Annotated in this window: 47 protein-coding genes and 7 pseudogenes (1 of these 54 only partly in view); 31 read left to right on the top strand and 23 right to left on the bottom strand. The window is 54.5% G+C overall.

Going from position 1 to position 57,671, the window contains the following annotated elements:
* Together AB4O05_RS18565 and tldD are read left to right on the top strand one after the other, a co-directional pair.
* A protein-coding gene (locus AB4O05_RS18565; protein ID WP_460136093.1) for a TldD/PmbA family protein crosses the window boundary here: on the top strand, window positions 1–961 show its 3' portion. The gene continues 386 nt to the left of window position 1, outside the view; only the last 961 of its 1,347 coding nucleotides appear in the window; its start codon lies off the left edge, out of view; it ends in the stop codon at window positions 959–961.
* A gap of 21 nt (window positions 962–982) precedes the next feature.
* Complete coding sequence (tldD, locus tag AB4O05_RS18560; protein ID WP_460136094.1) at window positions 983–2,431, top strand: metalloprotease TldD; 1,449 nt, start codon at window positions 983–985, stop codon at window positions 2,429–2,431.
* Between the two features lie 52 nt (window positions 2,432–2,483).
* Here the strand turns inward: tldD and AB4O05_RS18555 are convergent, their stop codons facing one another.
* Window positions 2,484–2,945, bottom strand: coding sequence for an Lrp/AsnC family transcriptional regulator (locus tag AB4O05_RS18555; RefSeq protein WP_460136096.1), 462 nt, complete (start codon window positions 2,943–2,945; stop codon window positions 2,484–2,486).
* Window positions 2,946–3,508: 563 nt separating this feature from the next.
* On the opposite strand from AB4O05_RS18555, the gene AB4O05_RS18550 reads away from it, so the two are divergent.
* Window positions 3,509–4,153 carry a helix-turn-helix domain-containing protein gene (locus AB4O05_RS18550; RefSeq protein ID WP_460136098.1) on the top strand — a complete coding sequence of 215 codons (645 nt, stop codon included), beginning with the start codon at window positions 3,509–3,511 and terminating at the stop codon, window positions 4,151–4,153.
* 149 nt (window positions 4,154–4,302) lie between these two features.
* Here AB4O05_RS18550 and valS read toward each other — a convergent pair whose 3' ends face one another.
* The 7 genes from valS to AB4O05_RS18515 all read right to left on the bottom strand — a co-directional run bounded on the left by valS (window position 4,303) and on the right by AB4O05_RS18515 (window position 15,239).
* Entirely contained in the window at window positions 4,303–6,870 is a 2,568-nt protein-coding gene (gene valS / locus AB4O05_RS18545) for a valine--tRNA ligase (protein WP_460136099.1), read from the bottom strand.
* A 917-nt stretch (window positions 6,871–7,787) separates the two neighbouring features.
* Window positions 7,788–9,113, bottom strand: a complete 1,326-nt coding sequence (locus AB4O05_RS18540; RefSeq protein ID WP_460136100.1) for an alginate export family protein — start codon at window positions 9,111–9,113, stop codon at window positions 7,788–7,790.
* Window positions 9,114–9,697: 584 nt separating this feature from the next.
* Window positions 9,698–10,174 carry an aromatic-ring-hydroxylating dioxygenase subunit beta gene (locus tag AB4O05_RS18535; RefSeq protein ID WP_460136101.1) on the bottom strand — a complete coding sequence of 159 codons (477 nt, stop codon included), beginning with the start codon at window positions 10,172–10,174 and terminating at the stop codon, window positions 9,698–9,700.
* Window positions 10,175–11,458: an aromatic ring-hydroxylating oxygenase subunit alpha gene (locus AB4O05_RS18530; RefSeq protein WP_460136102.1), complete on the bottom strand. Its 1,284-nt coding sequence runs from the start codon at window positions 11,456–11,458 to the stop codon at window positions 10,175–10,177. It lies immediately after the preceding gene.
* Window positions 11,459–11,623: 165 nt separating this feature from the next.
* Window positions 11,624–13,048: an APC family permease gene (locus AB4O05_RS18525; protein ID WP_460136104.1), complete on the bottom strand. Its 1,425-nt coding sequence runs from the start codon at window positions 13,046–13,048 to the stop codon at window positions 11,624–11,626.
* A gap of 587 nt (window positions 13,049–13,635) precedes the next feature.
* Entirely contained in the window at window positions 13,636–14,736 is a 1,101-nt protein-coding gene (locus AB4O05_RS18520) for an amidase (RefSeq protein ID WP_460136106.1), read from the bottom strand.
* Entirely contained in the window at window positions 14,733–15,239 is a 507-nt protein-coding gene (locus tag AB4O05_RS18515; RefSeq protein ID WP_460136108.1) for a nuclear transport factor 2 family protein, read from the bottom strand. Before AB4O05_RS18515 ends, AB4O05_RS18520 begins: the two co-directional genes overlap by 4 nt.
* A gap of 483 nt (window positions 15,240–15,722) precedes the next feature.
* On the opposite strand from AB4O05_RS18515, the gene AB4O05_RS18510 reads away from it, so the two are divergent.
* The 4 genes and pseudogenes from AB4O05_RS18510 (at window position 15,723) to AB4O05_RS18495 (ending at window position 19,965) form a co-directional block, all read left to right on the top strand.
* Window positions 15,723–16,862, top strand: coding sequence for a tyramine oxidase subunit B (locus AB4O05_RS18510; RefSeq protein WP_460136110.1), 1,140 nt, complete (start codon window positions 15,723–15,725; stop codon window positions 16,860–16,862).
* Window positions 16,863–16,915: 53 nt separating this feature from the next.
* Entirely contained in the window at window positions 16,916–17,356 is a 441-nt protein-coding gene (locus AB4O05_RS18505) for a Rid family hydrolase (RefSeq protein WP_003232737.1), read from the top strand.
* A 70-nt stretch (window positions 17,357–17,426) separates the two neighbouring features.
* Window positions 17,427–18,731, top strand: coding sequence for an NAD(P)/FAD-dependent oxidoreductase (locus tag AB4O05_RS18500; protein WP_460136112.1), 1,305 nt, complete (start codon window positions 17,427–17,429; stop codon window positions 18,729–18,731).
* A 237-nt stretch (window positions 18,732–18,968) separates the two neighbouring features.
* Window positions 18,969–19,965, top strand: a pseudogene (locus AB4O05_RS18495) (LysR family transcriptional regulator).
* Here the strand turns inward: AB4O05_RS18495 and AB4O05_RS18490 are convergent.
* On the bottom strand, window positions 19,949–20,581 hold the full coding sequence (locus AB4O05_RS18490; protein ID WP_460136115.1) for a TetR/AcrR family transcriptional regulator: 633 nt from the start codon (window positions 20,579–20,581) through the stop codon (window positions 19,949–19,951). The pseudogene AB4O05_RS18495 and the gene AB4O05_RS18490 sit on opposite strands and share 17 nt — an antisense overlap.
* A 385-nt stretch (window positions 20,582–20,966) precedes the next feature.
* Here AB4O05_RS18490 and AB4O05_RS18485 point away from each other — a divergent pair, with 385 nt between their 5' ends.
* The 5 genes from AB4O05_RS18485 to AB4O05_RS18465 all read left to right on the top strand — a co-directional run bounded on the left by AB4O05_RS18485 (window position 20,967) and on the right by AB4O05_RS18465 (window position 26,342).
* A complete protein-coding gene (locus AB4O05_RS18485) occupies window positions 20,967–22,487 on the top strand; it encodes an aldehyde dehydrogenase family protein (RefSeq protein ID WP_460136117.1) in 1,521 nt (506 codons plus the stop codon).
* Between the two features lie 65 nt (window positions 22,488–22,552).
* On the top strand, window positions 22,553–23,506 hold the full coding sequence (locus AB4O05_RS18480; RefSeq protein WP_460136118.1) for a PDR/VanB family oxidoreductase: 954 nt from the start codon (window positions 22,553–22,555) through the stop codon (window positions 23,504–23,506).
* Window positions 23,507–23,766: 260 nt separating this feature from the next.
* A complete protein-coding gene (locus AB4O05_RS18475; RefSeq protein ID WP_460136119.1) occupies window positions 23,767–24,843 on the top strand; it encodes a catalase family peroxidase in 1,077 nt (358 codons plus the stop codon).
* Entirely contained in the window at window positions 24,843–25,400 is a 558-nt protein-coding gene (locus AB4O05_RS18470; RefSeq protein ID WP_460136120.1) for a cytochrome b, read from the top strand. Before AB4O05_RS18475 ends, AB4O05_RS18470 begins: the two co-directional genes overlap by 1 nt.
* Entirely contained in the window at window positions 25,401–26,342 is a 942-nt protein-coding gene (locus AB4O05_RS18465; RefSeq protein WP_460136122.1) for a LysR family transcriptional regulator, read from the top strand.
* Window positions 26,343–26,398: 56 nt separating this feature from the next.
* Here AB4O05_RS18465 and AB4O05_RS18460 read toward each other — a convergent pair whose 3' ends face one another.
* Window positions 26,399–26,926: a flavin reductase gene (locus AB4O05_RS18460; protein WP_460136124.1), complete on the bottom strand. Its 528-nt coding sequence runs from the start codon at window positions 26,924–26,926 to the stop codon at window positions 26,399–26,401.
* A 259-nt stretch (window positions 26,927–27,185) separates the two neighbouring features.
* Here AB4O05_RS18460 and AB4O05_RS18455 point away from each other — a divergent pair, with 259 nt between their 5' ends.
* From AB4O05_RS18455 to AB4O05_RS18420, 8 genes and pseudogenes are all read left to right on the top strand, one after another.
* Entirely contained in the window at window positions 27,186–28,376 is a 1,191-nt protein-coding gene (locus tag AB4O05_RS18455) for an acyl-CoA dehydrogenase family protein (protein ID WP_460136125.1), read from the top strand.
* Between the two features lie 324 nt (window positions 28,377–28,700).
* Window positions 28,701–29,471: pseudogene (locus AB4O05_RS18450) on the top strand (MCP four helix bundle domain-containing protein); the annotation flags it as partial.
* Window positions 29,454–30,326 carry a methyl-accepting chemotaxis protein gene (locus AB4O05_RS18445; protein ID WP_459077111.1) on the top strand — a complete coding sequence of 291 codons (873 nt, stop codon included), beginning with the start codon at window positions 29,454–29,456 and terminating at the stop codon, window positions 30,324–30,326. The pseudogene AB4O05_RS18450 and the gene AB4O05_RS18445, both read left to right, overlap by 18 nt.
* 294 nt (window positions 30,327–30,620) lie before the next feature.
* Window positions 30,621–30,861, top strand: a pseudogene (locus AB4O05_RS18440) (hypothetical protein); the annotation flags it as partial.
* Window positions 30,862–30,934: 73 nt separating this feature from the next.
* Window positions 30,935–32,155, top strand: a complete 1,221-nt coding sequence (locus tag AB4O05_RS18435; protein ID WP_460136127.1) for a multidrug effflux MFS transporter — start codon at window positions 30,935–30,937, stop codon at window positions 32,153–32,155.
* Window positions 32,156–32,170: 15 nt separating this feature from the next.
* Window positions 32,171–32,776, top strand: a complete 606-nt coding sequence (locus AB4O05_RS18430) for a TetR/AcrR family transcriptional regulator (RefSeq protein WP_460136128.1) — start codon at window positions 32,171–32,173, stop codon at window positions 32,774–32,776.
* A gap of 108 nt (window positions 32,777–32,884) precedes the next feature.
* Window positions 32,885–33,520 carry a glutathione transferase GstA gene (gene gstA / locus AB4O05_RS18425; protein WP_460136129.1) on the top strand — a complete coding sequence of 212 codons (636 nt, stop codon included), beginning with the start codon at window positions 32,885–32,887 and terminating at the stop codon, window positions 33,518–33,520.
* 357 nt (window positions 33,521–33,877) lie between these two features.
* On the top strand, window positions 33,878–35,074 hold the full coding sequence (locus tag AB4O05_RS18420; RefSeq protein WP_460136131.1) for a multidrug effflux MFS transporter: 1,197 nt from the start codon (window positions 33,878–33,880) through the stop codon (window positions 35,072–35,074).
* A 145-nt stretch (window positions 35,075–35,219) separates the two neighbouring features.
* Here the strand turns inward: AB4O05_RS18420 and AB4O05_RS18415 are convergent, their stop codons facing one another.
* Window positions 35,220–36,182, bottom strand: a complete 963-nt coding sequence (locus AB4O05_RS18415; protein WP_460136132.1) for an alpha/beta fold hydrolase — start codon at window positions 36,180–36,182, stop codon at window positions 35,220–35,222.
* A 168-nt stretch (window positions 36,183–36,350) separates the two neighbouring features.
* On the opposite strand from AB4O05_RS18415, the gene AB4O05_RS18410 reads away from it, so the two are divergent.
* The gene (locus AB4O05_RS18410) at window positions 36,351–37,241 is read left to right on the top strand and encodes a LysR family transcriptional regulator (RefSeq protein WP_460136133.1); all 891 of its coding nucleotides are present in this window, start codon (window positions 36,351–36,353) and stop codon (window positions 37,239–37,241) included.
* Between the two features lie 234 nt (window positions 37,242–37,475).
* Window positions 37,476–37,829 carry a hypothetical protein gene (locus tag AB4O05_RS18405; RefSeq protein ID WP_460136134.1) on the top strand — a complete coding sequence of 118 codons (354 nt, stop codon included), beginning with the start codon at window positions 37,476–37,478 and terminating at the stop codon, window positions 37,827–37,829.
* Between the two features lie 209 nt (window positions 37,830–38,038).
* On the opposite strand, the gene AB4O05_RS18400 is transcribed toward AB4O05_RS18405, so the two are convergent.
* Window positions 38,039–39,118: a LysR substrate-binding domain-containing protein gene (locus AB4O05_RS18400; protein WP_460136135.1), complete on the bottom strand. Its 1,080-nt coding sequence runs from the start codon at window positions 39,116–39,118 to the stop codon at window positions 38,039–38,041.
* A gap of 147 nt (window positions 39,119–39,265) precedes the next feature.
* Between AB4O05_RS18400 and AB4O05_RS18395 the strand changes: the two genes are divergently transcribed.
* Window positions 39,266–40,228, top strand: a complete 963-nt coding sequence (locus AB4O05_RS18395) for a DMT family transporter (protein ID WP_460136137.1) — start codon at window positions 39,266–39,268, stop codon at window positions 40,226–40,228.
* Here the strand turns inward: AB4O05_RS18395 and AB4O05_RS18390 are convergent.
* Window positions 40,223–40,846, bottom strand: coding sequence for a helix-turn-helix transcriptional regulator (locus AB4O05_RS18390; protein WP_339533225.1), 624 nt, complete (start codon window positions 40,844–40,846; stop codon window positions 40,223–40,225). The genes AB4O05_RS18395 and AB4O05_RS18390 overlap by 6 nt on opposite strands.
* A gap of 189 nt (window positions 40,847–41,035) precedes the next feature.
* Here AB4O05_RS18390 and AB4O05_RS18385 point away from each other — a divergent pair, with 189 nt between their 5' ends.
* Both AB4O05_RS18385 and AB4O05_RS18380 read left to right on the top strand, forming a co-directional pair.
* A complete protein-coding gene (locus AB4O05_RS18385) occupies window positions 41,036–41,983 on the top strand; it encodes an ornithine cyclodeaminase family protein (protein WP_460136138.1) in 948 nt (315 codons plus the stop codon).
* Between the two features lie 30 nt (window positions 41,984–42,013).
* Window positions 42,014–43,024 carry a membrane dipeptidase gene (locus AB4O05_RS18380; protein ID WP_460136140.1) on the top strand — a complete coding sequence of 337 codons (1,011 nt, stop codon included), beginning with the start codon at window positions 42,014–42,016 and terminating at the stop codon, window positions 43,022–43,024.
* 47 nt (window positions 43,025–43,071) lie between these two features.
* On the opposite strand, the gene AB4O05_RS18375 is transcribed toward AB4O05_RS18380, so the two are convergent.
* Window positions 43,072–43,314 (bottom strand): FCD domain-containing protein, encoded by a 243-nt coding sequence (locus tag AB4O05_RS18375; RefSeq protein WP_460164918.1) that lies wholly within the window; start codon window positions 43,312–43,314, stop codon window positions 43,072–43,074.
* A gap of 293 nt (window positions 43,315–43,607) precedes the next feature.
* Between AB4O05_RS18375 and AB4O05_RS18370 the strand changes: the two genes are divergently transcribed.
* Window positions 43,608–43,739 carry a hypothetical protein gene (locus tag AB4O05_RS18370; protein WP_460136141.1) on the top strand — a complete coding sequence of 44 codons (132 nt, stop codon included), beginning with the start codon at window positions 43,608–43,610 and terminating at the stop codon, window positions 43,737–43,739.
* Between the two features lie 165 nt (window positions 43,740–43,904).
* On the opposite strand, the pseudogene AB4O05_RS18365 reads toward AB4O05_RS18370, so the two are convergent.
* The 5 genes and pseudogenes from AB4O05_RS18365 to AB4O05_RS18345 form a co-directional block, all read right to left on the bottom strand.
* Window positions 43,905–44,007 (bottom strand): annotated as a pseudogene (locus AB4O05_RS18365) (cation transporter); the annotation flags it as partial.
* Between the two features lie 108 nt (window positions 44,008–44,115).
* A complete protein-coding gene (locus AB4O05_RS18360; protein WP_460136142.1) occupies window positions 44,116–45,285 on the bottom strand; it encodes an MFS transporter in 1,170 nt (389 codons plus the stop codon).
* A gap of 77 nt (window positions 45,286–45,362) precedes the next feature.
* On the bottom strand, window positions 45,363–45,851 hold the full coding sequence (locus tag AB4O05_RS18355) for a DUF3237 domain-containing protein (RefSeq protein WP_460136143.1): 489 nt from the start codon (window positions 45,849–45,851) through the stop codon (window positions 45,363–45,365).
* 40 nt (window positions 45,852–45,891) lie between these two features.
* Entirely contained in the window at window positions 45,892–47,226 is a 1,335-nt protein-coding gene (locus AB4O05_RS18350) for an alginate export family protein (protein WP_460136144.1), read from the bottom strand.
* A 126-nt stretch (window positions 47,227–47,352) separates the two neighbouring features.
* A complete protein-coding gene (locus AB4O05_RS18345; RefSeq protein WP_460136145.1) occupies window positions 47,353–48,615 on the bottom strand; it encodes a serine hydrolase domain-containing protein in 1,263 nt (420 codons plus the stop codon).
* Window positions 48,616–48,758: 143 nt separating this feature from the next.
* Here AB4O05_RS18345 and AB4O05_RS18340 point away from each other — a divergent pair.
* The 3 genes and pseudogenes from AB4O05_RS18340 (at window position 48,759) to AB4O05_RS18330 (ending at window position 51,935) form a co-directional block, all read left to right on the top strand.
* Window positions 48,759–49,341 (top strand): annotated as a pseudogene (locus tag AB4O05_RS18340) (TetR/AcrR family transcriptional regulator).
* A 416-nt stretch (window positions 49,342–49,757) separates the two neighbouring features.
* Window positions 49,758–51,077, top strand: a pseudogene (locus AB4O05_RS18335) (methyl-accepting chemotaxis protein); the annotation flags it as partial.
* Between the two features lie 102 nt (window positions 51,078–51,179).
* Window positions 51,180–51,935, top strand: a complete 756-nt coding sequence (locus AB4O05_RS18330; protein ID WP_460164917.1) for a methyl-accepting chemotaxis protein — start codon at window positions 51,180–51,182, stop codon at window positions 51,933–51,935.
* Between the two features lie 195 nt (window positions 51,936–52,130).
* On the opposite strand, the pseudogene AB4O05_RS18325 reads toward AB4O05_RS18330, so the two are convergent.
* From AB4O05_RS18325 to speB, 4 genes and pseudogenes are all read right to left on the bottom strand, one after another.
* Window positions 52,131–52,932, bottom strand: a pseudogene (locus AB4O05_RS18325) (LysR substrate-binding domain-containing protein); the annotation flags it as partial.
* On the bottom strand, window positions 52,860–53,228 hold the full coding sequence (locus tag AB4O05_RS18320) for a hypothetical protein (protein WP_460137759.1): 369 nt from the start codon (window positions 53,226–53,228) through the stop codon (window positions 52,860–52,862). The gene AB4O05_RS18320 and the pseudogene AB4O05_RS18325, both read right to left, overlap by 73 nt.
* A gap of 79 nt (window positions 53,229–53,307) precedes the next feature.
* On the bottom strand, window positions 53,308–55,713 hold the full coding sequence (locus AB4O05_RS18315) for an aminotransferase class III-fold pyridoxal phosphate-dependent enzyme (RefSeq protein WP_460136146.1): 2,406 nt from the start codon (window positions 55,711–55,713) through the stop codon (window positions 53,308–53,310).
* A 111-nt stretch (window positions 55,714–55,824) separates the two neighbouring features.
* Entirely contained in the window at window positions 55,825–56,775 is a 951-nt protein-coding gene (speB, locus tag AB4O05_RS18310) for an agmatinase (protein WP_460136147.1), read from the bottom strand.
* A gap of 181 nt (window positions 56,776–56,956) precedes the next feature.
* Between speB and AB4O05_RS18305 the strand changes: the two genes are divergently transcribed.
* Together AB4O05_RS18305 and AB4O05_RS18300 are read left to right on the top strand one after the other, a co-directional pair.
* Complete coding sequence (locus AB4O05_RS18305) at window positions 56,957–57,199, top strand: hypothetical protein (RefSeq protein WP_460136148.1); 243 nt, start codon at window positions 56,957–56,959, stop codon at window positions 57,197–57,199.
* A 16-nt stretch (window positions 57,200–57,215) separates the two neighbouring features.
* Window positions 57,216–57,656, top strand: a complete 441-nt coding sequence (locus tag AB4O05_RS18300) for a GFA family protein (protein WP_460136149.1) — start codon at window positions 57,216–57,218, stop codon at window positions 57,654–57,656.
* Window positions 57,657–57,671: the final 15 nt, after the last annotated feature.

Here is a 57,671-nt window from a genome sequence, read left to right as displayed (position 1 = left end):
GGATCAGGCCGTAGGCTTGGCCCAACGCCTGGAAAGCGGACTGGAGAGTGCCGGTGGATCGGTACAAAGCGAAGGCGTTTGGGTCAACAGCCATCAGTCCTACTTCTTGCTTGCTACCAGTGAAGGCTTTAATCAAGGTGTTGCAAAATCGCAACATAGCCTGGGCGCCAGCGCACTGGCGCGTAATGACCAATACTCCGAACGAGACCACTGGTCCGAGTCTTCAACTGATGCCCGCAATCTACCCTCGGTGGAACAGATCGGCAGGAACGCCGGACTGGGGGCCGCTGCCTACTTGAACAAAGGTGCGTTAAGCAGCCGCCGCTGTGCCGTATTGTTCGACCCGCGCACTGCAACCAGCCTTATCGGGCACTTCATCCAGGCTATCAGCGGCCAGGCGTTGTACACCAACGCCACCTTCCTCAAGGACCAAATTGGCCAGCCTGTCATGTCTGACCATCTGCGTCTTTATGAGGACCCCTACTTGGCTGGCGGTAACGCCAGCAAGAACTTCGACAGCGACGGAATTGCTCCGCAACAGCGTTACCTGGTCGAGGACGGAGTTCTCAAGGGATATTTACTGTCGCTCTACGGCGCCAGACGACTGGGTATGGAACCTACCGGTAATGGTTTCGGCCCCGGCAACCTACTGCTAAGCAGCAAATCGACCGGCGCCGACGACGACTTGCCGGCCATGCTGCGCAAAATGGGGACAGGCCTGCTCGTCACCAGCCTGGCGGGCAACGGTGTGCGCCTGATCTCCGGAGACTACTCCCGTGGGGCCCGAGGTTACTGGGTCGAAAACGGAGAAATTCAGCATGCGGTCACCGGTATCACCATTGCCGCCAACCTGAAAGAGATGCTCAAAGGCATCGTTGCGGTTGGCAGCGACGTCATTTGCCAAGGCCCATTCAGTACGGGTTCTATTTTGATTGAACAGATGCAAATTTCTGGTCAGTAGCCCTACAACGGAAGACCTACTATGTCGTTAAATCAAGTGAATCATCTGGCACTGGCCAGCGACGTACTGCTGGCTCCCCATGGCCTGGATATCTCTGACCTGCACCGGGTGTTCGACTCTGTGCATGAACATAAGGTCGACTATGCCGATCTCTATCTGCAGTCAACCCGCGAAGAGCGTTGGTCGATGGAAGATGGGGTCGTCAAAGCCGGCAGTTTTTCCGTCGACCAGGGTTTCGGCCTGCGCGCATTGAATGTCGATGAAACAGCCTTTGCCTATTCACAGCATATTGATCGTCAGCAACTGATGGAGGCTGCACGATCGGTTCGCACAGTCGCCATGCACGGCGACGGGCGTATTGAGTTGAAAGGCCAAGCAGTGCAGCGCTGTGGCTTTTATGGACACGAAGACCCCTTGCAAGCCTGCGAAACGGCGGAAAAAATAGCCCTGCTGCAATCTATCGATCGCAAGGCCCGAGCACTGGACCCTCGCGTTTGCCGGGTAATAGCTCACCTTCAGTTGAGCCATTCGGTGGTCATGGTGATGCGTCACGATGGCCGATTGGCCGCAGATCTACGCCCCATGCTGGTGTTGCAAATGCGGGTTTTTGTCAACCAGAACGGACGTCTTGAAAGTTCCGGGGGAAATATTGGCGGTCGAAGCGACTTCAGTTTGTACAGCGATGCCCGTGTGGATCAGGAACTTCGTCGGGTCGTCGACTCAGCGCTGATCAACCTGGAAGCAGAAGCCGCACCCGCCGGCAGCATGCCTGTGGTCATCGGGCCAGGCTGGCCCGGCATGTTGCTGCATGAAGCCATGGGGCACGGATTCGAGGGGGACTTCAATCGAATGGGTACCTCGATCTATTCCGGCAAGATCGGCCAGCGCGTTGCCAGCCCCGGAGTGAACATTGTCGATGACGCGACGTTACCTGGCAGACGTGGATCGCTGCATATCGACGATGAGGGCGAACCGGGCCAGTGCACCACACTCATCGAGGGCGGGATTCTGGCGGGCTACATGCATGACAGCCTCAACGCACGGCTGATGAAGCAGCACAACACGGGTAATGGTCGCCGCGAATCCTATTCGCAGTTGCCCATGCCACGCATGACCAACACATTCATGCTAGCCGGTGAACACAGCCCCGAAGAGATCATCAGCAGTGTGAAAAACGGGATCTATCTGGCGGATCTTGGCAGTGGTCAGGTGGATATTGTAAATGGCCAATTCACCTTCGAAAGTGAACTGGCTTACTTGATAGAAAATGGCAAAATCACCCGCCCCGTCAAAGGCGTGACGCTGACTGGCTCAGGTCCGCAAACCCTGCAGATGATAAGCATGATTGGCAATGACCTGGCACTGGACAACGGCGGCGCCACGTGCGGAAAGGCAGGCCAAAGCGTTCCGGTTTGCGTGGGTCAGCCGACTATCAAGATTGATCAACTGGTTGTGGGCGGCACCGCCTGAAAAACAGTGAAGGTTGGGCGACTCCGGTCGCCCCGCCTTCGGATGCAGCGAATCAAGGCGCATAGCGAAGTGGCAAACTGGTCGAGTATTTAATCTGTTCCATAGAGAAACTTGAGCTGATATCCGACAGCCCTGGAACGCATATCAGTTGTTTATAGACTGAATCGTATGCCGCCACATCGGGCACCGCCACACGCAACAGGTAGTCTGTATCTCCGGCCATACGATAGACTTCCACAACTTCCTCGATCGAGGACACCGCACGATGAAAGCCCTCAATCCAATCGGAATTGTGCTGAGTAGTCTTGATGGAGACAAACACGACCACACCAACATTTAGTTTTTTGCCATCCAAAAGCGCCACCCGAGCACGGATAACACCCGACTCTTCGAGTTTCTGAATACGCCGCCAACAGGCCGTGTTCCCTAAGCCGATCTGCTCCGCGATATCACCTACCGGCCGCGTGCAGTCTTTCTGCAGAATGTCCAGTATTGCCCTATCAAGTTTATCCATGTGGTGTCATGCCTTGGCCTTGGAAGATAACGGTAAACGTATGGATTCGACGCTCATCATTTTCCAACAAACAAGTGCCGAGCGCCATCAGACTTTACAATTTACGCAATATGTTTGGCCCTAACATCATATCCGCCTCTAAGCAGTCGCGGCATTGTCAACACCCTCCACCCACTCACCGACTGAGCCGGCGAAACGTTCCACACTCGAAACGTATAATCAGCTCTATCAACCTGAGCACGCGGACAACTACTCCTAATGAGCGTCATGGCTATGAGCCTTCACCCGACTGGACACTCCGCGAGCACTTATTCACGCCACGCTCTGCGCCACCGGCCATGCAACCAAACGTTGACAGCGGCGCGCGTGTAAAAATATTTGAATTATAACGACGGTATAGGTGGGGTATCACTATTGAAATTGATCTACTGCGATTAGAAAAATACGGGCAGAAAAGTTTGTCCCCCTACCATAAACCTAAACTATAACCCTTCACAATCCTCGCTTGATTTTCATCTAAAGAACAATATACTCAAGACACCAAACACAAAAAGATTATACCAATGCCAATTTCTGAAAATTTTTTGAAAGCGGGTCGCAAGGTACTAGGTCTAACTCAAACGGAAGTGGCGGATGCTCTTGGTGTTTCGATAGATACTATTAACCACTGGGAGGCAGGAAAGAAGCCAATTCCAGAACGCATGATAAAGAAAATCAATAATCTCAAGCCGAACGATATAAAATCTGCTGATCATGGACCGATAACTTTAGTCATTGCTCCCCTCGGATTTTATCGCACTCCGAACACTGAGGAATACGCCGAAATACGTCAAGAGTCTTATCTGAAAACCTCAGATGCTTTTATACAAGCCTCCTGGTATTTCCACGATTATCCATTGATGCAAGCTTTCATTATCGACAGCAACTGCACTATTTGCCGCAGTATTGATGATATAGATAAAACAATAGGCCGAGCAGTTAAAGAAGTATATTTCGTACACGTAATTTCACCCTCGACTAACACCCCAATTCTTTCAACAGATGGGCCAGATGCGGTTACGCGCGCCAGTAGCTACCCAGATTTCTCTGAGGCTCTGGAGGATGCAAAAAAACTAATCAGTGAAGGGTTTTGTATTGCGTTGAGCATTCCGAATGGAGTTCGATTGTACAACGAAGGAATTATCAATGCCAAAAAAGACAATTTCTAAAACGTATCCTTAGTAATTTCTCGTTTTTTAGGCTGCGGTTGACCAGCCACTGAGCCAGTGTTGAAATTGGTTTTGATGGACGATTATAGACGTGCGCGCGAAGCGATCTCCTTGATCGCCCCGCGAATTGACTTGCCCTTGAGTCTACGTCACTTCAGCCATACACCGACCTGCTGCTCAGTTCCCTCTATAAACACCAAAGTCTCAACCTGACATGCTTCGATCAAGTCTTGGCGAACGCCTTTTATCATTTCAAGCTGCGCAGCCCTGTCAACCAGTTCAACACGTGCTACCGAAGCCTTCATGGATTGGCGGGCTTCAGATTTTGCTTTGCGAATCGCAGATAGCATGGCACTGACACTCATCAATAAGCTTTCAATAGACGCGTCAGGCGAAGCATCCCCTTGCGGCCAGGACGCATTGTGCACTGAACCGCAATTCCAGGATTGCCAGACTTCCTCACATACAAATGGCAGAAATGGCGCAAACAATCGCTGCTGCACACTCAGTGCATGTGCAAAAGCATTACGGGCCGAATGACCTTCTGGTCGATAGGCGCGACGCTTGACCAATTCGACATAGTCATCGCAAAACCACCAGAAGAACCCTTCGATACGCGACAGCGCCACGCTATAGTCGTAAGCCTCCAGCGCGAAGGTAGCGTCCTGGACTACGCCGTCCAAGCGTTTAAGCATGGCCTGATCCAGCGGTTGATCGATATCCGCAGAGTCATCCTTCGCAAAGCCTTGAACCAACCTTGATAGATTGAACAGCTTGACGGCCAAACGGCGGCCGATCTTCATCTGCTGTTCTTCAAAGACTGTGTCATTGCCCAGCCGCCCTGAGGCTGCCCAGTAGCGCACGCCGTCACTTCCGTACTGGTCGAGCAAGGCTTGAGGGGTCACCACGTTACCCTTGGATTTAGACATTTTCTTACGGTCGGGATCAAGGATCCATCCAGAGAGCGCGACATTGCGCCATGGCACGCAACCGTGCTCAAAATGGCTGCGGACCAGTGTCGAGAATAGCCAGGTCCGGATTATGTCGTGACCTTGAGGCCTGAGATCCATGGGGTATATTTTGGCGAACAATGCGTCGTCATCTCCCCACCATCCGGCGATTTGAGGCGTCAGCGAGCTGGTGGCCCACGTATCCATGATGTCCTGTTCGCCGACGAAACCATTCGGTTGCCCACGTTGCTCTGGTCGATACCCTGGCGGAGTATCCAGGCTCGGATCAACTGGCAGGCTTTCCTCGCAGGCAATAATAGGAGTGCTGTAGTCGGCTTCGCCTTGTGCATCCAGGCCATACCAGAACGGAATCGGCACGCCGAACGTGCGCTGACGACTGATTAGCCAATCACCATTCAAACCACTTACCCAATGCTCGTAACGCCTGAGCATGTGCGGCGGATGCCAGTCCAACGTCTGACCAGCGGCAAGCAACACGTCCCGCAGGCTCGCGTCGCGTCCGCCGTTACGCAAGTACCATTGCCGAGTGGCGATGATTTCCAAAGGCTGGTCGCCTTTTTCAAAGAACTTCACAGCGTGTTGAATCGGTCGCGGCTCATCTCGCATAGCGCCGCAGTCGCGCAACATCGGCACGAGTTGCTTACGAACTTGGGACAAATTACGCCCGGCCAAGCCTGCATAGGCCTGTCGGCTGTGTGGTGTCGTCAACCAGGCGGGAGTCTCAAGCAACAGGCGTCCATCTTTTCCCAGTATTGACCGCGTGGGCAACTGCAACTCTCGCCACCAAATCACATCGGTAAGATCGCCAAAGGTGCAGACCATCACCAAGCCGGTGCCCTTGTCAGGATCACCCAACGGGTGTGCCAGCAGCGGTACGTCCAAGTCAAAAATCGGCGAGCGCACGGATTGTCCGAACCGCGCCTGATAACGAACGTCGTCCGGGTGAGCCACCAGCGCCACGCATGCCATCAGTAGCTCAGGCCGAGTAGTAGCAACCCTCAATGCGGCGCCATCAGCCGTCTCAAAGCTGAGTTCGTGATACGCACCAGCGACCTCGCGCTCTTCAAGCTCTGCTTGAGCCACGGCTGTCTGGAACGTTACATCCCACAAGCATGGAGCTTCCTGGCTATAAAGTTCGCCACGCTGATAGTTACGAAGCAAAGCGCGCTGACTCGCTCGTTGAGAGCGCTCATCAATGGTGGCATATGAAAGGCTCCAATCAACGGACAAGCCCAGTTGCACGAAGAGTGCACGGAACGCTTGCTCATCAATGGCTGTCAGTTCGTGGCACAACTCGATGAAGTTGCGCCTACTGATGACAGTAAAGTCACCTCGCTTTAATGGAATGGGCTCAGGTGGCCTGAAATCAGGCTGATAAGCTGCCAGCGAGTCGCAACGTACGCCATAGAAATTCTCGACCCTGCGCTCGGTAGGCAAGCCGTTGTCGTCCCACCCCATGGGGTAGAACACAGCCTTACCTCGCATGCGCTGGAATCGAGCGATGATATCTGTGTGGGTGTAGCTGAAGACATGACCGACATGCAAGGAGCCTGAGGCCGTCGGCGGGGGGGTATCGATGGAGAACACAGCGTCGCGTTGGGCTGTGTGGTCAAAGGCGTACGTGCCTTCGAGCTGCCAACGTTGAGACCAGCGTGTTTCAAGGTTTTCGAGCGAGGGGGTGACAGTTTGATCGTTTAGAACTTCATCACGTTTAACGGTGACATAGCATCCTCCTGTTAATATCAAAGGGCACAACAATGAGTGTGCGCCGAGGTGAAATTTATATTGAATCGCCTTTGAAAAGTAAACCCCCTAATCAACATTTGTCCATCGTAGTTCAATGCAACTGACGGCTCGTCCAAGAGAATGCATTCAGATTTACACCACCTGCGGAGCCCATTTATGCGCCAGCAGCATCAGCACCGACGCGCATTTACCGCTGCGCAACGATCTTGCGAAGAGCCAATTCTTACCTCCAAGAGCCCATGGCTGTCGGCGCCGATGCAGAAGTGACCCAGTTGCCGAGATTTCACTGCCCCTGTCTGCCTCTTCGTGAATCATTGTCTGTGCTGGATTTTTGCAGATTTGGAAATGGGGCAGTCTTGCGTTGGCAACTGGGTCAATTCAGGGGCAGCGCCAACAGACTGATGTCAAAGTTTGGTTCAGCGAGAAGGACCTTGGCCTCGGCGGACTGCGGCAATCAAACACCAGCGCTAGAGGCTCGCAAGCCTGAATAAACTTTTGAACACCAAGTCATCAAGGGCGACTGTCTAAAAAATAGTGCCCTCAAGGTTGGGCACCTCCACCAAGGAGCAAAGTGGAAAACTATTCCAGCCGCTACCCGGCTGAATGACTTAAAACGGTTGACTGGTTCCGATCGCTGATTGCGTTTACCCATGACCATCAGCTTTACGGCCTATTACGACAACCTGAAGGGGCAGGCGGTCGGGTTCTGTAAAAAAACGCTTTTGCTGAAGTCTCATATTCCCAGTTGCTTACTTATTTCATGCTTTTCTCTGGTCAAGCTATGTCGCCTAAAGATGCACAGAAATTTTCCCAAGCCGAACGCGGCGATCAAACCCATGGGCTATCGCGTTGATGGGCACATACCTTGTCTAAAGGGTCAGGGTCGAAAACGGGTGACTTTAGTCACCCGCCAAAGATCAAAATGTCGTAGCAAACAATAACTGGGTGTAGACGTTTCTATCGTTGTTACCCAACTGCGTCCCCCCCTGCTCTGCGCTCTTGTCTGGTTGGTAGATGCCTAACAACGGCAAAACGGTCAAGTGCTGATTAACGCGCCATTCGGCATACAAGTCGATTTCATGCCCATCGGTGTTACGCACGTTACGATCGATGGTGTCGTAATTGAAGTACATGGCTCCAAGGGTCAGGCTTTCCAAAGGAGAGACCTTGAACGTGACGTTCTGGATACGAGCATTATTATTGAAGGGGCCGGCATAGTTACTTGCCACTTCACCTTGGAACCATGTGCCGTAGCCACGGCCCGTTCCATAAAACAAAGTGTCATAATCCTCTGAAAAGCGGCTGTAGCGATAGCTGGCGCTCGGCTTCCACGGAGCATCAGCAAAGGTCCACCCTGCTTCCAGATACCAAGCGTCCTCATTCGCCGCATTCGGTTTGTTTTGCCTGGCGTATTCACCCGACAAAAACAGGTTTTCCACGCCCGCATTACCCACTGCGCGCACGCTGTAGGTCTTCATGCCGTCACGTTCAAGCTGAAGAGGGGAAGCGTACTGTTCAGCGATTTTCGTGGTGTTGATGTACGTCAGGCCAACGGTACCCGCTGCAGCCACGTGTTCCAGCGTACCAACGTACATCTCGGTATTGGCCTGAGTGGGGTTATCGGATTTAAGCCACATCAGATCGCCACGCCAGCCCTCTTTACCGCCAATGCGCAACACGGCTGTCTTATCGAATGCTTTACGGGCAGCCACGTAGAAAGCACCTCCACGATTGTACTGTCCGTCACCGAGGCCGCGACCCGCACTGAAGGCGTCGCCCTGAATAAGGAAGCCGTCGCCCACTGCAATATTCTGTCGACCGAATGAAAAATCGATGCCGTCTTTGCCAAGGACTTCAAACAGGTTGCCCGAGCGCCATCCCAGATAAGCATCTTCAATCTTGGTGGTGCGTTCAGATCCATCAGTGTAGCCTGCAGCGTCGCCGTCCCCCCAGGTGGCCGAACTGACGAGTGAGAAGGCACCATAGGCCGTCCCTGCGCCTCGCAATCCCTGATCGCCGCTCACGCCATACTTGATGTAGCCCTCTCTCCATGAGGACGATCCCTGTGTTAACCGGCCAGAGGCTGGATAACTTTCACGACTGTGGAAAACGCCAAAAACCGCATCCAGGTTAGCATTGAGATGGGTGTCATCTCGGGAAAAAAGCTCGTAAGCGCCCGCGGGATTTGTTGTATTGAATAGTGCAGCGAGGGTAAAAAAGTGAAGCAGGGAATATCGACGCATGGTTGCATTTCCATTTCTTTTTATTGGGTTAAGCGATACATTAAATGGGCTATTCCTCACCTGCATTTAAATACCGCCAGGATTCTGCAGTCGCTGGGGTAGTCAATGCGAACTACTGATTAATAGTTGCACAGTCTATTTTCTAAACATCTGTTACGTTTTTCTAAGTTTTCACCTCCTCGCGATAGCTTGCTTGAATAACTCTTTGCTAGGCCTAACATGAACATTATTATCTGTACAGCAATCGCCTGAGTCTGACGTGCTTTTTGTAGGGGATGTACCAAGTATAAGAAGCGCTAAAATCTTAACTGTGCTGACTCAACAGAAAATACGTTTCTCTACAGAGACTGATATTTAAATCTATAACCGACACCATCAGCTCGATAAGAGAGAAAGGATTGCTTGTTATGCGTGAGCACTCCCGCTCTCAACCACTACCCAACACAATGCCTTGAAGCCTTAACTGTTCAACCCCTGCAAGATGCCTTCCGATCAAAACGCTTGGCGAGTGTCAGAAGGCACCACTGTTATAGTCGGCAGAAACAGTGCGGACACTCCTCGTCTCCGGCACCCGAACTTTTAACTTAAAGTATATAACCTATCCCAGCGAGCGCGTCGTCAGCGTTAATCAAACGAATTAACTTACGCTGAATCTTGAAAGTCTCACTGACGCGCTCAAGCTCGTATACGATGTCCGCGCTGTAATGTTTGAGCGAGTCCTTACGGAACTCGCGCAAGTTTTGCGCGCAACGGACCGTCACTTTCTCATCGCTTTCGAACAGCACACGAAAACGTGACAGGGTGCGCACGGTACGCGGCTGCGGGCTGGTGGAAATCGAATCACCTCCGGTCAGACGCTGGATACGCAACTGACGCATGTGATGATCGTCATAGGCGTAGTTGAGGGTGTTTTCGAAGTCTTCTTCCTTGGGATTGATCGGGATAATGTAAGTACCCTTTTCGTTCCACAGGCTCATCCAGGTGTCGAATTCGCCATGGTCGAGCATGTCGCCTTCAGCCCAGATAAAAGCGGTGACTTGATTCAGTAATTGCAGGTTCATTTACTTAGTCTCTGCCGTCATCATCTTTTTCCACTGCTGGTAAGCAGCGCGCATGCCGGTCTCGGCGCTTACGTCGCTGACCAGCCCGTCTTCGGTCGGTTTCTCACCCGGCAGGCCACGGTTCAACATGATCCACAGGTCTTCGCCAGCACTGGCGCCTTTCTGCACGCGCTCCCAGGCTTCGGAATCGTCCGGAGTACCAAAGCCCATCGGACCCTGGAAGTGCTCATGCAAACGCAGGCGGTAGCGGTTGGCTATAGCAGGGCCGCCGTCCATGGTGATTACCGAGTGATGAATTTCTGTCTCTGTCACCGATATCGGTTGCAGCGCGCGGAAAAACGCCATGGAACAGGCAACGTTGGGGAACAGGTTAAGATTGAAACCCGAGCCACCGACAGCACGAACAATACGGCGCACTTGCTGCTCTTCGATACCGTCTTCGCGCAATTGCGCAGCAAGCTCCTCGAAGCGCTCCGGAATCGGTTTGTCGAGATCGGCTTCAAGATCCACCAGGTCGGGGATCATCACCATTACGCTGTGCCCGTTACCAAGGTCTTCGACGTAACCCGGCCCTTCAACGAAGTCGAACAGTTTGAGGGTTTGCTCATCAACCGATGCCAGGAATGACTTGTGCACCAGCGGGAAGTGGTAAGCGTCTGTGGTATTTTCCAACTGGATTTTCCAGTTGCCCGGAAAGCGAAAACGGTGCTCGCCTGGGACCTTGATCGGGTAACCGGCGCCCTGTTTCATGAACAGGTCGATCCATTTCTTGGCAGGCCCCAGGAAGTCGACCAGCGGTTCGATATCATCCTTGAGAGTGGCAAACAGCATGCCCGCGTATTCTTCGACACGCAGGCTGACCAGAGGCAGCTCGCCCTTATCCAGGCAATCACCGTAGCTTTCAGGGCTCGGCACACCACGCAGTGAACCATCCAGCGCGTAACTCCAGCCGTGATATGGGCAGACAAAGCTGTTGGTCTTGCCCTTCTTGTGTTCGCATACCGTAGCGCCGCGATGGCGGCAGCGGTTGAGGTGCACATGGACCTGTTTCTTGCGGTCGCGCACCACGATCACCGGTTGCTTGCCGATGTAGGTGCTTTTGTAGCTGCCCGCCTCTGGGATCTCGCTGACGTGCGCTACCCAGACCCAGGTACTGTAGAAAATCTTTTCCAGTTCCATGTCAAACAGCTTGGCGTCGGTGTACAACGAGGTGTGCACGCGGTCGTGCTTGATCAAGCTTGCGGGCTCCATATCAAGCCCGACAACGTTAATTAAATCGCTCACAATTAATTACCTTTCTATCGCAATGTGACGAGAGTTATTTTGAAATAACCTTAAGCCCGCACCCACAGCTCATCAACCGCCGACCGCGAGAGGTTTATTGTTTTAAAGACAACAAGCGTCAGCCCACCTGGATCAAGCTTAACGGCGGTGTAGGCATGGCCTATATCATTTGATCCCGGACGAGTCAGCTTTCCTGAAGCGCCCCTTGATTATCCCGTAGAGAAACAAGACAACCAAAAGTAATGGAGTGCCATTGACCCAGGCAGATTCACTGCCCGTTAGCATGCCGTAATTATCGTAGATGAGATAAACGGCAGTACTAAGCCCAGCCAGTGCGATGAGTGGGCTGAGTAACGTTTTAAAATACCGTTTATCGTTGGCTTTTTTGAAGTGAACGACGACCCCCAGTGTGACAAATGTCTGAAGCCCTATCAATCCAAGCGTCGACAATGCCACCGTTACGGGAAACAAAAATACAAAGGCGTCATAGCCCAGGGAGGAAGAGACGATAATGGTCAGCGCAACGATCACGGTCACAAGCAGACTTGCATTGGCTGGAGATTTTTTCGTTTCATGAACATGTGAAAGAACATTCGGCAAGTGCCTGTCTTTGGCCAAAACTTGAACATACCGCGTCGCAGCATTATGCAGTGACAACAAACAGCAAAAGTTGCTGGTGCACAGCATGAGGGAAACAATTGTCGCCATCGTGCTACCCAAGCGAGTCGTGAACAAATTAATGACCAACCCGCCCTTCGCTATTGCTGCCTCGTCCTTGATGGAGTCAAACCCAACCTCACCGATGATCAGCCAGATAATGATCAAGTAGGCGACGCCTACCAAAACGACCGCCAAACGAGTGGCATGCGGAATGGTTTTTGCTGGCTTCCTGGCTTCCATCGCATAAAGCGCGGCGGACTCGACACCGAGGAATGATGCCAGCGCCACCATGAGCCCAACCCCCAGCCCCGGCAACATTATTGCGTCTACCGAGATGGCTTGAACCGGGAAGGCGTTAAGACCTTTATCCAAGAATATGGAAATACCCAGTAGAAAAAGCACAAAGAACTCTGCAAGCACCAAAGGCACGAGGATCTTTGCGGCAAAATCAATATTCGCCCGACCCAGGTAACAGATCGCCCCCACGTATAACACGGTCCATGCTGCCCAGCCGATATCAATACCAAACCCTTGCATGGTCATATTCGTGTAATACCCGGACGCCACAGCAATCGCCGTGGTAATCGCCAGATAAGAGGCTAAGGCAACCCATGCCGCCCCCGCTCCTACGCCCCGTCCAAAGATCACCGTAAGGTACTTGTAAAACGCGCCGCCCCCCGGGATCGCCCGGATTAATTCGCCATAGCCTATCGAGAAAAAAATCATCAGAATTCCCGCCAGCAGGAATGCTCCGGCAAGGCCAGCGCCATTACCGTGCTCAAAAGCAATGGGGGCTGCGGTGAGAACTGCCCCTAACGGTCCTGCGGCTGCAATCACCAATAACGCGATTTTATAAGCACTTAGATTACCTTCTAATTGCTGGCCGCCTGCAGGCACATCTGCAGATAGGGGCTCGGATAGCTCTGTCATCCCAATTCTCCACTCTAATTATTTTATGAATAACGGAAATAAATCGATGCAGCAGCATCCTTGCGGACCAACGCGAGCGCTCCTCAAGGGCAAGCGATACCTGCCCGCTGCCCCTGACAACCGCAGCCTGGCTATTCTTTACATCGCTCTTCACTCGTTGCCAAGTTCATCAAACTCTTATCTTGCCAAAAGGCGGGTACTCAGGAACTCAAACCAATCACTTGTCTTCGATGACACGATTCATGACGCCTATTCAACGAGGCATCAATGTGAAGTTTATATTCCTGGCCTTGGCAACCGGATTGAATCTGGTTCAAGCGTATCCTTCTAATTTTCGGCGCGATGTAGATTGCGCATCACATGTAGCCGGCTTCATATGGGTGTACGGCCTACCGGTATCCTTGCAGTACTTAGCCGCGAAAACGATGACACCGTAAGCGACATTCGTTGTACAGATTGCAACGCTGCAACCTTTTGGGTGACATCCCTGATCAGGCCCTTCGTCGCGCGAGAAGGAACTGAGTCACTTTTTGATTGCACCGCCTGACCAGCGTGCTTACTGCGCTCGATGACGAACGCTGATTTATTCAAAGGAACGCACCAGCAATGGCACACAGACGTGCATCCGCTCCCTTTGCTCCGATGAGTTGCAGGCTGGTTTTAATGGAGGAACCCGGATACGGAATTGGCACACTCAATGCCGGGTGCCCGCTCAAGTTGAACGGCCTGAGGAATCGCGTCAGATCGATCACCGATTCACCCTTGCATACATCAACCAATAGCGGTGGTAGACGAGGCAAACTCGGAAGGACGAGTGCATCGAAGCGTTCAAGCAAATGGTCTACCTGTTCGCTGAATGCCATGCGCACCGCATGCGCAGCTTGTACGGCCACGGCATCGGTGTTGGCCGCACGCAGTAACCTCGCCTCAATATCGGCACCCAGTAAAGCTTGGCCGGTGTAATGACCATAAGCAGCCCACGTTTCAGCATTAATGACGGTCAATGCAGCTTCGAATGCCTGATCAAGAAGCGGCAGCGTGACGACTTCCCAGGCCCAGCCGCGACGATTCATCTCGTCCCGTATGGCTTGCTCAATCGCAGGATCGCAAGAGACATCGACTAAACCTACCCGGAATTGCCCGAGAGGCTTATGCACCGAGAACGTTGAGTCCATTGAAGTCATCGCAGCCACGATCGTCTCGAGATCACGAGCCATGGGTCCTACAACATCAAGAGAACTGGAAGCCGGATACACACCGTGACGACTCAAACGACCGAACGATGGCTTGAGACCTAAGACCCCACAGCAGGCAGCCGGCATGCGCACAGAACCTCCTGTATCAGTACCCAATGCCACATCCACATTTCCCTGAGCAACGATGACCGCCGAGCCACTGGAAGACCCACCAGGTATCCGATCCGGTGCCTGTGGATTAACTGGCGTTCCAGCCCACTCGTTGATACCGGTCACACCGAAAGCCAGCTCATGCAGCACAGTCTTGCCAATGATTTGCCAACCATCGTCGAGAAGCGCCTTCACAACAGTTGCATGGTCTTGGGCTGGCGGGGCGTGTTCGAAAGCACGACTCCCACACCGTGTTGGCCAACCTGCCACATCCAAAGAATCCTTGATGGCGACAGTCCGACCCGGCCCCCCGATGCAACCTTCAATGACCAGCGGGCTCACAGTGGCGCCCCCTGGACATTCTCGAGACGAAAGGCATCAACGCGTTCAGTTGAAAAAGAGGAGATGCGCCAGGCGTCTGCCTCCCAGAGAAATTCCACGCTGAGGGCGGCAACAATTGATCCTGATTGGCCAGATTCGTAGCGACTGAGTTGCTGCATTACCCATCGGCCTTTGGCTTGAAAACCATCGACAGATATCTGCTCACCGGATAGAAAGTGCATATTTGACAGAAAGTGTGGAGCCGGCGGCAGGTAACTCATGAGCATCGCCACTATCGCTTTGCGTCCGTTTACACGACCAAACTTAAGGGCATACCGAGATCCGACCCCCTGCCACACTGCGTCTTGGCAGAACAATTGGCTCAGCTCGCTTTCACGTGTTTCAGGCCCAGGAACGTCGCACAAAAACATATACCGATTCAGTAAATGGCGAACCGCAGATTCGGCCTCAAGTACCCGAATACGCTCTTCCAGCAGGGAAATGTCAGAAATGGGGGAAATCATGAAAAGGCTCCTGTCGAATTTGCAAAAACAAGACAAGGAAATTACTGACATAGAAATCGGGCCACAATCACAGTAACCAGGGATCATGTTGCTTTTTAGGCAATGATGTTGATCGGTGCTTGACCGGAATAGCCGCTATACCCTGCTAGAGAAAGCGTTGTCATTACCACAACAAGTGTCGCCTCAAATGTCATCGAGTTCAAAAAAACGAACTGTAGGATAAGCGTGGTCTGTTACCTAGTTTAGCTTGAGCGCCAGAACTCATGCCGAATGCTCCAAGGCTGATTTGGAGCAGTTAAGCGCCGAAAAAAGCGCATAACCGTCATGGCTCACCCGATTAGTCGAAGGCCCTGCGATTTGGACCGTTCGATTCAGAATGACAACGGCGTTGAAGGTTAGAGCGCAACCGGTCAGATCACGTCCCCGCTGAGAAAGGTTCGTATCAGCGGTAAGAGCAGTATTTCAAAATGAGCATCAACGACTATGCACAACTTACCAAATATTGATTTCATTTACCTCTCCGAACCGGACATGATTCAGGCGGGCGTTACCAATATGGCAGCCTGCGTTGACACGATGGAAGAAATGTTTTCCCTGATGTACCACGGCGACTACCGGATGGCAGGCCCCAATAACAATTCCCACGGATCTGTGGTGGTATTTCCCGAAGACTCACCTTTTCCGGGCATGCCCAAACCTACCCCCGATCGACGCTTCATGGCGATGCCTGCGTACCTTGGCGGTCAATTTCGGACAGCCGGGATGAAATGGTACGGATCCAACATCGCGAATAGAGAGAAGGGCCTCCCCCGCTCCATCCTTCTGTTCGTACTCAACGATGCCGATACAGGCGCTCCTCTGGCAATCATGTCAGCGAATCTTCTTTCTGCTTATCGAACAGGCGCCGTGCCTGGCGTAGGCGCCCGCCATCTGGCCAAAAAGAATTCGAAGGTGGTTGGCATTCTGGGTCCAGGCGTGATGGCGAAGACCTCACTTTCGGCATTCGTTGCCGAATGTCCTGAGATTGACACAGTTAAAGTCAAGGGACGCGGCCAAAAAAATATCGATGCGTTTACATCGTGGGTTCGTGAGACTTTTCCGCAGATTGTCAACATTCATGTGGTTGACACCAACGAAGCTGTGGTGCGCGACTGTGACATCGTCACATTCTGCAATTCCGGAGCAATTGGTGATGCCTCTGCCTATCCTGTGGTGAAGCGCGAATGGGTAAGCCCTGGTACGTTCCTGTCCATGCCCGCCTTGACGAGTATCGATGAAGGCATGCAGTCACCCGACATTCGCAAGGTTCTGGACAATCCTTCTCTCTACCAGGCATGGCATGAAGAAAATCCCAAGCCAGTGCACAACATCGTGCCAGTAGTGGGCATCCAATTCCTGGATCTGATCGACGAAGGAAAAATGTCACCTGACCAGCTCGAGGATCTGGGCAAGATTGTTGTCGGTGAAGCACCCGGCCGTAAAAACGACGATGAAATCATCATCATGTCGGTCGGCGGTATGCCAGTAGAAGATGTTGCGTGGGGCACTGTGATTTATCGGAACGCATGCGAAAAAGGCATAGGCGTCAAACTTAATCTCTGGGAAACCCCAACGCTAAGTTGAGGCCGCACGGCCACCGCGCCTTCTGAGTCTTCATTGAATATCGGACACTCCACATGAAAGAAGTTATCGACGTTATTAAAGTTAAAACCGGATCCAAGTTTGAGGAGCTGGGTAGCTATTCGCGCCTGATCGCCGTCGGCGATCTGATTTTCGTATCCAATACCGCCGGCCGCAATCCCGCCACAAAGGAAATGCCCGAAGACCCGGCTGAGCAGACCCTTCAAGTCTTGGCCAATATAGAACATGCCCTTTCGGCCGTTGACGCTTCGCTTGGCGATATCGTTGCCGCGCGCGTGTTCATACCGTTTGCGAAGGACATAGATATCGTAATGGCCACCTACGCAGAAAAAATGCGAGGCATTAATCCAACGCTGACGCTGACCAGCCCTCCCCTGGGATCTGAGATATACAAAGTTGAAATTGAAGTCACAGCCTATCGCGGGGTCTCAAAGGCCAATGTCAAAGAAATCACGATTACTCATAACAACACGTGACACTTAGCAGCCTCAGGGCGTAGCGATTCAGTGCACTTCGATAACGTATACAGTATCAAGGATAAGAAACTTGGCCCCCTCTATCTCTCCCGTTCAGACTTCTGTCGTTCTTCCTGCCGCCACGACAGTGGTGGTGATCGGAGGGGGCATTATCGGACTCACTGCGGCATTGTCGCTGGCAGAACGTGGCATACCCGTCACAGTACTTGAAAAGGGCAGAATTGCTGGCGAACAATCCTCGCGAAATCTGGGGTGGATCAGGAAAATGGGACGGGCCAAACTGGACCTCCCTCTTTCAATCGCTGCAGAAAAACTATGGGGCACCATGGCGCAACGGCTCAATGCCGATGTTGGCTACAGACAGACCGGTATTTTGTATACCGCCAGCTCAGCCTCGGAAATGGCTTCACATCAAGAATGGTTGAACTCAGTCGCTGATGCCTCGCTCGACTCACGCCTGGTCACGGCGAGAGAAATCGCTGATCTTTCTCCAGGGTGCACCGTCGATTGGGCAGGCGGAATTTATACAGCCTCTGATGGCCGAGCAGAGCCTACTCTTGCCAGCAGTGCCATCGCACGGGCGGCTATTGCAAAAGGCGTTATCATCGTGGAGAACTGCGCGGTGCGAACGCTATCCATGTCGGCAGGCAGAGTAAGCGGTGTTGTAACCGAGCGTGGTGAAGTGCGTTGCGATAACGTAATCCTTTCCGGCGGCATGTGGTCGAGACGCTTCCTGGCTACCTGCGGTGTTCCCCTCTTGACGTTACCGGTAGTCGCCTCAGTCCTTCGAACGGCTCCTCTGACGATAGAGGGAATGACTGAGGTCGCAGTAGGAACTCCAGATATCTCTTTTCGCAAACACCAGGACGGCGGATACATCATTACGAACCGGGGAGCTTTCATGGTGCCGATCGTACCTGACAGCTTGCTGATCGGACATCACTACTTTTCCACACTGCGTTCCCAATGGAAAAATATGAATCTTTCCCTGGGACGAGAGTTCATGACAGAACTGGCCCTGTCGCGACGTAGTTCTGACCAAGGTGCCTCTGCTTTCGAGCAGAGACGGACAATAGACCCAAGCGTCAATCACGGACTGAATCGGGCTGCATTACGCAATCTCACTGAAGCTTGGCCCGCTTTTAAAAAAGCCACCATAGAGCTCGAATGGGCTGGCATGATCGATGTAACGCCGGACGGCCTACCAGTGATATCCCCCGTGGATAAAATTCCGGGCTTGACGCTTGCTTCCGGATTCTCAGGGCATGGTTTTGGCACCTCTCCAGCAGCCGGACAACTGGTCGCTGATCTCGTCACTGGCGACACCCCCATAGTTAATCCCGCACCGTATCACCTCAAGCGCCAGCACAGCTGATCAAGCCAGGAAATCAGGGGTACCTCAGCAATCAAGAGTCCTATAGAAAGCTAACTATGCAACCTAGAACCGCAAATTTCGGCGCAGACAGAAAAGCCTTCTTAGATCAAAAAGCTATAAAAATATTGTAGGTCACTGACCAAAAAAACTAGCCCACGGTATTGCTTCCCGGCATTCACTAGCATAGATTCGTCAGCATAATAAAAAACTTGATGATGCGAACCGTGCGAGGCACCCATGATGAATTCCCAAACTGAGCTTCAAGATCAACGCTTCAAGTATCTGTATTTGAGCTCCAGATTGGGAACCATGCGCGCGGCGGCCGAAGAGCTGGAGCTCGCCGTCTCCTCCATCAGTCGCCAGATTGCAAAACTGGAGTCCGATCTCGGTATTCAGCTCATACAAGAAGGTACTCACAGGATCTGCCTGACCGCCGCTGGTCAGGCTGCAGTTGATTATTATGTTGAGCGTATGGGGCATCACAATCTACTTTTGAAAAAACTCGGCCAACTCAAAGAAGGATATTTAAATAGAACAAGCATTGCGGTGGGTGAAGGACTACTTAGTACTCAGGCCATAGGTGAGCTTTATCAATTTTTCAAAGCTAACCGACAATCGCACACTGAGCTTTTGATTGCGCCCTCTCACGAAGTTGAGCGAATGGTCGCTGAAGACGAAGCAGACATAGGATTGGTGTTTTCCCCTACCAAGACCGCAAACATCAATAGGCTCCATTCTTTCGATCAACCCATGAGAGCTATTGTCCACCCCGACCACCCGCTGGCGGGCAGATCGATACTCAGTCTTCAAGACCTGGCTGACGAAGATATTGTTCTCCCCCCCTGAGTACCGGATCAGAGGGATTATTGATCAGTTGCGAAGTGAAAGCAGCGCTAACTTCCAGCCTTACATTACTTCAAACTCACTGAAGATCATGTTGGATCTCACGCGCAATGGCATAGCCTCGACAATACTCAGTGACTTCCCCGTCATTGATGAGTTATGCAACGGCACATTAAAAGCTATTCCTATCGATTATCACGCATTGAATGTAACACAAGTACAAATTATTTCGCGCCAGTCCAGAAAGCTGTCCCCTCTTTCGCGTGATTTGGTGCATTACTTGGCAATGGCGATAAACGCACAGATTCGGCGCATTCGTGATTGCAACAGCAGAAATCCCAATAAGATTTTCTTGGTTCGGAAAAATGCCATAGCTACGGCAGTTGACTAGCCTCTTTTTTCTGAGCGATATTTTCCATGATTCTCCATATGATTGATTTAGCGTCTTGAACTACTCGTTCATAATTCTGTGCATCCGGCCAATCCACCATGTAAAGTACCATAATGCCATCGATATGTAACAGCACCTGGGTTGCGACCCGTTTGATGGTCTCACGCGATGCATCAGGGTAAACCCTGGTAAGGATTGTCGAAAATTTTCGCCTATTGACTCTGTACAGTTTACGCTGAAAAAGGCGCGCCTCTACATCCCGGAGTGCCATCCCCCAGAGCTCGACGAAGATAGCTGTAACATCCAGTCGCATGAGATCGCTAAACAAATAATCCAACACAGCACACATCTGTTGTTCGGGACTATTATAGGACTCCATCATTATGAGTTTATAATTTCTCAGATAGTCATTTACGGTATACCTGACCATCTCCAAAAATAGTTGATCTTTGGTCGGAAAAAAATATTGAAGATGACTCAGCGACATATCGACTTTTTTAGCCACGCTTCTCATACTGAATCCAGCATTTCCTGAGTCGAGAAATACCATCCTTGCCTCGACCAAAATAGCTGTACGTTTCTCTTCAGTCTTTTGATTGTTTTTAGCAACCCTCATCGAGAACTTCCTTTTTTACCTAAAAAATTCCAGAAATTATACAACACTCTTAATTCGCCTTAAAGCCTATACTTGCTTGGATTCCATACAGGCCAGATATACCTGGCCGGTTAGATGCACTACTTTTTTACCCGATATCGTCATAGTCTCAGCTTAGTGCAGTCGTGGTCCACGGCCTAGGGCACGATCAGCAAAAACCAATCCGCCCTACACGCAAGTGAGACATTGGACGCACCACCTGGATGATTCGCCTTTGTTGCAGCAAGGGCAACAATAGGTACCTCTGCTGTCATTGTCCAACTCTTGACGGTGCGGGATATTAATTTCCATTATATTCCGCTAGTACGATAGCGGCCCCTGAAACAATAACAATGGGCATTCGATCATGACATTGGCAAATAACTACGAACACCTCAGCGCTGGGGCTAAATCCAGGATCGGCAAACGCACTCAAATCTTCATTAATGGTGAGTTCAGGGACCCGCATTCAGAAAAATACTTTTCTATCGCCGATCCTAGTAACGGTCTTGAATTAGGTCAAATCGCACAGGCAGACCAATTTGACGTCGACCTGGCAGTTGCCGCTGCACGCAAGGCATTTGAAGACAGCGCCTGGTCCAGAATGAGACCCTATCAACGTGAAGCTTTGATGCTGCGGCTAGCTGATTTGATTGCGGAAAATGCTCAGGAGCTTTCTGAACTCGAGACGCTCAGCAGTGGCCGCCTTATTCGAAACACTCGCGCATTCGATGCGGACCTGTCGGTTTATACGCTGCGTTATATGGCGGGGTGGTCCACCAAAATCTCTGGAAAAACCCTGGACTTGTCCGTTCCTTACCTTCCGGATCAAAAATTCTTTGGTTTCACAAAACGATCGCCACTGGGTGTAGTAGCAGCAATTACCCCGTGGAACGTACCGCTTTGCCAAGCGGTCTGGAAATTGGCACCTGTTCTTGCAACGGGGTGCACTGTGGTTCTCAAGCCCGCTGAGCAAACCCCGTTCACTACTTTGCGCCTGGCGGAGCTATGTAATGAAGCTGGTATTCCACCTGGAGTTGTCAATGTCATTACCGGCCTAGGTCATGAAGTGGGTGCGGCGCTTGTTGAGCACCCTGGCGTGGACAAGATAAGTTTTACAGGCTCGACTGAGACAGGGAAGCGAATCGCCGCAATAGCAGCGCCCCTGATGAAAAAATACACGCTTGAACTCGGCGGTAAGTCACCGGTCGTCATCGCCGAAGATGCCGATCTGAACATCGCTATTCCCGGCGCTGCCTGGGCTATTTTCGGCAATCATGGTCAAAACTGCTGCGCAGGTTCTCGGCTGTACGTCCACGAACGCCACTACGCCGAAGTCACTGCGGGAGTCGCTGAAATCGCACGGACCATCAAAATTGGCCCGGGTCTGGATTTAAGTTCGCAGATGGGCCCACTCGTTCATCACGCCCACCGCGACAAGGTGATGAGCATGATCCACCAGGGCCTTGAGTCCGGTGCAGAATTACTGTGTGGGGGCGAAACGATCAACAGCCCTGGTGCTTATATTCAGCCTACCATTTTGACCGACCTTACAAACAACAGCATCACATCCCAAAAGGAGATTTTTGGGCCGGTGCTAACAGCCTTTTCCTTCAAGGACGACCGTGAGGTTATCCAGCGCGCCAATGCGACCTCATTTGGTTTGGGGGCCAGTATCTGGACCAAAAACGTTGATCGGATCACGACCTTCTTCGGCGGCGTGAAGGCAGGCACTATCTGGATCAATAACCACAATGTGCTGGATCTCAGTCTCCCCTTCGGCGGCATGAAGGATTCAGGCGCAGGTCATGAATTGGGTGAAGAAGGCTTACTCGCCCACACGTCACTCAAGGCCGGTGTTATGCGTGTTTTTGATCAGGCTGAATGAAGATTGGCGAGCTTTTTAAACCATCAATATGAATTGTCTTCCCGCGTGCGTACAGGTATTACCCGATGAATGAACTCCTAAACGTAGTCGTGCTTAAACGAGTGCTGCAAGGTGATGATGTGGTCGTCATCGAGCTGGCGCGGGCAGACCGCGGCAATTTACCGACCTTTGAAGCCGGTGCCCATATTGATGTGCACCTACCCTCAAATGTGATCCGCCAATATTCGTTGTGCGGTGATCCCGCTGACGCAGGCATTTATCGCCTTGGGGTATTGAGAGATCCTCAATCCAGGGGTGGGTCCATTGCAGTCCATCAGGAATTGCTTGAAGGCGTAAAGGTAAGCATAAGCCTGCCTCGTAACCATTTCCCGCTGGACTTGAATGCCGAATGTTCAATCCTGCTCGGAGGGGGTATTGGCATCACACCGATGCTGGCCATGGCCTATGCGCTTGAAGCCAGGGGCAAGGCATTCGAAATGCATTATTGCGCACGCTCACGTAGCCGAAGTGCGTTTCTTGAAGAGTTGCAGCTCTCCGGATTTTCCCAAGCCGTCCAGCTGCACTTCGACGATGAACCTGAAAGCAAACTGGACCTCAAACGCGTATTAGGAGGCCGCCAGGAGACGGCTCACATCTATACATGTGGACCGGGAGGTTTTATGAAGTGGGTTATCAATAATGCTCTCGAACTCGGCTACCCTGATGCACACATTCACCGCGAATACTTTCAGGCCGACATTGATACCAATGGGTCTGGTTTTGAGGTTGTGGCGGCGCGCAGCGGTAAAACCGTCAATGTCATGACCGGGCAGACCATTTATCAAGCACTGGCTGAAGTAGGTATTGATATCGAAATATCCTGCGAGCAGGGTGTTTGTGGCACATGCCTCTGTGATGTTTTAGAGGGTGAACCAGACCATCGCGATGTGTATCTCACTGCTGATGAAAAAGCGGCGAACGATACGATATTAGTATGCTGTTCACGATCAAAATCTCCACGATTGGTGCTGGACATATAACGTCAAAAGCGGTGCATCGCTGGCGTCATTTGTCTTGGGCGTCCTCAGCAATGTAATGACACACAGGCTCTGGCGCAGGGCTTATCATGCGTTGCCGCTCAAGCAAACCCATTGAGCCCACCGGGATTTTTTCGTGCCGTATCGGCGGTTCAAATCCCTCTGTCTTACACATGACTACTGCTTTGCGCCGATTAGTGTTGGCGCTATCCATTCGGCAGTTTCAATCCAGCGCTGCCTGACAAAGTGCAGCTGAGAATTTTATGCTTAAGAATAACCTTCAGGGCTTATGGAAATATCGAGTGCCGTTGTTGGGCATATTCAGCATCGCGACAGCTCTTGTGCTGGCTTTCGCCTGGACAGGAGGATTCTTAGGCACCGGCGTTACCACAAAAGAGTTTCTGGGTGATTCCCTGGATAATTTTCCCCCAGGCTATCGACGGGCCCACGGTAAGGGTATGTGTTTCAGTGGGACTTTTCATGCGAGCGGCGCGGCCGTCCCTCTGTCGACCTCACGTATTTTTCTACCGGCCAACATTCCCGCTGTCGGGCGTTTTTCAATCGGCACCGTGGACCCGCATGCGGCGGACAATTCGACAGCGACCGTCAGCATGGCACTCATGCTGGTAGGCGACGATAAGTCACAGTGGCGAATGAAGCTCAACAACGAACCCTACTTCGCGACTCGGGATGCAGAGGGTTTCCTGGCGCAGGTCGAAGCCTTTGAACCGGTGGCTGCCACTGGACAACCAGCCCCGGACAAGGTGGCCGCGTTTTTTCAAAAATATCCAGAGGCTCGCAAGTCTGTAGAGCGAGAGGCGAATGCGACTTGGCCGGCCAGTTTTGCAGGAACCGAATATAATTCCATCAACGCCTTCGTACTCATTGCAGCGGATGGAAAACGTCAACCTGTGCGCTGGTCCATGCGCCCTCGTGCGGCTGTAGAGATGTTGAGCAAAGAGGCTCATGCGCAAGCCAGTCATGACTTCCTGTTTGATGAAATAACTCAGCGTGTGGGTGTAGCACCCTTGTATTGGGATCTGGTATTCCAACTGGCCGAGGCAGGAGATCCGGTGAACGACCCTTCTCAACCATGGCCGAGCAACCGCAAGGAGGTAATCGCTGGGACGTTAGAGGTCAACCAGGTGGTAGAGCAAACTCATGGGGCATGTCGTGACATTAACTTTGACCCTACGCTTGTACCTTCAGGAATAGCACTTTCAGACGATCCGGTGCTTGCAGCCCGTGCGGGTATTTACTCCCAGTCCTATAACGCCAGATTACGAGAAATCGGTTTTGGTAAAGCCGCTGACGCGGTTGGCAAAAAGGAAATCAAATAATGCATACCCAGCAGAAGCACAGCGGTGTGCAAAATTTCAACTTCGCGGCACGGCTTCTCCATTGGCTCATGGCTGCCCTTATCCTGGCTATGCTATTTATAGGCGTAGGCATGATGTCTTCTCTGAGCCTGCGTCCCTGGCTCATTGATCTTCATAGGCCTCTGGGAATCGCCATTCTTCTTTTGGCTATCCTGCGCCTAGGCAATCGGCTTTTAAGCGCCACGCCGCCATTGCCTGCCAGCGTACCGTACTGGCAGGCAATGGCGGCGCATGTTTCGCATCTATTGCTCTACATGCTGATGCTCTGCCTGCCACTGCTCGGTTGGGCGACGCTCTCTGCCGGAAATTGGCCTGTCACCATGTTCGCGGGCTGGAATCTTCCACCAATTGCTCCAGTCAGCTCCGCGCTTTACGCTTGGTTTCGGGCCGCACATGGGTTATTCGCCTGGGTTCTGTTTCTGCTTGTATTAGGACATCTTTGCGCAGCGCTGATACATGCCTGGATACACCGCGACGGCGTCTTCTCCAGCATCACGCGTAAGGCTCCTGGTAAATAAATGACGCACATCAACATGGCCACGATCGATCTGAATCTTCTCAGGACTTTTGTGGCTATTTGGGAACACCGCAGCCTGACAATCGCCGCTGAACGCCTACACCTCAGCCAGCCCGCCGTCAGTCACGCACTGCGCCGACTACGTGATGTTTTTGACGATCCGCTGTTCGTACGAACAGCAACGTCAATGGAGCCGACTGACGCAGCTATTCGCCTGCACGGACCCATCGAACATGCGCTAATTATTATTCAAAGCGCATTAATGATGTTTTCGAACTTTGAACCTAAAACAGCGGATCGTACTTTTCGCATCTCCATGTCGGATATGTCGCAACTTTATGTGCTACCGACGGTGATGGAAGTGCTAGCGCGCGAGGCGCCGAAAGTACGCCTGGATGTGCGTCAAATGCCTATAGAGCAACTGGCTATGGCATTGCGCAAAGGTGATGTAGATATCGCGATAGGCTATCTGGTAGAACTTGGTGAAGAGTGCATCCACGAAAACCTGCTAGACGACGAATTCATTTGTCTGTTGCGCGACGGCCATCCTTTTCAGGAGGATGAATTGAGCGTTCAGGACATACTCGCCCTGCGCTATGTTGACGTTTCGAGCAATATTACCGGCCATGGCCTAACCGCCGATGCAGCATTTGGAAAGGCCGGCATTGCGCGCGAAATCGCTCTGAAAGTGCCTAACTTCACGATTGCCCCGAAAATCGTTGCCAACACTGACCTGGCATTGATTCTGCCACGTGCCATTGCCATGCAGCTAAACCGCGACCAGCGCTATCGACTGCTGAGCCTACCTATCGAATTGCCAGCCATCTCGGTGGGACTTTATTGCCATAGCCGTTTCCTATCGGATGCCGGGATAACCTGGCTGCGCGGGTTAATCATTAGTCTGTTTGCCTCCGGCAGCCATACTGGAGTTCATATCAAATGATGCGTGCGAGCATTCTTTATAAACCCTGTCACCCACGAATGGGGAACTGCAATTATTCAGGATGCCGACGTCTGTACGTTGACGGCTGCAGCCCGCCCTAGACGGTGAAAGTTTCTCCCAAAGTAAATCAGACTCTCGCCCTCTTCACGGACCTGAATTTGGTTAATTTCGACAAATAATACCGAGTGCGATCCGACTTCCTTGATATCTACTATGTTTCCTTCGAGGCTTGCTAGGGCGTCGTTCAACACCGGCAGGCCCGAGGAGCCTGTCCGCCAATCCTGGCCGGTAAAACGTTCAGCAGGCGGCAGGTCGGTCATACCAGCAAACTGTCGCGCAACACCCTCCAGATCACCGGTCAGTATATTTACGCACAACGCCCTGTTGCCCAGCAACGCCTCATGAATTGAACTGTTACGGTTGATGCAAACCAATAATGTTGGGGGCGTATCAGTGACCGAACAGACCGCACTCGCAGTTAATCCGAAGCGACCATGGGGTCCATCGGTAGTAATGATATTCACCGCCGCAGACAACAATGACAGCGCTTGCCGAAAATGTTGTTTTGATTGATCGCTAACCATAACCTTCACCTTGTAATTATTGACTGGGTGAATCCATGTTGAGACGGATTGTTCATCCGGTCAAATTCGCTTTACTCATACGCACTATTGACAGCAGGAATAGCCATCGCCCTTAAACGCCCTCCCCTTTAGAGGCGCATGGCACGACAGTTAATTCCCACAGATTATTTAGCTTATTCATATTCCGAATTTGATTTTTTCTTATCAGCCCACGCATTCTGAACGTGTATGCAATCACCCTAGCCAGAGAACAATAAACATGAACAGCAAAAACAATTTCGATGATCGTGATACACGTAAAGGCGCTCCAATCAGCATCAAGGCGATTTCCCTGGATGATGTGATTGCGGAGATTGCCGAGCGTCGCAGCGAGTTTAACCAACGCTCCCATGTCCCTTTAGACATGATCGAAAAAATGAAAGCAGTGGGTATCTTCCGCGCCAGTACTCCCAAATGTTTCGGTGGCGATGCGCTGCCTCCAGCCGAGTTCCTGCGCATCGTAGAGCGGGTTTCCGAAGCTGACGGGTCGGTCGGTTGGGTGACCGCGTTCGGCTCAGCCAACATCTACCTGGCGGCACTCCCCCCGGCAACCCAAGCGTTGATTTATGCCAACGGGCCAGACCAGGTCTATGCTGGCGGCCTTTACCCTCTACAACCCGCCAAAGAGACTGAAAATGGCTGGGAAGTCAGCGGGCACTGGCGGTTTGCTAGTGGGTGCAAAGGTGCCAACTGGATTGGTGTAGGCATCGGTGGCACAACGGCCAACGGTGGAGGACCGACAGCAGGCAAACCGCTGACCGCAGTGTTCCCGGCAGGCGAAGTGCAGATCGTCGACAACTGGAATGTTGTCGGAATGCAAGGGACGGGTAGCCATGACCTCAAATTGCACAAAAAGACCGTCGAACGCGAGTGGACTTTCGTGCGTGGTAGCGCTTCCACCATTGACGAACCCCTCTATCACTACCCATCCGTTTCCTACCAGGCGCAGGTCCATGCCGCCGTTAACCTTGGGCTGGCACGCGCAGCACTGGACTTGGTAATCGCAATGTCGGGCAGCACCAAGACTGTCACCGGTGCCCCGCGCTTGGGTGATCGCGCTTATTACCGCAGCGAACTGGGTAAGGCAGAGGCGATGCTGCGCAGTGCCCAGGCGTTTTTCTACGAATCCGCCGAAGCTATATGGGCCTCGCTTTTGGCCGGTAATCCGGTGACCCTGCAGCAGACAAACTTATTACGCCTCAGCGCCACCCATGCAGCTCATACCGGAGCGGACGTAGTCATGAAGGCTTATCGACTGGCTGGGACTGCAGCCATCTTCAATGACAATCGTCTGCAATGGATCGTACGCGACTCCATGGTAGTAACACAGCATGCTTTCCTCGGCGAAGCGACTTATGACGGCGCCGGCGCGGTGTTCGCTGGCATCGAACCGAACATGCCCTATCCTTGAGCGCTAATCGGCACAACTGCTTCTGCCAAGCAGCCTCTGCCTCATAAGCTGATTCTGTACGAGAAGTACTTAATGCTTAGTTAGCGTGTATCTATCAAATGAACGAAGAGCGCATCCAGGTCGTTTGGGGTGGAAATTCTCGTAATCGAGTTGCATCGCGCCAGCGTCGCTCCTGTATGAAAGTCGTTGAGTGAGCGCTCTCTGTTTTATCAACGTCACACGCCTTTTACCGCTCAAGAGTGTCATCAGGTGACCGATAAAGGTCTATGCGCTGGACCATCCGCCGCAGCTCGCGTGGAGCACACTCCACGCTTTAGGAAAACCATGACAATAAGAACAATGAATATTGCTCCGCGCGCATTTCTCGGGTTTTCACTGATTGGCGCGCTCATGTTGATTCTCGGCCTCTTCGCCCTGTCGCAGATGAGCAAGATCCGTGCAGCAGGCGATGACGTCGCGATAAATGGCGTCCCTAGCTTCCAGAACCTGAATGCCCTCACAGTGGCGAGCCTGCACTTGCGAGTGTTGTCGTATCGACTGTTGACCGATCGCGAACCGGAAGCCCAGAGCAGGACCCTCGAATTATTTGCGGATCAAAATCAGCAGCTTAACCAGTTACAGACTGCATACGCCAAGCTGATTTCATCGCCCAAAGAGCAGTCCGACTTCAATGACTATGTGCGGTTGGTGGCTGAGTATCGGAAGATCGAGGCGCGTCTTGTCAGCCTCAGCCGAGCCGGCAATCTGGAGGATTTGACGCGCCTGCTGACCTCCGAGTCTGCGGCCAACTCTGAACAGACAAACGTGGCGCTGGGCAAGCTTACTGACTTCAATAACGCCCAGCTGGCTATCATCAATCAATCCGCTGCTGACGATTACAGCTCTGCCTTCGACCTGGTGGTCGGCCTCCTAATTATTGCCTCGCTGCTGACCGTGCTGTTTGCCTGGCTGCTGACCAAGAGCATCACCCAACCGATAGCATTGGCACTTGAAGCGGCTGAAACCATCGCCGAAGGTAATCTGACCCGACCAATAAAGGTTGATGGCACTGACGAAGCGGGCCGGTTGCTGCTAGCCATGCAAAAAATGCAGGAGAAACTGCGCGATACCTTGATGCGTATTTCCGGATCCGCAACACAACTGGCTTCCGCTGCCGAGGAACTGAACGCAGTTACCGATGAAAGCGCCCGTGGCCTTGCGCAGCAGGACAACGAAATAGAACAAGCCGCGACTGCAGTCAACGAAATGACCAGCGCCGTCGAAGAAGTGGCGCGTAACGCAGTGAGCACTTCAGAGGCGTCAAAAAACGCGACGGCGTCAGCAGGCGATGGCCGGGATCTGGTTCACGAAACCGTCAACGCTATCGAACGCATGAGCGGGGATGTGCAAAGCACCGCCGATCTGATTGGTAATCTTGCGGAAGAGTCCCGCGACATCGGCAAGGTTCTGGACGTGATTCGTGGCTTGGCGGATCAGACCAACCTGCTGGCGCTGAACGCAGCTATCGAAGCGGCCCGGGCCGGTGAAGCCGGTCGCGGCTTTGCGGTTGTCGCCGATGAAGTACGCGCCTTGGCCCATCGCACCCAACAGTCCACCAGCGAAATTGAACGCATGGTTGGCAGCATTCAAGGCGGCACCCAAAAAGCGGTCAGTTCAATGCGTAACAGCACTGACCGTGCTGAATCTACCCTGAACATCGCGAAAGGCGCAGGCTTGGCGCTGGAGACCATCAACACCGCAGTGATCGAGATCAACGAGCGTAACCTGGTCATCGCCGCCGCTGCGGAAGAACAGGCTGCAGTCGCCCGTGAAGTGGACCGCAACTTGGTCAACATCCGGGACTTGTCGACGCAATCTTCCAACGGCGCCGCCCAGACCAGCGCCGCCAGCGGCGAGTTGACCCGCCTGGCGGTTGACCTGAACAGCATGGTGTCGAGGTTTCGCTTGTAAGAGGTATCGGAGGCCATCTGTTGGAGCGAGGCTTGCCCGCGCGTGCGATGAAGAGGTCTGCCTGATATACCAAGGAGCCTAGTTCTCAGGCAAGTCTGGCTCTCACAGAGCTCAATTTGAACCCTGATCCCGCCCACAAAGTTACGGCCATTGGCGCTAAGTGTCCCATTGGCGTGTGGGCCAACCGTGGCGCTGGATAACGGCGCCAGATGGTCCTCTGTGTTGCCTCCAAATTGCCCCGACTACAAGGAGATGGCCACCCTCTCCGCTCCCATCGCTGGTGGGGAAGGTGCCAGCGTTTGCCGATACATCCAGCGCGCCAGGCTCGAACGCAGCGTGATCGATTTGGCCAACCCGTTTCTGCGCACTGAGTCGCTTACCTCGATCGCTTAAAAATGATGTTTCACAGATTCCGCTCATTTCAGCCGCTTCTTGAAAAAAACACTTTGAACTGAAGCCTAAAACACTTTCGTGCGCATGCTTTGCGCGGAGCGCTGGCAGGTGCTGCCTGGCCACTAAGAAAATAACGGCTTGACCTTGCCTCTCGGTTCTCGTTAACTTCACGCCACTTTCCTACCTTCCGGTAGGAAGCTCATCATGAGTTTGTTATGGAAAAGAGTCATTTCGGCAATCCTTCACTGAAGTTTGCCATTGCCTTGGGCGCCATCGCCGCACTGGGGCCCTCAGCCGTCGATATGTATTTGCCAAGCCTGCCCGAAATGGCGGTTGATTATTCGACCAGTGTTGCCAGCATTCAGCTGACGCTCACGGTCTTTTTGTTGGCAATGGGGCTTGGGCAATTGCTGTTCGGGCCAGTAGTCGACGCCTTGGGCCGTCGACGTCCACTGATAGCAGGCCTGTTGCTGTTCAGTTTGAGTGCGCTGGCTGCAGGAGCGGCACCAACCCTTGAGTGGCTACTCGTGGCACGATTTGCCCAAGGGATAGGCAGTGCTTTGACGTTGGTAGTCATCATGAGCATGGTGCGTGACGTCACTCAGGGCGTTCAGGCAGCAAAACTTTTTGGCCTGCTGCTGACGATTCAAGGTGTTGCTCCCATCATCGCCCCGGGGTTGGGTGGTTACATTGAGGCGCATTTCGGATGGCGGGCCGTCATGCTGGTACTGGCTGTCCTCGGTGCGCTGGTGGCGGTGAATTCGATGGCTGTTTTGCCTGAAACACTACCCATGCAAAAGCGCGAGCCATTGAATATGGGACTGGCGATACGCACGTATGCGCGCATCGCAAAAGACACTCGTTTTCTAAGGCCCACCTTAGCGCTGTCAGCCGTGTTCTTCTTTCTCTTTGCCTATGTAGGCGGCGCTACATTTGTTTATCAGAAGGAATACGGGTTGCCTGCTGCCCAGTTTGGTACGCTGTTTGGCGCAACTGGCATAGCGATTCTTATCGGGGCCGTCGTGGCTACCAGACTGGTGGGCAAGTACGGTTTGGCCCGCATTGCAACAGCTGGGGCTTTTTGCATCTTTGCAGGGTCTGTGATCGCCTACGGCGCAGCAGTATCGGGTTATGGTTTGTACTGGCTGGCCGCCGGTGTCGCGATAGCACTGCTTGGATTGGGGATGGCAGAAACTACATTGATGACCCTGGTGATGTCTTCGCAAACCACTGCGCTGGGCTCAACGGCTGCATTGCTGGGCGCTTTTCAGCTTGGCATCTCGGCCTTCGCCACACCGTTGACCGGTTGGGCGAGCAGCCATGGCGCTACTGCCTGGTGCTCATTCCTGATTGTCTGCGCCGTTTTGGTGGGCGCGCTGACCTGGGTCAGTGTGTGCCAGGGTAGGACCGAGCACATCACTGCGTTGACTCACTGATTAAAGGACATCTTGATGAAAGTGCTGAGCCCGTCGGCAGGCAGAATCTGTGACATCGCCTTGGTGCACTTCGCTGAGCGTGGATACGACGCCTCGTCGCTCAACGACATTGCTGTCATGGCCGGAATGCGCAAGCCTTCGTTATACGCGCACTTCAAAAGCAAGGATGATCTGTTCGACGCCGTCCTGAGTCTGGCGTTGGTGACGGAGATGCACTATATCGAAGAGATGTTTGCAAACGTGCCGGCAAATAACGACCAGCCCGGCAAGCTGTACACGGAAAGTCTTTCAAACCGCTACGAGTCTTCCGCTGCTCTGCGTTTCCTGCTGCGCACGGCATTTTTTCCGCCTTCGGAGCTGAAGGCAACGGTTGCGAGTGGCTTTGAAGCCTATCTTGATCGCCTGCGTGAACACTTTGGCGTAAGCCTTGAGAACAGGTATCCAGCCCTGTCGGCGAACGAGGTTTCGATATTTCAGGATGCTTATATAGCTGTGATCGACAGCCTTCATGTCGAGTTGATTTACTGTAGTGAAGGCACCTACTGTCGGCGTCTTGCCGCTTTGTGGCGCATTCTTGGTGATTCGCTGTCTCTGGCTGTGGGGAACGTGGCACATGGGTAGCTCATCCATGCAAACGGTGCAAAACGTAGCGAGCGAGTCGCTTACAAAGCGCACTAACATAGACTTCACATTTTAAAGCACGACAATTAATTCCATGGAGATCACAGAATGAAGCTCTACTACAAGCCTGGCGCCTGCTCCCTTTCGCCACACATCGTTGCAAACGAACTTGGCCTCAATGTCGAATTCATCAAGGTCGACCTCAAAGATCATGTAACAGAAGAGGGGAAGAACTTTTACAAGGTCAACCCGCACGGCTACATTCCTGCGCTTGAGCTTGATAATGGTGAAATGCTCTTGGAGGGAGTTGTAATCATTCAATATCTTGCGGACCAGCACCCAGAAATAGGCCTTGCTCCAGCCAACGGAACGTTTGAAAGATACAAGCTTCAGGAAATGCTCGCCTTCCTCTCAACGGAAATCCATAAGGGCTTTATTCCGCTCTTTTATGCTGCTCCGGCAGGAGATTACATCGAGATTGCAAGACCCAAATTGGAGAAACGCTACGCTTGGATTAATCAGCATCTCTCAGACAAACAGTTTCTTATGGGTGACAAATTCACGGTCGCTGACACCTACCTGTTTGCGGTGACTGGATGGGCTAAGGCGTCCTGGCTTAAGTCCTACGAGGATACGCCACTTCATCTTGACAGTCTTCATCACCTGCAGGCTTGGTACGAGCGTGTGAAGAGCCGTGAAGCCGTGCAACAGTCCATACTCGAGGAAGGTCTCGACTTGAACTAGCGTCTTGATACCCGTTGCCAACGGGTAGCCCACTGCAGACAATCGCCGCCCGCAAACACCGAGCTTGTCCAGGTTGGCTACAGGCGTCCAGTGGATTGACGTTTCATAGCAGCGTATGCGTCCGGCCAAGTCATCTACCATTGCCGGGAGTTGATCGGTATCCAGCTCCATTTCGCTGGATGGGCACACTCCTGAATGACCTGGGCTTTGAAGGAGTTGGAGTAGGAATAACGTGTTGGCTGCATGAAATACCCGCTTAAAAGGCTAGAACTGGTGTCCACTCAAACTAAGTGGACACCATGTCTGGGCTTTGCGGGGTTGGGTACCCCACTGCTCTGAATATCGTCTGGATGTCTGATGAACCTGCGCGCGATCCTTATTCTCGGTGCCTTGAGCGCCTTCGGCCCTTTGGCCGTCGACTTTTATCTGCCTGGCTTCCCGGCCATTGCTCTGGCGTTTGGCACTGACGAGAAGCATGTCCAGTTGACGCTGGCGTCATATTTTCTGGGCTTGTCCATCGGTCAACTGGCTTACGGGCCGGTGGCGGATCGCTTCGGCCGACGTATCCCGCTGCTGTTCGGGGCTTCGCTGTTCACCCTCGCATCGCTGGCGTGTGCCTTCGCGGCGAATCTGGAATGGCTGATCGGCGCGCGCTTCGTTCAGGCGCTGGGCGGCTGTGCGGGGATGGTGATTGCCCGAGCCATTGTCAGCGACAGGTGCGATGCCGTTCAGTCGGCCAAAGTATTCTCGCAATTAATGCTGGTGATGGGCTTGGCGCCGATTCTGGCGCCCATGCTCGGCGGGTTGCTGGTCAACCTCTATGGGTGGCAGTCGATCTTCATCAGCCTGACGGCGTTCAGTGCGCTGGCTTCAATAGCCGTGGCGCTGGGCCTGCCGGAAAGCATGCCCGCCACTCATCCTCGCCAGCCTTTATCAGGCGCACTGACGCAGTACCGCCGCTTGTTGGGCGATCGTATTTTTCTGGGCCACGCGCTCACTGGCGGGATCGCCATGGCTGGGATGTTTTCTTACATCGCCGGTTCGCCGTTCGTGTTCATCAAGCTGTACGGAGTGCCGCCTGAGCACTATGGCTGGCTGTTCGGTACCAATGCGGCGGGTTTCATTCTGGTCTCGCAGCTCAATGCCAGGTTGGTGGGCAAAAAGGGGCCTGCGTTCCTGCTGTCGCGGGTTATCTGGATGTACCTCGCTGCTGCACTGGCATTGTTGGCGATTGCCGGTCTGCGCACCGAACAGCTCTGGCCCCTGCTGGTGCCCTTGTTTATCTGCATTGCCTGCCTGGGCTCCATCACCCCCAATGCCTCAGCCTGCGCCATGAACGGGCAATGGGCGCGCGCGGGCAGCGCGTCGGCATTGCTCGGTTGCCTGCAGTTCAGCGTGGCGGCAGCAGCGGCCGCGCTGGTGGGTGTGCTTCACGATGGTACGGCGTTGCCAATGGCGCTGGTCATCAGTTCATGCGGTGCGTTGGCCGTGACGCTTGCAATGCTGACCCGCCGTTTGCAGCACAAACGTGATGTAGCGCTCCCGGGCTTATAGGAGATTACTAGATGCTTCACCGCCGAGTAACAAAACCTGCGCCTACCCCGATGGTCAACCTGTCCTTCAGGGCACGATAACGAGTGAGTAGAGAGGACCAGCAATAGCGAGCGCACGGCCCGCCGTTGCAGACGTGTGACGGGGCTTATTTTTGCTGCACCACATTCCGGTCTAGGAAACGGTGGATTTCGCCACTGATCTCGTTCAAGTGTGTTTCCAGTGCGAAGTGCCCGGTGTCGTAGAGGTGTACCTCAGCTTTGGGAATATCACGCTTGAACGCGTTCGCTCCTGCCGGGAGAAAAAACGGATCGTTCTTTCCCCAGACTGCCAACATCGGCGGCTGATATTTGCGGAAATACGCCTGGAACTCTGGGTAGCGCTTTACGTTGGTAGCATAGTCTGCGAACAGGTCTAGCTGGATTTCATCGTTACCTGGTCGCGAAACGAACGCGTAATCCAAGGTGTATGTTTCAGGTGCTATACGGTCAGGGTCCGCTACGCCATGAGTGTATTGCCACTTGATTGAATCTGGTTTGAGCAGCTCGCGCAGTGCGTTGCGGTTCTCGGCAGTGGGAGCGTTCCAGTAACGTTGAATCGGGTTCCAGCCCTCGCTGAGGCCTTCAACGTAAGCATTCCCGTTTTGGCTGATGATTGCGCTGATTCTATCGGGGTGTGCGACGGCCATCCGCCAGCCTACAGGCGCACCGTAGTCGAAAACTTGAAGAGCGTAGCGATTCAGCGCAAGCGCTTCAGTAAATCCGTCCATGGTTTTGGCGATGTTGTCGAACGTGTATGAGTACTTCGCCCGATCAGGGCTGTCCGAAAATCCAAAACCCGGGAAGTCAGGGGCAATCACGTGGTAACGGTCCGCCAGCTTCGACATCAAGTCGCGATACATGAAGGATGAGGTAGGGAACCCATGAAGCAACACGATGGTTGGCGCCGATGGGTCGCCCGCTTCCCGATAGAAGATGCGGACCCCTTTTACCTCGACAAAATGGTGTTGGACGTCGCTTGCCCTTTGATGGCTAATGTCCGCTGCTTCCACTCCTGCGCTGACGAGCGCTGCACTGAGGGCCGTTGCCGCTAATAAACTTTTAATGCTCATGCAAACTCCTTGGACACTAAATGAAAAAGATAAGTGGTCTATCAGGGGTGAGTTCATGGCTTGTCGAGCGTCAGGCGCACCCACTTGATAGGGCTATATTGCCTGTTTCAATAAACCTGCATAATCCGATAATATCGGGAATCTCCCTACCAAATATTGGAACATTCCATGGACAGATTTGAGGCAATGAAGCTGCTCGTGGCTGCGATTGATGCTGGCAGCCTGACGGCGGCCGGCCGGCTAGCCGACATCCCCCTTCCCACCATCAGCAGGAAAATTTCTGACCTGGAGATGCTGATAGGTAGCCGTTTATTGATTCGAACCACGCGCAGGCTCTCGTTGACCGATGCAGGGGTGGCTTATGTGGATGCGGCGCGCCGAATATTGGAGCAGTTGGAGGTGGCCGAACGCGAAGCTGCCGGAGAATTCATTGCCCCCAAAGGCGAGCTGGTCCTGACCGCGCCAATCATGTTCGGTAGGCTGCATGTGCTGCCGATCGTCAACGCGTTTTTAGGGGAGTTTTCCGAAATCAACATTCGGCTCTTGCTTTCAGATCGCAACGCGCACCTCGTTGACGACCACGTGGACATGGCAGTACGCATCGGAACACTCGCTGACAGCGGCATGATCGCCACTCAGGTGGGGGCCATGAGAACCGTAATTTGCGCGAGTCCCAGGCTGCTGGAAGCGTATGGAAGACCTGAATGTCCCGCAGATCTGCAGCACTTGCCAACCGTGCGACTTGACGCCCCTATGCCTTTTCAACACTCTAAACATGGCGTGGCGGAATCAACGAGGCGGATTACCCCGCGCTTATCGGTGACGACCGCTGAAGCCGCAGCGCAGGCTGCCATTGATGGCGTTGGAGTCGTTCAGTTATTGCACTACCAGGTCGCGGAAGCGGTCAGCGAGGGACTGCTGGAGATTGTGCTGGATAAATATGAGCCTTCGTCGGCGCCTATCAACCTGATCCACATGTCACCTGGACACATGCCCCTGAAAATGAGGCGGTTTTTGGATTTTGCTGTTCCTCGGTTTCGTCAACGCCTGGATCAGTAAATTCAGCGATTGCGTGCGTAAACATTCAGATGGCATAAGAGTTATATCGGGGATGTTGGCGCGAACACGCCGACGAAGTGGGCTAGAGGCCGAAAATTTCTAAGATGGCTGCAATCGCGGGAATTTGTGATTTTTTCACGAGAGGGTTAAGAACAAAATCAAGAGACTGGATCATCGACCACGATTACGATAACCACCAAAGCCGATTTGCCCCCCAAGTTCCAGGAATTGTTCATGCCATTCATTGTTACCTGCGTTGTGTCCCTGTTTTTTTGGACTGTTGTTTCAGCAATCACAGGCGCTGCGGAGCCTTGGGACCTGGCCAGTTACTGGACCCTCATCTATCCCGCCGCGCTAGTGTTGTCCGTGATCCTTGGAGCCGTTCTAAAAAGCTCACAGTGGTCCGCAGGCGGCATTGTAATGCTCTCTCAGATCCCCGTGGTTTTGGCGACTTCGGGTACATCCCCGTTGCTAGCTGCCGGTATCATCATTGCGGCCTTTCTCTCAATTCCGGCGATAGCGCTGTCATGGCTCGCCGGCAAATTGCGCTCAGGTAAGAAAGGACGATGGACATCTGCGAAGAAATGAAGGCACCGTTCCGGGCGGAACCGCTGAGCCGCACCACCATGCCGCCCCATAAATGGGGCTTCAGGATGGTGTACACCTTCGTCCGGTGAACCTGTGAGGTTGCATTGCGCGATTGCACTGATCCTGGCGACTTGGCGAAAGGCGTTTGGCAAAGTCACCTTCTCGACCGCTGCCGTTCACGTTAAATAGAAAGCATCGCCCTTAAGTCATCAGTTTTGTTGAACTCGCTGCGCTACGTCGCAAAGCCACCGGCGCAACAGTTGGGCAGCCTCACCCAACACCACATCTTTGGCCTGCACCACGTAATAGCCTTTACCAGTCTTTAGTACAGCGTCAAAGACCGGTACGAGAAGGCCTCGTTGTACGTCTTCCTCAACCAGCCAAGGGCTGGTGAGCACTAAACCTTGATCGCGCCGCGCCGCGTCGATTGCCAACTCGGACTGATCGAATTTGAGGCTGCTGGAGAAGCTATCGGGAGACATCCCGACCGATGATAGCCATTCAGACCAGTAGGCATGCGACGTCGTATAGAGCAAGGTTGCTCCCAGCAAACAATCAAGGGCATGCAACTGGAGCCGTTCGCGGTAGGCCGGGCTGCAATAGACCCTTACCTCGTCCGGCAAGAGCAGTTCTGCGTTCACGGCACTGCGATATCCGTCGAAATGCCGCACTGCAAGGTCGCAGGTAGCGTCATTGAAATCCACGGTATCGGTGGATGCACTCAGGTGCAGTTGCACCTCTGGATGACGCTCCGTGAACAATGGCATCCGCTTTGCGAACCAGGAGTTAGCGAACGCCGGCGGCAGACTTAAACGTACCTGCCTGTCTCTAAGACCTCGGGCAGCGAGATTGGCGGTCTCCAGTTGGCGAAGCGCTGGCTTCACCTGTTCCCAATAGCTCAGGGCTTCAGCCGTTGGTCGTAGCCTGCGGACGGTGCGCACAAACAGCGGTGTCCCTAGCCAACTTTCCAGCTTGCGAATTTGTTGCCCTACTGCTCCCGGCGTCACAAACAACTGGCTTGCCGCAAGACTGATGCTTCCCGTTCGCATGACCGCGTCGAAGCAAGCTATGGCCCGAAGGGGCGTATCAGCTCTCATAGCGTAGTTTTTCTCTTCTATAGGCTGAAAACACATGATTTGTAGCGGCTTGTGTACTTTCGCACAATCGAAGTTCGCCGCAGGGCAACAATAGATCCCAACGTCCAAGGAAAAGCCAATGCGGATTGTTCGAGCGACCTGGTTTGACAATAAATCACCAAAGGTGAAAAGCAGGTTACCGCAGACACTCACGCCCTGGTCGGACGTACCGGAATCGATCCAAAGGGGGTCTGCGTTCTGTTGGAGGGTGTTCCAAATGCGGATTGGGCAGCGGTTGGTCGGCTACGTGGCAGACCGGTTGACAAATAAATGCTCGTCCGAATCAAAAGGTATCGATAAATGAGGAAGTCAGTAGACGGAGCCGCCACGGCGGTGATGGTTCTGCTATGCATCATATGGGGTGCCCAGCAAGTGGCGATCAAAGCTGTTGCGGGCGACATAGCCCCTATCATGCAGGTCGCCGTTCGCTCCGGAGTCGCTGCATTCCTGGTCTGGCTAATAGGAAAATGGATCATGCGGGAGGTATGGTTACCAAACGTTTGGTGTCGCTCCGGGATAGTCGTGGCCGTTTTGTTTGCCGCGGAATTTCTATTTGTTGCGCAAGGACTACGCTGGACCAGTGCTTCGCATATGGCGGTGTTTCTTTATACAGCTCCGTTATTCGCCGCCATCGGCCTGCACCTGCGCCTGCCGGAGGAGCGTCTTAGTGCAATTCAATGGCTCGGCATGTCTTTAGCGTTCGCGGGTATTGCCATCACCTTTCTCATGCCGCGTGATGGTGTAGCTTCTCAGCTCGCCATCACAGACAGTCTGCTGGGCGATTTGCTGGGTTTATGCGCAGGTGTTGCATGGGGATTCACGACCGTAGCGGTGCGTACCAGCCGCCTCAGTGAGGCACCGGCAACCCAGACCTTGTTCTACCAACTCGCCGGCGGGTTTCTCCTTCTGTTGCCCTTAAGCCTGCTACTCGGCCAGAACGCAGTGACCTTTTCAGCCAATGCTGTGACCAGCTTGATTTTTCAAACAGTGATTGTGTCCGTTGCAAGCTACTTGATCTGGTTCTGGATGCTACGTCGCTACCTCGCAGCTCGCCTTGGCGTGCTGGCTTTCATGAGTCCGCTCTTCGGCGTTCTCATGGGGTATCTATGGCTGGGAGAACAGACAAGCTTTGGATTTCTGCTGGGTGCAAGCCTCACTATCGTTGGCCTGCTGGTAGTGAATCTCAGCAAGTCGGGCGGACAGACTCAGGAGGAAAGCAGTTATCTGAGACCTAAAAATCGCAAGGAGAAAGTACCGTTATAAACCCGTGGCTGCTCTGGAGCGCCTTAGATATTTGTAGACGGTAGCCCGTGATAGAGATAACAGCTCGCAGATGTAGTTGGTTGCATTGCGCAGCGCGAAGACTCCGCCTTTATCCATTTCACCAATCAGTGCCACCATTTCTTCTGAAGTAAGCGACGCCAATGTCACCCTGCGAGCCCTCAAAAATTCATCCATGATCGCGTGCGCTGACTCTTGGAAATCGGTGGCAAACAATGCCGGAGGCTTCTCAACCGTATTCTCAAAACCTAAAAATGAGGCAGCGATTTCTGCCATCCCGCTCATGACAGTGATGTCAAAATTTACGCATAAGAGCCCGATCTGGATCCCGTCGGGATCTCGAAGCACCGCTGTAACCGATCTTAGCTGCCGGCGATCAAAATTCACTTTTCTATAAGGCCCCGAAACATCTCCCTCGAATGATGCTCCGTCGTTGATATCCGTCAATGAACTGTCGCCGACCCGCCGCTGAGAGAACACATTGAAGATATGGGCAATCTTTCCGGAGGCCAGGTCATGAATAATGACCTCGGCGTGCGGATCCAGGAGCTTCGCAATCGCTTGGGCGCTGCTGATGTAATTATCCAGATGTTTATTCACGGTAAAAATATGCCTCTAAAAAAATACAAAACGTCCTCAGGATACAAATTGTATTTTTGTGCTATGGTTATGCCCGCGTTTACTGAAGCACCCGATTGTAGCGCCATATCCGCCGCTAACGGCGGCGGATAGCCGCTAGTCAGCCGAGTAAGCGCAATGCCCGTCTTTCAATAGTCGATGGAGCAATCGATGAATATCTACACCCAAGCGCAAATCATGAGTTCCTTGTGCCCGAGAGACGCTGCTGCGCTGATTGCAGAAGGATTCATTGCCCATGCTAACGGACGGGTGCAGCTACCTCCGATTCAGAGCTTTCAGTTCCCGGCCAGCAACGGTGACTGCTGCGTGAAATCGGCTTGGATGTTAGGAGACGAGGTTTTTTCAGTCAGGGTCTCGGCAGGTTTCTACGACAATCCCGCGAAGGGTTTTTCCAGTAATGATGGGTTGACGCTGATTTTCTCGGCCTTGACGGGGCAATCCGTCGCTTTGCTTCGGGATGGCGGCTGGCTGACCTCAATGCGTACAGCGCTGGCGGGGCAAATCGTGGCGAGGGCTATGGCGCCTTCACGTGTGACAGGCATTGGCATTGTCGGTACTGGCGACCAGGCACGCATGCAACTGGAACAACTGATGCCCGTCACGGCATGTCGACGCTTGACGGTTTACGGTCGTAACCGGCAAGGCTTGGAACAATACTGTGAATTTGCCGAAGCTTTAGGCTTTGATGTGGTTGCCACCCAAGATGCAAAGGACGTTGCGACCAACTCCAACCTAATCATCACTGCTACACCCTCTCGCGAAGCCATCATAGCGAATGAATGGGTCAACCCTGGGACACACATCACTGCTATTGGCGCAGACAGCCTTGGCAAGCAAGAGCTGGATGTGCACCTGGTTGCACGTGCAGATGTGATTGTCGTGGACTCAATAGAGCAATGCTGCCAATTCGGTGAGATTTCAGGAGCCTTCAAATCCGGCCTGATCGACAAAGGCAGCCTTGTAGCGCTCGGCAGCGTATTGAGCGGTCACGCCATCGGACGACAGGACGACACGCAGATTACCATTGCAGACCTTACAGGCTTAGGCGTACAGGATGCTCAGATTGCGAAATGCGCCGTGGCATCATTAGCGCACTAATGGATAGCGAAGCGATTAGACGGGGTTTAAATGATGAAGCTTGACCCATCAGGAGTCAGCAAGACTCCGGTGATTCAATGGGAGGCCCATGCGTGCTTACCATTGATTCCCGGACAGGACATGTCCCGCCTGAACAGGTATCGAGAAGCCGGCTTCCATCATGTGTCGATCAACGTTGGCATGGACATGACCCCGTTTGAAACCGTGATGCAGACGATTGCGGGGTTTAGAAGCTGGCTGGCTCACCACCCTGAAGACTTTGTCCTGGTGACTACCGTTGACGATATCTACCAGGCGCATAAGTATCGAAAGCTCGCGGTCTCCTTTGACCTCGAAGGTTCGAATATGCTGCTACAGGATCCGTCGATGGTGGACCTGTTCGCAAGCTTGGGGGTTCGCCAGATGTTGCTTGCCTACAACCGCGACAACAGTTGTGCGGGAGGTTGCCATGGAGCAGGTGCCGGATTGACCAACCTGGGGCGCAAGATCGTGCGGGGTATTAATACAGCGGGAATTGTCATTGACTGTTCGCACGCCAGCAAACGCTCAAGCCTTGAAATTATGGAAATGTCGAGGCACCCCGCCATTTTCTCTCACACCAACGTTAAAGCGATTTTTGACCACCCGCGAACCATCGACGACGAACAAATGTTCGCGTGTGCCGCTCAAGGTGGAGTGATCGGACTGACAGGCTTGGGCATATTCCTGGGCGCCCCCTCCGCTTCGGTGGACAGTTACATTCGACAGATCGACTATCTGGCAGAGCGCATCGGGACGAGCCATATCGGAATAGGTCTGGATACCGAGTTGCACCCTGAGCATAAAGATCTGCCGGAAGGTGAAGAAGAGAACGACTGGTGGCCGATTGAACACTATGGCCAGATGAATGGACACACCCAGTTGCAGCCAGAGACACTCGGTGAGGTCGCACAACAATTAACGCGCCTGGGTTATTCAGATGCGGATATCCAGGCGATCTACGGCAATAATTTCATGCGTATTGCAAAGGCAACCTGGCCAAGACCGAAAGCTGGGACTTGAATCGCACCCGTTAATTGAGCTCGCGTCTGATCAATTGGATCAGCAATTCAACGCGCTACAGAAGCGTGCAGCCGTTCCAGACTGTCAATCGAGTGCTGGCGCAGACGCGCCCCGGCCAACACTGCGCCTGAATCCACTATCGCCTTGAAGATTGCCTGGTGCTCGCCCAACGAGATATGGATGGACTGCGGTGTGTGTCGCAACGAATAGCTTCTGAACAGTTTGAGTTGCACTACCAAACGACGATAAGTGTCGTATAGCGCTTCATTTGTCGTGAACCGGGCGAGCAGATCGTGGAACTTGAAGTTCAGGATAATGTAGGCCGATATATCCTCTCGCTGGACAGCGTTAACCGTAAGCTAGGTGCGGCCACCATAGAAATGAACGTGACTGAACGCTACCGGCAAGTGCTCTTGGACTTGGGGGTAAACGACGTCGATTGGAAATACATCGTGCCCCTTCCGGTCACTCTCCCCACAAATTCTCTTCAACCCCTATGCGAGTCGGGCAGATAAATGCTTGATTTCAGCTCGATCGGTGGAAGCACTTAGGGCCATCGCAGATACTGGCACGCGGCGGTGATTTGCCGAGCGATCTGCTGATGGCCGGTGAGCATGTCCCCGCCGAAACGGTTGCGAGTCTACGCAAGGCAATCGTGGATAACTCGGCAGCGCTGATCAACAGCATCAGCCAAGGCCCGGAGCAAGTGAAATGAATCGCCCCCGCCCCCATAGACATTTTCCAGCCTCAACGTGAGGCACTTTCGAAGGCCTCAGGAACGACTAGGGGCCTGTGATCTATAAGGCGCCTTCAGCAGGAGGCGCTTTCAAACCAGACAGGACCAAATGATTTGGGATTGTCTCCCCCTTTTCTCTTTCTCCATGCTGGCGTCGGCCAGAGAGTAAACGCCGTCGAAGACAATAGAGAATGACCCGGACGGCAGGCCGATCAGAATCCCCGGACGCCGATATCAACATCGTCATGGCAATCGAGCCGCAGGATGCTGCTCCGTGTTCATGCCATCTGCGCCCTCCTCGGCGGGCAAAACTGCAAGAGCACCGCCGCGCGGCAGCCCTTGCAGCCGCCTTAACTCATATCAAACTGCTGATCGGTTTGTGTAGTTTACGGTGCCCGAAGGTCAGCATGATCATCACCAGCACACAGCCGATCAGGATGGCACCCGAGGACAACACGAAGATGCTTTGACGGTCGCTGCCTTCGATGAACAGGCTCAGCAAGGTCGGTGCTGCTGCAGCCGACGCTACCTGCACCACACCGACTATCTTGGTCAAGCGGCCGGTCGGGTCGTGGGTTACCACCGAGGACATGTAGTACGACAGCGCCAGGTTCCAGCCGAAGTTCATCAGGAACACCGCGATCGCCAAGTCCGAAGCCACGTGGATACGCGTAGCAAACATGTAGATCGCACCGAGTACGGCCAGCGAGCCGAGGAGGATCATCGGCATGCGGCCCAGGTGTCGACCGGCGATGCTCGGCAACGCCGCACCTGGCAGGCCACCGAGCAGGCCAATGCTGATCGCCCAGCCGATGTCTACAGGCACCACGCCAGCGTCGCTGGCGATGCCTTCGACGAAGCCCCACAGTGAGTAGATCGACAGCTGCAGGAACAGCATGCCGAGTAGAGAGCAGACGCCGATCAGGGTGAGGCCTGACAGCAGCGGCTCGCGAGAGACGATTTTGTCTTCTTCGCTCTGTTTGGTCGGCAGGCAGAAGCACATCAGGCAGAGCAGCACGAACCAGGCTACCAGGTAGTAGATCGCACCCGAGAAACCCTTCCACTCGGCCACTAGCGGCAGAATCACCGCGCTGCTTGCGAACAGTGCGGTCTGCACGAATAGCAGGATGCCGAAGGAGCGATCCGGTCCTTTCATGCGGCCCAGGCAATATATGGCATAGGAATACAGAATGCCCGAGCAGACGCCGGAGAGACAGCGCAGCACCAGCAGCATATCGAACTCGGTGACAGTGGCGGTGGCCACGTTGGCGAACAGCAGCACGAGGGACGTGCTCAGGGCGATGGTGCGTGGCCAGAGAAAGCGCAGCATCGGTACGTACAACAGCGTGCCGATGATGGAGCCACACATCTCGGCGGACATGGTCCAGCTCTGCTGGAGCAGAGTCAGGGTCAGACGTTCAGTCAACAGGCCGATGAAGATCGGCTGCACCCCGATGACGATGATCGAGACCGCGGCAATGAAGATGCACGCGGCACGAATTATGGTTTGGTTAGCGGTGCTCATGGTCGATACCTACCGGCTTGGCCACTGGGTAGCCTGCCGCTTAAGTGAAAGTCAGGAATGACGAAAAGGAAAGCCGTTCAGGCGATTCGGTAGCAGTGAATCGCGACCTGGTCGGCGGCGGGATAAACCACCTTGCCGATCAGCGAGCTGCGGGTCAGCCAATCCAGCCGCCCACTAGCCACCTGGAAGCGCGGCGAACAGGTGCATTGGTATTCGTGCTCCTCGACCGGCCAGATGCCCTGCACTTCTAGCTCACGGGCTTTGTCGCTGAGCACGATCACACCGATGTTGTGGATGTTGATCAGCTCGCCGCGGTCGCTGAGCAGGCTGTAGCGGGCATCCAACTCACCCACGCCGTCGCTGCGCTGCAGATAGAAGTCGGCGCCGCCAGCGAGTACTTCGCCGCGTACGTCCAGGCCTTCGAAATGCCCACCCAGTATCCGAAAGTTGCTGCGCTGGCCATCCGTGCAGGCGCCCAGTCCATCCCCTGCGGCGATCGCCACGTGGATACTCATTACCCATTCCAGAGTCGGCACACCGAGCCCGGTTTGCGTTGTCGTTGTCATCACGCACTCCTGTGCCCCGAGGGGCGTCTATGGCTCGGTTTCAGTAGCGGTAGGTCATGTAGAATTCGAGGGCGCTGAACTGGTCGTTGTTGCCGAACGCCTGCTTGGCGGCCGACTTGGCATTCACCCAGTTGCAGGCCACTGAGCCGTAGAAACTCGGCGTGGGCGTCCAGTCGAGGAACACTACGGTCTCATCAGCGAAACGGCGATCATCCACCACAGCACCGCGGAAGTTCTTCTCGTCGAGCCAGAACTGATAGTGGATGGTGCCGATGGCCAGGGTGTCGGTCAGGCGGCTCCTGATCGATAACTGCTGAACCCGCTCGTTGCTGTTGAACAGCAGGTAGTTGCCCACCACGTCGCCGACCAGCCAACTGCTCCAGTCCACGAAGCCCTTGCTGAGCGGGTCCCAGGCTTTCTGGGTGTTATCAGCCAGGTTATCGTCACCGGAGAACACGGCGCAGCGGTAGCCAAGCGTCGGGGTGAACGGCAGGTCCTGGAACTGATAATCGGCCTGCGCGTACCAGGCATCGGCGTCGAATTTCAGCCTGGAGTCGCCACCGCGCTGCACGGCGTACTCGCCATTGAGGGTCAGGTTCGGCAAGCCCGGCAGATGGCCACGCAAGGCGCGAACGTTGAAAACCTCCATGCCGTCGCGGCGTACCGCGTTACTGCTCTTGCTCGCCTGCGTATCGACCTTCATGACCATCGCGCCGAGGGTCACCTGGCCGTCGAGGTCGTAGTCCAGGTTGGCACCGGTCATGCGGTAGTCGCCGTAATGATCGTCGGTGCGTAGGGTGAACGCCTGCGTTTTCAGCGGGCCGTGGCTCCAGTCGAGGATCGCCGAATCCTTGAAGGCAGTACGCGGGCCGAGCCAGTTGGCGCCATCGCCGAACAGGTCGAGGTTGCCGTCCATGACGATGAAGCCACTGCCGATGGTGTAGTTCTGACGGCCGGCGGTGAGCTTCCAGTCGCCGGCGCGGACACCTACGTAGGCCTCTTCGGTGTTGATGCGGTTGTCGGAGCTGTGTGTGGTACCGGCAGCATCGCCGTCACCGATTGTCCAGGCGCCGACCGCCGAAGCACCGGCCAGCATGCTGACGGTTTCGTTGAGTGAGTAGTCGAGGGTGATACCTGGTTTGAGGTAGGCCTCCTGCCAGTTGATCTTGGTACCTTTTTGTTCGCCATTGCGGGCGTCGGCCACACCAGCACCGAAGTTGACACCGCGGGTGGAGATGGAACCCGCGCCGAACGTCAGGTTGAGTTCGCCTTTGAGGTTCTCGCTTTCGAACTTATAACCCGCCAGGGCCGGCTGGCTGAGCGGCGGGAAGCCAAGTGCGAGCAAAACGCAGGGAATACGCTTGGACGTGTACATATGAAGCTCCTGTTTAATTTTTTTTATTACAGGGCAGTGAGTGGCGGTCAGATCGACCACCGGTTACCTGACGCAGCAGGCAGGAGCGCTGGCGAACTAGCGCTCTTGGATTTTGTATTTACTGAATCAGCCGCGCAGATAGGCGGTGATCGTCCTCAGCATTTGTACGGTGTCGATATCCAGCTCGGTGACGGCCTCAGGCAGCGACGACTGCTTGACGATCACCACATCGGAGTTAAAGTCGACAAACAGGTACTGGCCATGGATGCCGCTGGCCATGATGGCCGGGCTGTGGTCGTTGAAGACGTACCACTGGCTGCGGTAGGAGGCGCCTGGGGTCCACTCGGAGAAGTCTTTATGGACGCCGTAGATGGCTGGATCCGAGCCCTTGGCGATGGCCTCGATCACCGCCTTGTCGATGACCTGCTTGCCATCGACCTTGCCGCCGTTGCCGAGCATCAGGCCGAACCGGCCCATGTCGCGCAGGGTGGCGTTGAAGCCGGCACCGGCGACGCTGCGGCCCCACGGGTCAGCCATGAAGTAAGCATCGCGCTCGCAACCCAGCGACTGCCATACAGCTTGCAGCTGCTCGGCGCAGGCCACACCGCTGGCACGCTCCATCACCCAGGCCAGCACTTCGGTGGTGGCGGTCACGTAGTGGAACAGGCCGCCATGCTCGCAGCGCTTACGCAGCGACGGCAGGTACTGGTACAGCGACTCGTACTGGGCGTATTCGGGCGGCGCCGGCTTGAAGCCACAAGCGTAACCGTACTGGGAGCTTTCCGAGGCCGGATCGTCATACATCTCGGTGTAGTGAACGCCAACAGCCATATCGAACAGGTGGCGCACAGTGGCATCGCCAAAAGCGCTACCAATCAGTTCAGGTACGTAGTGCTGGGTCTGCGCCTCAGGATCAAGCACGCCGTCGTGGATCAGTTGCTCACCGAGTACGCCGATCAGTGATTTGGTGACCGAGAACATGATGTGGCGGTCGCTGGCGACGTGGCCATTAAAGTAGCTCTCGTAAACCACGCGGCCCTTGTGTAGCAACAGGAAGCTATCGGTCTTGCTGGCGCGCAGGTGGTCGAGCACGTTGACCGTGCGACCACAGGTGCTTTCGAAACTCAGACCTTCGACCTCGACTGGGGCATGGGCCAGCACTGAACTCGGCCGCGAACCGGCTGCAACATCGATGGTGGGGCGCAGGCGCGCCAAGTTACGGAAACCCCAACGGTTGAACGGAGGCGACATCCAGTTGGCCCAGGTTACGCGCTTTTCCGGCTCGACAGGGAAGCCCTGCATCAGTACGGGCTCTTGTTGTTTTTGGTCGTACATCTCGCTGACTTCCGTATTACGGGAAACCAGAGAGCGGTCGAGGATTGGGTTCATCTGACTCATCCTGGAAATGGCCCTGCGTGCGGCAGGCACCACAAGATAATTAGCTCTATTAACTATTTTAGTCAATAAAGTATTTTTTCGAAAATACCTAGCCCACGATCATTGCCAGCACTCCAAACGAATCAGGAGCTACGGTGAACGGACTATGCCGACGTCAGAGGAAATTACGCCGCAATGCCATCTCGGCAGCGCCCGTGGCGCTTTTTCAGCGCCAGGGGTTTAGGGAAACCATCGTCGAGCAGATCTCCCACGATGTCGGCGTATCCGCGCACACGGTGTCTAAGTATTTCGGCAGCAAGCACGAGATCATCCCGGAGATGATCAAGGAGTCTGATCGCCGCGCCCTGGTCGATGTGCACAAATGCATCCGCGATTTCGACGACCCCGTCGATGCACTCTGCCCACTCGGACACCTGCTGATTGGCTACGCCCTGCAAGTATTGCCCGCCCCACTCTGGCGCGAACTGCTACCGCTGGTGCTGGTGGGCGGCGACACCGGCCTGCCTGAAGCGTACCGAAAGATGAACCCCAGCTTGCAAGGCGAAATCGCCAACGTACTACGTGAGCTGCAGGAGGCAGGCAAGCTGCGCGCCGATCTGGACGTCGAGCTGGCCGGTTTCCTGCTCAACCGACTACTCCCACCTGCAGCTGCTACGCCTGACCGCCAGTGACCCAATGGACACGCAGGCCCACACAACCGAGGGCATGCGCGCCTAAGCGTAGGCACTGTGAAGAAGGTCTTGTACATCCGCCATTATCGGGCACTGATCATCGTGCCGGGACTTGCCTTTTCGGCGCTACTCAACGAGTAAGCCCCCCATCCCAAGCCCTAAAGCTCATGACAAGTGATCAGTCTCGGATGACAACAGCGAATATCCGACGCTCCAACGAGCAGTCATGAAACTAGACCTCGAAAAACACTCGTTTGGAAAACACCTGCCGAAGCACTAAATCAGTCTCTAAAGTCAGCACAACAATCCACTGTGGCGACGACCGGCTGAATCAGCCAATTGACCGGGCAGTCGTTGTTGGTCCACATACAAAAAAAATCGCCACAAGACTGCCTTATCAGAACCGGATTTCAGCCGATAAAGGTACATACACAATAAGAAATCAGTGGCTCAGGCCAACTGATGTTCAACCCGCACGTTGCTCTCAAGAGAGATAACTCAATGCTCGGCAACCTTTCCATCCGCTTAAAAATCATCCTCCTCTCAGGATTGTGCCTCTTGGGCGTGATCGCCCTGATCGTCAGCCTGAATCTCTACCAAAGCAGACAGAACAACCTGTTGATCAGTACGTCGAGCAGCAAGATGCTGACGGAAAGCGGGGAAAACCTGCTGCAGGCCAAGGCCGCCGAGCAGGCGAGCAAGCTGCAAAGAACCTTCGGCGATAGTCTACTGATGCTCACTGTTCTTTCCGACCAAACCGCCAACTTGCGCAATCTGGCCGCCCAGCGCGGCCTAGCGGCCGCCACGTTACGTGAAGAACTTATCCAGAGCCTCAAGACCACCTTTGATCGTAATCCGCAGATATTGGGGCTTTGGCTGCTTTACGAGCCCAATGCGCTGGAAGGCAAAGACAGTGAGTTCCTCAACGACGCCGCGCGCGGCTCCAATGAAAAAGGACGTTTTGCCAGCGGCTGGAATCGGGGCGCGGGTCAGTCGGTCAACGTCATGAGTTCCGAAAGCGATATAAACAATACCGAGCTGGGCATCAGCGGCGTACCTTACAACAGTTGGTACAACTGCCCGCGAGACACCCGACGCACCTGCCTGATGGCACCCTATGTCGATACTCAGGCCGGAACGGCACAGCTGATGACCAGCCTATCCATGCCCTTGATTGTCGATGGCAAGGTCATCGGTGTCATTGGCGTAGACATCGCACTCGGGGCGCTGCAAGCGGCAGTCAGTGAGGCCCAACAGACGTTGTTCAATGGCTCGGGCGCTATGCTGATTGTTTCCGACAGTGGTGTGCTCGCCGCCTACAGCAAGGATGCGGGGCAGATCGGGAAACACATCAACGTTCCCTTGGGCGAGGCGAGCAAACCAGTTCTCAGCGGGTTGCAACTCAAAAAGCCGGTGGTGCTGACTCAGGACGAATTGATCCGCGCGGTCTACCCTGTCGCGCCCATACCGGACGCAGCGGTGTGGGGGGTAGTGATCGATCTGCCGAAGAAGGTACTGCTGGCCGACTCGCTGGAACTTCAAACATTGCTTGACCACACACAAACCCGCGACACCCTGAAGTCGCTGTTGGTGGCAGTATCCGCTGGACTGCTGGGACTGCTGATCATCTGGCTCACTGCTTCTGGCGTCACGCGCCCCATCAATAGTGTCGCCCAGATGCTCAAGGCGATTGCAAGCGGTGACGGCGACCTGACCCAGCGGTTGAACTACAGCAAAAAAGACGAACTGGGCGAACTGGTGAACTGGTTCAACCGTTTCTTGGACAAACTGCAGCCCACCATCGCGCAGATAAAGCAGAGCATTACCGACGCCAGAGGCACCGCCGACCAGTCTTCGGAAATCGCCAGGCAGACCAGTGAAGGGATGCAGGTGCAATTTCGCGAGATCGACCAGTTGGCAACAGCCTCCAACGAAATGAGCGCGACAGCCCATGAAGTAGCGCACAGCGCCTCAAATGCCGCACAGGCCGCGCGAGGTGCCGACGATGCTTCAAGAGAAGGCATTTCCCTCATCGAAAGAAGCACTCGCGACATCAACGCTTTGGCTAGCGAGGTCAGCAAGGCCGTCGCGGAAGTAGAAGCTTTGGCGGTCAACAGCGAGCAAATCGGATCGGTGCTGGAAGTGATCCGCAGCATCGCCGAACAAACCAACCTGCTGGCACTCAATGCTGCGATTGAAGCCGCGCGGGCCGGAGAAAGCGGTCGTGGTTTTGCGGTGGTTGCCGATGAAGTGCGCAACCTTGCCAAAAGAACCCAGGACTCGGTTGAACAAATCCGACTGGTCATCGAGCGTATCCAGACCGGCACGCGTGGGGTGGTGGCAACCATGCATTCAAGCGAGGCTCTCGCCCAGAATAACGCCGGGCAGATCCAACAGGCGGTACAGGCACTGGGCAAAATAAGCGACGCAGTGACAGTGATCAGTGACATGAATCTGCAGATTGCAAGTGCGGCGGAGGAGCAAAGTTCCGTGGCCGAAGAGGTCAATCGCAATGTCTCGACCATTCGCGGCGTAACCGAGGCTCTGACTGAACAAGCAGCTGAATCGGCGCAGGTCAGTAGTCAGCTCAACGCAAGGGCCAATCAGCAAATGAAGCTGATGGACCAGTTCCGCGTATAACGCAAAGCGGGCATCGCTTTCGCAATACGGTAGGCCGTGCTCTGCGCACCGAGGTGTTCAGAGCTGCGCAGGGTTGGTAGAAACGGCTTACCGAGACGCAACAGGATTTTACTGGATGAGGCCGGTAGACCAGACCGACTCGCGGGTTCCAGGTACTAAAGGAATTCTCCGCCCAATGTGGAAGCGGGCTTGCGCTTAACCCAATAGTCTAATCAGCTCTTCGCGGCAATAATCCACAAACAACTGCACCGGTTTGGTCAGCGGCGCACCCCGCAGCCAGACCGCCGACAAGCCTGAGCTCGTGACGGTTTCAGCCAACGGTATGCACACGACTTTCTGCCCATCATAGGTGTACTCGCTGCACGGCTTGGTCACTAATATCGAAAAACCGAAACCCCGCCCTACCACCCCCCGCACCATCTCAATCGACGGCGAGCTGAACACAATATTGGGCGTCAACCCACGCTCTTCAAAAATGCTCACGAAGTAAGTCCGGCTGGGCAGCCCATCCAGCAAAATCATCGGCTCCAGCGCCAAGTCCGTCAGCGACACCTTGGCTTGCTGTGCATAGCGGTGGTCCGCCGGCAGTAACGCATAAGGCTGCTGCGGCGGCATCAACGGCGTGGTTTCGATGGTGCCGCCCAAGTCATGCTCAAACAGCATCGCCACGTCGATGCTACCTGCCGTCAGGACCTGCACCAATTCCTGCTGCTCGCCATCGCGAATACGGATCTCCACGCCCGGCCAGCGCGCCTTGAAGCCTGCGATCAACTGTGGAAGGTACAACGGGGCGACGTTTTCAAAACAGCCGATATCGATCTGCCCGGCCACCACCTCATTGTCCGCCAGGGCATTTTTTTCGAATTCATGGACAGCCCGCAGCAGCTCCAGCGCCTTGCGATAGAACCGCGCGCGCGCTGGGCGTCAGTGACACACCTTGGGCGTGATGGCGGATAAACAGCTGTACGCTAAAGATGTCCTCCAACTGCTTTTTAGCAACAAAGCCCACGCCGGTTGCGATGCGGCCACACGAAACCCACGCCGACCAGATCCGGACTGAACGCCATTAACCAGTCTTTCCAGGCCGCGTTCAAGAAATCCAGATAATCCTGCGAATGGATGCAGAGCAGGTCCTGCATCGTTGCCGGCGCGCAGTCGATCGCCGGCACGCTGCATGGTTTCTAATATTGCCCCGGTCCTTTCGCGGATATCGAGTGTCGGGATGAACTTGCCTGGAACAAGTTCCAACCTCGAGTGGTGCTTTAGATGCGCGACATTTTTGTAGATTTTCATTAAAACACCGCGACGTATTTTCTCGGTTGGCCGGAACGACATCTTCCGGCCGGGAAGCATCACTGGACCTATCGATAAATTACTTTCGAAGTTCGGATGGCAGGTCATGCAAGGCACGTTCAAGCGCTTCGACGCACCGATCGGCATCGGCTCGACTGAACACCATCGGCGGCCTGATCTTGATAATGTTCCCCAGGGGGCCGGTTGAGGACACGAGCACCCCAAGACTTTTCATCCGCTCGCGAACCCAGCGAGCAGCCAGCTTCGCCGGGCGCCTCGACAGCCGGTCGGTGACGAGCTCCACACCGAGGAAAAGCCCCCGGCCGTGGACATGACCAACAATCTCATGGCTTGCTGCCAGACCGTCCAACGCCGTCTTGAGATAAGCGCCGACCACAAGCGCATTATTCTGCAGCTTCTCGCCCTGCAGGACATCAAGCGTGGCGTTCGCGACCGCTGCGGACACCGTGCTCCCGCCGAACGTGTTGAAATAGCCGGTGCGCTGCTGGAACTCTTGAGCGATCTCGCGGCGGGTCACGAGAGCGGCGATGGGATGGCCATTGCCCATAGGCTTGCCCATGGTCACGAAATCAGGCCGGGCCACAAACTCCTGGAAGCCCCACATATGTGTGCCGGATCGACCAAATCCCATCTGGACCTCGTCGGCGATGGCCAGCGCACCTGCCTGCCTGGCGCGTTCAAACGACTGACTCAGGTAATCCTGCGGCGGCACCAGTGCGCCATTGGCATCGAAGATCGAATCGATGAGGATTGCCGCAGCGCCCGGTCCGGCCTCTGCCAGCCTTCCGGCGGCATCCGTCACGTGATCCGCGTATTGCCTGCCGAGATCGTTTCCGCCCATTCGGTACTGTCCCCGATAGACGTTGGGCGCCGGCACTGTTTCAACCCAGTCCGGTTTGTCTGCAATGTCGTAGTCAATCAGGGAAAGCGGCGCGGTCACGGACGTGTTGCCGTGATAGCTGTTTTCCGTGACGATGACCCCTTCCCTGCCCGTGACCGAACGGGCCATCCGAACCGCCAAATCATTGGCTTCGGAGCCGGTGCACACAAAGATCCAGGTGTCGAGGTGGTCAGGCAAGGTTTGCGAAAGACGCTCTCCGAGTCGGATGACCTCGCCGTGCAGATATCGAGAGTTGGTGTTGAGCGTCGCAGCCTGCCTCGCAAGGGCTTCGACGACATAGGGGTGGCAATGCCCCACATTGGCAACATTGTTATAGCAATCCAGGTATTCCCGGCCCGACGCGTCGTAAAGCTTGGTGCCCAGACCGCGCACCAGTTCGAGCGGCTCATTGTAAAAGGTGTAGGTCTTGCCGAGCACCGATTCCCGGCGCTGCAGCAGCGCGGGCACGCTCACCACGGGTGACAGGTTGGGCGTTACCGGCGGCACCTGCACGACCGCGGGCGTCATGGAGGCGACGAAAACGTCGTTGCTGATTGTCGAGATCTTCGTTATGGCGCTCATGTAGAGCGCTTGCAGAGCGTTGAGCTGCTCATCACGTCGGCCGTTGATCTTTTCCTGATAGTTCACCAGTGCGACCTGCAGGATCATTCTCGCCAGCACCAGGTCACGCAGAACCTCGAGATCCGCAGCTTCGAGCGGCATATGCCGCTGGTAACCCTGAACGAGGGCCGCCGCCGCCGTAACAGGATCGAGACTCCAGTGAATGAGTGACGCGACAGCCACGGCAATATCCTGAATGACCGCGCCGAAGATCATGTCGCCGAAATCGATGACGCCGAGCACTTCGAGATGGAGCTCATCGCACACGAGCACGTTGGATTCGTGGAAGTCGTGGTAGATGATCTGCGATCGCAGGCGGGGAAGTGTTGCAAGCGTGTTGCCTGCAAGACTCTCGAGCACCTGATTGGCGTCTGCCCGGATTTCGTCGGGGATAAAGTCTTGCAGCCAGTCTCCCAAAACCAATCCGTTCGCAATGTCCCAAGGCATGGGCCGCAGGGCACCGGGATGACTGAACCCCTGAAGTGCACGGGCGAGCCGGCCCTGGGCGATACCCAGCGTGGAGAGATCCGAGAGCGAGAGACGCGCACCATGGCGCTCGAAGCGGTCGAGGATGGTGCTACCGGACACGAAAGACAGAATGCGCATGGGATGCAAGCGTCCGCCTGCATCGGCGATGTCTGTCAAAACGTCCCCTGCGAGGGTGCGGCAAAGCCTCGGCACAACCAGCTCAGGATCGACGCGCCGGACATGTTCGAGGGCTTCGCACTGAAACAGCAGGCCTGCGCGATCCTCATCCAGGGATGCGATCTTGACGACGAAGGTCGATCCGTCAGTTGTACGCAGGCGCAAATTCTGCTCACGCTCCCCGCCGAGCACGCGCCATTCACCCGAAAGGCCAAAATGTTCGCGAACGTGGGCGGCAACCCTGTCTTCATCCAGACAAGGCGGCTTGATGCTGGATAGCAGCGCATGCGCTTGGGTTTTGTCCATGGGTGTATGCATGATAAAACTGTCCTCTTAATGTTAGTCCAACCCGAATTGTCTACGCCGTCATTGCCGCCGTGAGCGCATCCTGACAAAGGTATTGCTCGATAAACGGGACAGCAACGCTAATCAGCGATGCGCCACGCCAGGCAGTACGCAGAGCATCTCGTACAGCAGGTTGGCGCCCAGCAACGAGGTGTTGCCGGTGGTGTCGTAGGGCGGCGAAACTTCCACCAGGTCGCAACCAATCAAGTCGAGGCCCTGGCAGCCACGGATGATCTCGATCGCCTGGATAGTGGTCAGCCCGCCGATTTCCGGGGTGCCGGTGCCGGGCGCCCAGGCCGGGTCGATACCATCGATATCAAAGCTGAGGTACACCGGGCCGCCGCCGACTTTTTCCCGCACTTCGGCCATCAGCGGCGCGAGGGAGTGATGCCAGCATTCTTCGGCCTGGACCACACGGAAGCCCTGTTTACGGCTCCAGTTGAAGTCTTCGGCGGTGTAGCCCTGGGCGCGCAGGCCGATCTGCACCACGCGGTCGCAGTCGAGCAAACCCTCTTCCACGGCGCGGCGAAAGGTGGTGCCGTGGGCGATTTTCTCGCCGAACATATGATCGTTGACGTCGGCGTGGGCATCGATGTGCACCAGCCCGACCTTGCCGTGTTTCTTGTGGATCGCCCGCAGGATCGGCAGGGTGATAGTGTGGTCGCCCCCCAGGGTCATCGGGATCACACCGTGCTCGAGGATTTCGTCGTAGGCTTCTTCGATGATGCGCACGGCGTCGAGCAGGTTGAAGGTGTTGATCGCCACGTCGCCGATGTCCGCCACCGACAGCGAGTCGAACGGCGCGGCGCCGGTGGCCATGTTGTACGGGCGGATCATCACCGACTCGGCGCGGATTTCACGCGGCCCGAAGCGGGTACCAGCGCGCAGCGAGGTACCGATGTCCAGGGGCACGCCGACAAAAGCGGCGTCCAGGCCCTTGGCCGTTTGCAGGTGAGGAAGGCGCATCATGGTGGCGATGCCGGCGAAGCGCGGCATTTCGTTGCCGCCCAGTGGTTGGTGGAAAATCTTGTCCACGGGAGTGCCTCATCGTTGTTGTTATTATCGGGACCGATTCTGCGAAAAGCGAAGAACGGGAAGAATCGGCAGGGGCAAATACTTAGTTCAGATTTTTCTAAACTAAAGTCTGGGGTAAACGGCGTTGCATCAATGCGTCTGGCGAACCCGGTCCGAGCCCGCCGTATGGTTTGTATAGCTCGTGCCGTCACCCATGCCCTTGCAGGCGTGGTGGCCGGGCGAGAACGGCGCGTCGCGTTCCGGGGCATTTGCCCCCAATTGTCTACGCCGTCATTGCCGCCGTGAGCGCATGACCTATATCCTGGCGCCTCATGAAGCCAACCGTGCCGCCGGCTACGTTAAAGGCAATGACATTCGCCCCCGCCTGGAAGGCCTGCATGCTTTACCCGTATTGATGCGCTGCATCAAGCGCTCAGCCGCTTAAACACGAGACTTTACTTATGAACATTGCCGGTGGTTGCCGTTGCGGCGCCGTATCCTATCGCTCTACCTGCGACGTGCAGGTCGCCATCTATGCGTGTCATTGCCAGTTTTGCCAAACATGGAGCGGCAGCAGTTTTGCGCTGCATGCCATGCTGCCCGATCACGCTCTTACTCTGGAAGGCCCGACCCTTGAATATACCTATGAGGACCAAGGGCAAGTCTCGCATCACCATCTCTGCGCGACCTGCCATACGCGCATCTACAACACCACTTCGGCAGCGCCTGGACTTTGGATTCTTCGTGCGGGCACGCTCGACGACCGCGCCTCCTTGAGCCCTGTCGCGCACATTTGGGTCAAGCACAAACAGCCGTGGCTGAGCTTGCCCGCCACTCTCGCAACCTGGCCGGAAAGCCCAACGCCAGAGGCATTCGCGGCAGCGTTGAGCGCGGGCGATTGAGGAATGATCAGCGGT

This window comes from Pseudomonas sp. S1_G07 (assembly GCF_054668565.1).
The sequence above is the reverse complement of the archived record's forward strand: the minus strand, read 5'-3'. Positions and strand labels throughout refer to the sequence as shown.

Bases quoted from the DNA above. Each gene is read 5' to 3' on its own strand.
- AB4O05_RS18550 (WP_460136098.1), top strand. From the start codon at position 3,509: ATGCCAATTTCTGAAAATTTTTTGAAAGCGGGTCGCAAGGTACTAGGT.
- AB4O05_RS18485 (WP_460136117.1), top strand. From the start codon at position 20,967: ATGACATTGGCAAATAACTACGAACACCTCAGCGCTGGGGCTAAATCC.
- AB4O05_RS18465 (WP_460136122.1), top strand. From the start codon at position 25,401: ATGACGCACATCAACATGGCCACGATCGATCTGAATCTTCTCAGGACT.
- AB4O05_RS18395 (WP_460136137.1), top strand. From the start codon at position 39,266: ATGAGGAAGTCAGTAGACGGAGCCGCCACGGCGGTGATGGTTCTGCTA.
- AB4O05_RS18320 (WP_460137759.1), bottom strand. From the start codon at position 53,228: ATGAAAATCTACAAAAATGTCGCGCATCTAAAGCACCACTCGAGGTTG.
- AB4O05_RS18480 (WP_460136118.1), top strand. From the start codon at position 22,553: ATGAATGAACTCCTAAACGTAGTCGTGCTTAAACGAGTGCTGCAAGGT.
- AB4O05_RS18505 (WP_003232737.1), top strand. From the start codon at position 16,916: ATGAAAGAAGTTATCGACGTTATTAAAGTTAAAACCGGATCCAAGTTT.
- AB4O05_RS18540 (WP_460136100.1), bottom strand. From the start codon at position 9,113: ATGCGTCGATATTCCCTGCTTCACTTTTTTACCCTCGCTGCACTATTC.
- AB4O05_RS18475 (WP_460136119.1), top strand. From the start codon at position 23,767: ATGCTTAAGAATAACCTTCAGGGCTTATGGAAATATCGAGTGCCGTTG.
- AB4O05_RS18330 (WP_460164917.1), top strand. From the start codon at position 51,180: ATGCAGGTGCAATTTCGCGAGATCGACCAGTTGGCAACAGCCTCCAAC.
- AB4O05_RS18430 (WP_460136128.1), top strand. From the start codon at position 32,171: ATGAAAGTGCTGAGCCCGTCGGCAGGCAGAATCTGTGACATCGCCTTG.
- AB4O05_RS18470 (WP_460136120.1), top strand. From the start codon at position 24,843: ATGCATACCCAGCAGAAGCACAGCGGTGTGCAAAATTTCAACTTCGCG.
- AB4O05_RS18350 (WP_460136144.1), bottom strand. From the start codon at position 47,226: ATGTACACGTCCAAGCGTATTCCCTGCGTTTTGCTCGCACTTGGCTTC.
- AB4O05_RS18555 (WP_460136096.1), bottom strand. From the start codon at position 2,945: ATGGATAAACTTGATAGGGCAATACTGGACATTCTGCAGAAAGACTGC.
- AB4O05_RS18300 (WP_460136149.1), top strand. From the start codon at position 57,216: ATGAACATTGCCGGTGGTTGCCGTTGCGGCGCCGTATCCTATCGCTCT.
- AB4O05_RS18420 (WP_460136131.1), top strand. From the start codon at position 33,878: ATGAACCTGCGCGCGATCCTTATTCTCGGTGCCTTGAGCGCCTTCGGC.
- AB4O05_RS18435 (WP_460136127.1), top strand. From the start codon at position 30,935: ATGGAAAAGAGTCATTTCGGCAATCCTTCACTGAAGTTTGCCATTGCC.
- tldD (WP_460136094.1), top strand. From the start codon at position 983: ATGTCGTTAAATCAAGTGAATCATCTGGCACTGGCCAGCGACGTACTG.
- AB4O05_RS18360 (WP_460136142.1), bottom strand. From the start codon at position 45,285: ATGAGCACCGCTAACCAAACCATAATTCGTGCCGCGTGCATCTTCATT.
- AB4O05_RS18345 (WP_460136145.1), bottom strand. From the start codon at position 48,615: ATGAACCCAATCCTCGACCGCTCTCTGGTTTCCCGTAATACGGAAGTC.
- AB4O05_RS18315 (WP_460136146.1), bottom strand. From the start codon at position 55,713: ATGCATACACCCATGGACAAAACCCAAGCGCATGCGCTGCTATCCAGC.
- AB4O05_RS18410 (WP_460136133.1), top strand. From the start codon at position 36,351: ATGGACAGATTTGAGGCAATGAAGCTGCTCGTGGCTGCGATTGATGCT.
- AB4O05_RS18455 (WP_460136125.1), top strand. From the start codon at position 27,186: ATGAACAGCAAAAACAATTTCGATGATCGTGATACACGTAAAGGCGCT.
- AB4O05_RS18515 (WP_460136108.1), bottom strand. From the start codon at position 15,239: ATGATTTCCCCCATTTCTGACATTTCCCTGCTGGAAGAGCGTATTCGG.
- AB4O05_RS18405 (WP_460136134.1), top strand. From the start codon at position 37,476: ATGCCATTCATTGTTACCTGCGTTGTGTCCCTGTTTTTTTGGACTGTT.
- AB4O05_RS18490 (WP_460136115.1), bottom strand. From the start codon at position 20,581: ATGAGGGTTGCTAAAAACAATCAAAAGACTGAAGAGAAACGTACAGCT.
- AB4O05_RS18525 (WP_460136104.1), bottom strand. From the start codon at position 13,048: ATGACAGAGCTATCCGAGCCCCTATCTGCAGATGTGCCTGCAGGCGGC.
- AB4O05_RS18380 (WP_460136140.1), top strand. From the start codon at position 42,014: ATGATGAAGCTTGACCCATCAGGAGTCAGCAAGACTCCGGTGATTCAA.
- AB4O05_RS18415 (WP_460136132.1), bottom strand. From the start codon at position 36,182: ATGAGCATTAAAAGTTTATTAGCGGCAACGGCCCTCAGTGCAGCGCTC.
- AB4O05_RS18460 (WP_460136124.1), bottom strand. From the start codon at position 26,926: ATGGTTAGCGATCAATCAAAACAACATTTTCGGCAAGCGCTGTCATTG.
- AB4O05_RS18385 (WP_460136138.1), top strand. From the start codon at position 41,036: ATGAATATCTACACCCAAGCGCAAATCATGAGTTCCTTGTGCCCGAGA.
- AB4O05_RS18355 (WP_460136143.1), bottom strand. From the start codon at position 45,851: ATGACAACGACAACGCAAACCGGGCTCGGTGTGCCGACTCTGGAATGG.
- gstA (WP_460136129.1), top strand. From the start codon at position 32,885: ATGAAGCTCTACTACAAGCCTGGCGCCTGCTCCCTTTCGCCACACATC.
- AB4O05_RS18535 (WP_460136101.1), bottom strand. From the start codon at position 10,174: ATGAACCTGCAATTACTGAATCAAGTCACCGCTTTTATCTGGGCTGAA.
- AB4O05_RS18445 (WP_459077111.1), top strand. From the start codon at position 29,454: ATGCAAAAAATGCAGGAGAAACTGCGCGATACCTTGATGCGTATTTCC.
- AB4O05_RS18510 (WP_460136110.1), top strand. From the start codon at position 15,723: ATGCACAACTTACCAAATATTGATTTCATTTACCTCTCCGAACCGGAC.